Source organism: Paraburkholderia sp. GAS333, from assembly GCF_050435665.1.
In the GTDB taxonomy this organism is placed as follows: Bacteria; Pseudomonadota; Gammaproteobacteria; order Burkholderiales; family Burkholderiaceae; genus Paraburkholderia; species Paraburkholderia fungorum_A.
In genome coordinates this window covers 1,089,606-1,147,276 of record NZ_JBNDKS010000001.1, presented here as the reverse complement: position 1 = coordinate 1,147,276, position 57,671 = coordinate 1,089,606, and the positions used below count along the sequence as shown (strand labels likewise).

Genomic DNA, 57,671 nt, shown 5'->3' with positions numbered 1-57,671 from the left:
CGAACTCGACCGCCTGTGTCACGAATACATGCTGAAGGAACAGGGCACGGTGCCCGCGCCGCTGAATTATCAGCCGCCCGGCTACCCGCCGTATCCGAAAGCCACCTGCATTTCCGTCAACGACGTGATCTGCCATGGCATTCCCGGCGACAAAACGCTAAAAAACGGCGATGCGCTGAATATCGACATCACCGTTATTAAAGAAGGCTATTTCGGCGATACGAGCCGGATGTTTATCGTCGGCGAAGGGTCGATTCTGGCTAAACGGCTGGTTCAGACCACCTTCGAATGCATGTGGCTGGGTATCGATCAGGTGCGTCCCGGCGCGCATCTCGGCGACATTGGCTATGCGATCCAGAAGCATGCCGAAGCCCAAGGCTATAGCGTCGTGCGCGAATATTGCGGCCATGGCATCGGCACGGTCTTTCATGAAGACCCGCAAATTCTGCACTACGGCCGTCCCGGCACCGGTTTTGAGCTTCAGGCCGGCATGATCTTCACGATCGAACCGATGATCAACGCCGGCCGGCGCGACATCCGCACCATGCCCGACCAGTGGACCGTCAAGACGAAGGACCGCAGCCTGTCGGCGCAATGGGAACATACCGTGCTCGTCACGGAAACCGGTTATGACGTGCTAACCGTTTCCGCCGGCACGCCTGCGCGTCCGCCGCTCGTCGCGGCTACCGCCTGACCGTCCCCCGACCCACCGTCTGCCGACCCGCCTGCCAATGAGTAGTGTTCCAGCCGTCGCCCAATCCCATGCCACGTCGCTCAAGGCGGACTACAAAGTGGCCAAAGCCCAATTGCTGGAACGCTTCAAAACCGCCACCAACGTCGATGCGTTGATGGCGGCATTGGCCCGCGCCACCGACGATTCCCTGCGCGCCGCCTGGGATACCTGCGAGCTGCCGGGCGAGTTGGCGCTGCTGGCTGTCGGCGGCTACGGGCGAGGCGAACTCGCGCCGCATTCCGACATCGACATTCTGGTCTTACTGCCCGACGCACCGCTTGAACATCTGGAAGCGCGCGTCGAGCGCTTTATCAGCCTCGCGTGGGATCTGGGGCTGGAGCTAGGCAGCAGCGTGCGCAGCGTGTCGCAATGCCTCGAAGAATCGGCCAACGACGTCACCGTGCGCACCGCGATGCTCGAAGCAAGGCGGATCACGGGCAGCGCCACACTGTTCGCCGACTTCGCGCGGCGCTATCGCGAAGCACTCGATCCGAAGGCGTTTTTCCAGGCGAAGGTGCTGGAAATGCGTCAGCGTCACGCGAAATTTCAGGACACGCCCTACTCGCTCGAACCCAACGTCAAGGAAAGCCCCGGCGGCCTGCGCGACCTTCAGCTGATTCTCTGGATCACCCAGGCGGCAGAATTTGGCAGCAGTTGGCGCGAACTCGAAGCGCGCGGGCTCATTACCGAGCGCGAAGCGGGCGAATTGCGCCGCAATGAGAGTTTTCTGAAGACGCTGCGAGCGCGACTGCATGTGACCGCCGGGCGTCGGCAGGACATTCTGGTGTTCGATCTGCAAACGCCGGTGGCCGAAAGTTTCGGCTACAAGCCGACCGCCACCAAGCGCGCGAGCGAACAGCTGATGCGCCGCTATTACTGGGCTGCCAAAGCCGTCACGCAACTCGCGACGATTCTGATCCAGAACATCGAAGCGCAACTGTTTCCCAACACCAGCGGCATTACGCGCGTGCTATCGGATCGTTTCGTCGAGAAACAGGGCATGCTCGAAATCGCCGACGACGACGTGTTCCAGCGCGAGCCGAACGCGATCCTCGAAGCATTCCTGCTGTACGAGCAGACGCCCGGTGTGAAGGGGCTGTCGGCGCGCACGCTGCGCGCGATCTACAACGCGCGCGACGTGATGGACCAGCACTGGCGCCGCGATCCGGAAAACCGGCGTCTCTTCATGGATATCCTGAAGCAGCCGGCCGGCATCACGCATGCGCTGCGCCTGATGAACCAGACGAGCGTTCTCGGACGCTATCTGCTGAATTTCCGACGAATTGTCGGACAGATGCAGCACGATCTGTATCACGTGTACACGGTTGACCAGCATATTCTGATGGTGCTGCGCAATCTGCGGCGGTTTGCAGTTGCCGAGCACGCGCACGAATATCCGTTCTGCAGCCAGTTGATCGTCAATTTCGACCGCCCGTGGGTGCTTTACGTGGCGGCGCTGTTCCACGATATCGCCAAGGGGCGTGGCGGCGACCATTCCACACTCGGCATGGCCGACGCGCGGCGCTTCTGCCGTCAGCATGGCATCGAGGGCGAAGACGCCGACCTGGTCGTGTGGCTGGTACAGCAGCATCTGACCATGAGCCAGGTCGCACAGAAGCAGGACACGAGCGACCCGGAAGTCATCAAGCGCTTTGCCGAGCTGGTCGACACCGAACGGCGCCTCACCGCGCTTTACCTGCTGACGGTGGCCGACATTCGCGGCACCAGCCCGAAAGTCTGGAATACGTGGAAAGGCAAGCTGCTCGAAGACCTCTATCGCGCAACGCTCGCCGTTCTCGGCGGCGCACGGCCCGACGAGCATTCCGAGTTGAAATCCCGCAAGGAAGAGGCGCTCGCGCTGCTGCGTCTCGAAACCGTGCCGGACGGCGCGCAAAAGGCGCTGTGGGACAAGCTGGACGTCGGCTATTTTCTGCGCCACGACGCGGCTGATATCGCGTGGCAAACCCGCGTGCTGTCCCGCCATGTCGAAACGCCGACGCCGATCGTGCGCGCGCGTCCTTCGCCAATCGGCGAAGCGCTTCAGGTGCTGGTGTACGTGAAAGATCAGCCCGATCTGTTCGCCGGCATTTGCGCGTACTTCGACCGCAGCGGCCTGTCGGTACTGGATGCGCGGGTCAGCACGACCCGTCACGGTTATGCGCTCGATAATTTCCTCGTCGCGCATACTGAAGAAGACGTGCATTATCGGGATATTGCCAATCTGGTCGAACAGGAACTGACCGCACGCCTCACCGGCGACGGCACCCTACTGCCGGGTCCGTCGAAAGGCCGGTTGTCGCGGCTGTCGCGGACCTTCCCTGTTACGCCGCGCGTCGATCTTCGAGCCGACGAGCGCGGCCAATACTACATCCTGTCCGTGTCGGCGAACGACCGGCCAGGCCTTCTTTATTCGATCGCGCGCGTGCTGGCCGAGCACCGGGTCGGCGTCGCTTCGGCGCGGATCAATACGCTCGGCGAACGCGTCGAAGACGTGTTCCTGCTGGAAGGACGCGGTCTGTCGGACAACCGCCTGCAAATTCAGGTCGAGACCGAACTGCTGCGCGCGATTGCAGTGTGAGATTTCATGCGAGTCAAATTAACAGCCAAGCACCCGCGGCCGGCTTCGTCCGAACGCGCCCCTGTCCGTACCGGTACCACGTCGGGGCGTAAGCCGACGCGTCCGGCGGGACCCAAGCCGTTGACGGCGGGTTTTAGCGGGGCGCGGGACGAAGGCGCTGGCGCTACGGCTGGTGGTGGTAAGCGGCCAGCGGGTAAGCCGGCCGGTGCCGGTCCGCGCGCGCCGCGTGCCGAAGGATCGTTTTCGCGCGAGCGGGATTCGGGCGCGCCCCGACGTGCGCCGTCGGATAGGCCGCCGCGGCGGGAAGGGGCTGCGGGCGATCGCGGTCCGCGTCGCGATGATGGCGAGCGGGCGCCGCGTAGTTTTGGTGACCGCCCGCCGCGTCGTGATGACGGCGATCGTGGTCCGCGTCGTGACGCTGGGGATCGCTCCGAGCGAGCGCCACGCCGCTTCGAAGGTGGTGCAGATCGTAGCGATCGCGCTCCGCGTAGTTTCGGTGACCGCCCGCCGCGTCGTGATGAAGGCGATCGTGGTCCGCGTCGTGACGCTGGGGATCGTTCCGAGCGAGCGCCACGCCGCTTCGAAGGTGGCGCAGATCGTACCGAGCGCGCTCCGCGTAGCTTCGGTGACCGTCCGCCGCGTCGTGATGAAGGCGACCGTGGTCCGCGTCGTGACTCTGGTGATCGTACCGAACGCGCTCCACGCAGCTTCGGTGACCGGCCGCCACGTCGCGATGAAGGTGATCGTGGTCCGCGCCGTGACTTCGGTGATCGCACCGAACGCGCTCCGCGTAGCTTCGGCGACCGCCCGCCCCGTCGTGATGACGGCGACCGTGGTCCGCGTCGTGACTCTGGTGATCGCACCGAACGCGCTCCGCGCAGCTTCGGCGACCGCCCGCCCCGTCGTGATGACGGCGATCGTGGTCCGCGTCGTGACTCCGGTGATCGCACCGAACGCGCACCCCGCCGTTTCGAAGGCAGTAGCGAGCGCGCTCCGCGTCGTGACGACGGCGAACGTCGCCCGTTCAGCGGCCCGCGCACGGGCGATGGCCGTCCGTCCGAAGGCGGTCCGCGTGGCGATCGCCCCCGTTTCGGCAACGACCGCGGTGCCTCGCAGGATCGCCGTGGCAGCGAAAGCGCGCCGCGCCGCTTCGAAGGCGAACGCGGTTCGTCCGAGCGTGGCGAACGCCCTGCCCGCAGCTTCGACAAATCGTTGCCGTCCGCGACGCGCCGTTTCGGCGACGACCGTCCGGCACGAGCCGACAAACCGCGCGGCCCGTCACCCGCTGCCCGTACCGAACGCAGTGTCGCTGACGACAACGACGCCGCACCGCGCACGCCGCGTCGCGATTATGAAGACGCGCCGGGCATGCTGCGTCTGTCGAAACTGATGTCGGAACTCGGCCTTTGCTCACGCCGCGAAGCCGACGAGTGGATCGAGAAAGGCTGGGTAATGGTGGACGGCGAAGTCGTCGACACGCTCGGCACCAAGGTTCGCCCGGACCAGCGCATCGAGATCGATCCCGCCGCCGAAGCCGCGCAGGCGAGCCAGGTGACGGTGCTGATTCACAAGCCGGTCGGACTCGTATCCGGCCAGGCGGAAGATGGCTATCAGCCGGCGATCACGCTGGTTACGCCGGAGAATCGCTGGGAAGGCGACCATTCCGAGATTCGTTTCTCCGTCGCCCATCTGCGTCAACTCGCGCCGGCCGGCCGTCTGGACATCGACTCGACTGGCCTGCTGGTTTTGACGCAGGACGGGCGTGTCGCCAAGCAGTTGATCGGTGGCCATTCGGAGATCGACAAGGAGTATCTGGTGCGCGTGGCTTATGGCGAGCACACGGTCGACGTTGAAAGTCATTTCCCGGCGGAAAGTCTTGAGTTGCTGTGCCACGGCCTGTCGCTCGACGACCAGCCGCTGAAGCCGGCGCAAGTCAACTGGCAGAACGGCGAGCAGCTTCGTTTCGTGCTGCGCGAAGGCAAGAAGCGCCAGATTCGCCGGATGTGCGAACTGGTCGGCCTCGAAGTGATCGGCCTGAAGCGCGTGCGGATGGGTCAGGTGATGCTGGGCGCATTGCCGCCAGGCCAATGGCGCTATCTGTCGGCGGACGAGTCGTTCTGATCGGTCGCGCCGCTTACGAATCAGGCAGCGGGCGGACGACTTAAGCCGCTCCGCCCGCCTGACGATGAGACCAACAAAAAACCCACGCCTTGGCGTGGGTTTTTGTTAATCGGCAGAAAAGCGCCGCCTCAATCGTCGCTATTCGGATCCATATCCGGGAACAGCACTTCGGTAAAACCGAACTTCGCAAAATCGTTGATCCGCATCGGATACAGCTTGCCGATCAGGTGATCGCATTCATGCTGCACGACCCGCGCATGAAAGCCCTCGGCAACCCGGTCGATCGGTTTGCCGTATTGATCAAAGCCGTGATATTTGATCATCGAAAAACGGCTCACCGCCCCTCGCAGACCCGGCACCGACAGACAGCCTTCCCAGCCCTCTTCCATATCGAGCGAGACCGGCGTGATGGTCGGGTTGATCAGCACCGTTTCCGGCACGGGAGGTGCGTCCGGATAACGCTGGTTCTGCCCAAAACCGAAGATCACCACCTGCAGATTCACGCCGATCTGCGGTGCGGCGAGACCCGCGCCGTTCGCGTCGTGCATGGTCTCGAACATGTCCTTGATGAGTTCATGCAATTCAGGCGTGTCGAAGTGATCGACCGGATCGGCAATCTGCAGCAAACGCGGGTCGCCCATCTTAAGAATTTCGCGGATCATAACTGCCCCTCCAGGAGCTTGCGCATACCATCTTCGTCGAGTACGGGGATGCCGAGTTCCTCTGCCTTGGCCAACTTGCTGCCCGCTTCGGCCCCAGCGACCACGTAATCCGTTTTCTTCGACACCGAGCCGGCCACCTTCGCGCCAGCCGCTTCGAGCATTTCCTTCGCCTCCTCGCGTGCGAGGCTCGGCAAAGTGCCGGTCAATACCACCGTCTTGCCGGCCAGCACGCCTTGTGGCGCCTTCGGCGCAGGCGGCCCTTCCGGCCATGTGACCTTGCCCGGCGCGCGCAGTTGCTCGATCACCGTGCGGTTGTGTTCTTCGGCGAAAAACTGATGGAGCGATTCGGCGACCACCGGGCCCACGTCGCTGACTTCCAGCAAGGCTTCGACCGACGCGTCCATGATCGGAGTCAGCGAACCGAAGTGCTTTGCGAGATCTTTCGCGGTCGATTCGCCGACATGGCGAATACCGAGCGCGTAGATAAAGCGGGCCATCGTCGTGTGTTTGGCTTTTTCCAGCGAATCGAGCAGGTTTTGCGCAGATTTCTCAGCGAAACGGTCGAGTTCGGCAAGCGTCGCGAAGCCGAGATTGAACAGATCGGCAGGCGTGCGCACGAGGTTCTGCTCGACCAGTTGATCGATGATCTTCTCGCCCAGCCCGTCGATATCCAGCGCGCGACGCTGCGCGAAATGCCACAGCGCCTGCTTGCGCTGCGCTGGGCAGAACAGCCCGCCCGTGCACCGGGCAATCGCCTCGTCGGGCAGACGCTCAATGTTCGAGCCGCACACCGGGCACTGGGTGGGCATCACGAATTCGCGGGCGTCGTCCGGGCGGCGGTCGAGCAGCGCGCTGACCACTTCGGGAATCACGTCGCCGGCGCGCCGCACGATCACCGTATCGCCGATGCGAATGTCTTTACGGCGCACTTCGTCTTCGTTATGCAGCGTGGCATTCGTCACTGTCGCGCCGCCGACGAACACCGGCTCCAGCCGAGCCACCGGCGTAATCGCGCCGGTGCGGCCCACCTGCACGTCGATCGCGACGAGTTTGGTCAGCGCTTCCTGCGCGGGGAATTTGTGCGCCAGCGCAAAGCGCGGCGCTCGCGACACGAAGCCGAGCGCGTCCTGTTCGTCGCGGCGGTTGACCTTATAAACCACGCCGTCGATGTCGTACGGCAACTTGTCGCGCTTCTCGCCAACCGTGTGGAAGAAGCCGAGCAAGCCGTCGGCCCCCTGCACCACCGCGCGTTCGCCGTTCACCGGCAAGCCGAGTTCCTTGTACCAGTCGAGCAGTTCGCTATGCGTGGCCGGCATCTCGATGCCGTCGAGCACGCCGATTCCGTAAGCGAAAAACGACAGCGGCCGTTGCGCGGTAATCTTCGAATCGAGTTGCCGCAAACTGCCCGCCGCAGCGTTACGCGGATTGGCAAATTCTTTCTGCTCCGCCGCGCGCTGGCGTTCGTTCAAACGCTCGAAATCGCGCTTGAACATCAGCACTTCGCCGCGCACGTCGAGTACGTGCGGCACGCGCTTGCCCTTGAGCATCAGCGGAATGGAGCGGATCGTACGGACGTTTTCGGTGACGTTTTCGCCGGTCGTGCCGTCACCGCGCGTGGACGCCTGGACGAACACGCCGTCGACGTAGCGCAGCGAAATCGCGAGGCCGTCGAACTTCAACTCGGCCGCGTAATCGACCGGCACTGGCGGCTCGCTCGTGTTCTTGCCGAGCGCGTCTCCGACGCGTTTGTCGAACGCCGCGATGTCTTCGTCGGCGAAACCGTTGTTCAACGACAGCATGGGCTGATCGTGCACCACCTGCTCGAATCCACTAGCGGCCTCGCCGCCGACGCGCTGCGTGGGCGAATCCGGCACGATCAGATCCGGATGCTCCGTCTCGATGCTTTCCAGTTCCTTGAACAGCCTGTCGTATTCCGCGTCCGGCAGGTCGGGCTGGTCGAGCACGTAGTACGCGTAGTTCGCGCGTTCGAGTTCCGCGCGCAGCCACACGGCCCGCTCGGCGGGGGCATTGGCTGCAGGAGGAGAGACGGGAGTTCGGGCCATGCTGGAGGACGTTTCTTCAATGAAATTCAGACACTGGATTATCGCAGGAAGCGTGCCCCTTTACATCGGCCGAATGGCCAGGTTTCGGGCAGGATTCAACGCGTCTATGATTGCCTTTCTGCTGAAGGCGAATGCGGCGTCGAAAACGACAACGGCCGCACATCGTGCGGCCGTCGAAAGCGTCTGGTAAATACCGGAATTTACTGGCTGAACAGGCGCCGCGTGGCCGGCGAACCCGCCGGAATGCCCGCCTGCTCGAGCTTTGCATACAGCGTCATCAATTGCTTTTCGATGGCGAGCAACGCAGTTTCCGGCAACGGACGGCGGCCATCGTCGACCACCCTCCCGCCGATCCGCTCCGCCAGCGACTTCGCGTAATCGCACATCAGCCGGAACGGCAGAATGTCTTCGTCGGCAACCGGCACGTCGAGCACCAGCGTGATCATCTGGCCGCCCTTGTACGTGAGGTCGTCGCGCAGGAAGTTGGTGTCGCCGAATTGCAGCATGAACACCGGGCTCTGACGCGAATCGAGCTTGACGAAACGCGTGCCGTCGCGCGAAAGCAGCAAGCCGTCTTGCGACGCCACCGCCTGCACGTAATTGGCCGACCAGGGCGCGCCGTCGGAGAGTACGTTGATTGACAACTGCGCGTCGCATTGCGCAGCGAACGCGTCGAGTTCGCGCGCCATCGCCACCGTTTCAAGCATGTCGGGGAATTCCGGCGACGCATCGAGCGCGTCGGCGAACTGCTGCACGCCGGTCACGAACTCCGAGAATTCGAGTTCGTTGAGCGCGCCGCTGCGGTTGGCCAACTGAGCGGCCGCGCGCAATTCTTCATAGCGCGCGCCGTTTTGCAGCAATTCCCACGCGCCGCCTTCGAGCTTGCCTTCAATGTGCACCGGCTTGCTGCCCGCGCGCCGCAGACGCTGCGCGAGCGGAATTACCTTGTCGCCGGCAACCGGGCCGTTCAAACGGATCGGCACGATGCAATCGATCCGGCGATCGACGATAGCTGGAGGCGCCGACGAAATGGTCGTAGCGGCAGGCAGAATCGGCTCGACCGGTTCGTCGGCCTGAGGAGCCGCTTCGCCCGAGGCAGAAGCTGTCTCGCCCCGCGCTACGCCTTCAGCCTCAGTGAATCTTTCCTCTTCCGTATAACCATTCGGCGTAGTCGTCTCCGCCTGGATATCGGCCGGTGTGTCGAGCGGCTCAGCGCCAGCAGAAGCGCCGAACGTCGGTTCGACACGCGCCGCGCCCGTTTCCGCCGGCGCATCCGCGCCGACTACCGGCTCACGACGCGTAGTCGGACGCGCCGGTTCGATGAACGGGCTTTGCTCCTCCTGCTCGTCCCGCGCAAAGCTTTCGGCAGCTTCGGCCGGCATGGGCCGCGGCATCTTGCGACGCACCTTGGCGCCCTGCCACGCGTTGTACACAACCACGCCTCCGACCACCACGGCACCCGCGCCGATCAAACCGAGTGTCAACTCGTCCATGCATGCTCCATCAGCAATTCTTTTATCTGCGCGGTTGTGCGCCCGCTTCACGTGTCGCGCGGCAACCACTCAAGCCGCAGCGCTGAACGCGGACGCCCGCGAAGGCTTAACTCAAACGATATTCTGGGCGAAACCGGCCGCCGATTCCATGTCCACCGCGACGATCCGCGACACGCCCTGCTCCTGCATGGTCACGCCGATCAACTGTTGCGCCATTTCCATCGCGATCTTGTTATGCGAGATGAACAGGAACTGGGTTTTGTCCGACATCGCCCGCACGAGGTTCGCGAAACGTTCGGTGTTGGCGTCGTCGAGCGGCGCGTCCACTTCGTCGAGCAGACAGAACGGCGCCGGATTCAGCTGGAACATCGCGAACACCAGCGCGGTGGCGGTCAGTGCTTTCTCGCCGCCCGACAGCAGGTGAATCGTCGAATTCTTCTTGCCCGGAGGTTGCGCCATCACCTGCACGCCGGCATCGAGAATTTCGTCGCCGGTCATGATCAGCTTCGCCTGGCCGCCGCCGAACAGACGCGGGAACAGTTCGCCGAAATGATGGTTCACCTGGTCGAACGTGCCTTGCAGCAGCGTGCGCGTTTCGGCGTCGATCTTGCGGATCGCGTCTTCCAGCGTTTCGATCGCGCTGTTCAGGTCGGTCGACTGCGCGTCGAGGAACGTCTTGCGCTCGGTCGCCGCCTTCAGTTCGTCGAGCGCCGCCATGTTGACCGGACCCAGCGCGGTAATCGCGTTGTTGATGCGCGTGACTTCGCCCTGCAGGTACGACGGCTTCATGTCCGGCGTGAGCTTGGCCTGCAATTCGGCCTCGTCGACACCCGCTGCCGCGAGTTGTTCGATGAACTGCTCGCCGTTCAGCCGCGCCGCCTGCTCCTTCAACTGCAATTCGTTGATGCGGTCGCGCAGCGGCTGCAACGCGCGCTCGGCGGTGAGGCGGGTTTCGTCGGCGGCACGCAGTTTGGCGGTCAGATCGTCCAGTTCCAGACGCGCGGCGTGCAGTGCTTCTTCTTTGACCGAACGGATGTCGAGCGCGTCCTGCAAGCCCGTGTGAGCCGTTTGTTCGTTGATCGTTTCCAGTTCGGCGCGGGCGTCTTCGAGCGACGCCTCGACCCGCTCGCGCTGCTCATGCGCGACCTGAATGCTGCGCTTCAATTCGTCGATGCGGTTCGCCATGTTGCGCGCGGCGAAGCGTGCATCGGTGGCGTTGCGATCGAGATCGCGCGCCTGGCCGCGGGCGGTGGTGAGGCTTTCGTCGAGTGCTTCGAAGGCCAGTTGGTGGTCTTCGAAACGCGCCTGCAATTCGGCGAGTTCGGAATCATGCCGCTCGAAATTGGCTTCCGACTCCGCGCGCATGGCCCGCTGTTCTTCGACCTGCGCGGTGATTTCTTCGAGTTCCTCGCGAATCTGCGTGCTGCGCTGCGTGTAACGCTCGTGCGCCTGCGTGAGCTTGAGCACGTCCATCTGCAACGCGTGCACGCGTTGCGTGGCGCGCTCGGACTGTTGACGCACATCGGTCAGCGTCTGCGCAGCCTGCGTGTGCGCGGCTTCGGCGCGGATCGCGGCGGCCTTCGCTTCATCGGCAAGCAACGCTTGGGCGCGCACCTGGCGACCGAGATTTTCGATTTCCTGCTGACGGGCCAGCATGCCGGCCTGTTCGGAGTCGGCTGCATACAACTGAACGCCGACGCGCGTCACCACGTGTCCCGCCTTCACGACGAACGAGCCGCCTTCCGGCAACTGCGTGCGCAGGCTGAGCGCCTGCTGCAGGTCGTCGGCGACGAACGCGAGGCCGAGCCAGTCGTTCAATACCGCACGAATGCCGGCGTCGTCGATACGCACCAGAGACAGCAGCGGCCGTAGCGCGGCCGGTGCCGCGACCGGCTGACCGGCTGCGGGCGGGGCGTAGAACGCGAGCTTGGCGGGCGGCGCGTCGGTGGCGAAAGCCTTGACCCAGTCGAGATTCGACACTTCCAGCGCGGCGAGACGCTCGCGCAGCACGGCTTCAAGCGCGTTTTCCCACCCGGCTTCGACGTGCAGTTTCTTCCACAGACGTGGCAGGCTGCCAAGCTCGTGCTTTTCGAGCCACGGCTGGATCTTGCCTTCGGTCTGGACGTTTTCCTGCAACTGCTTGAGCGCGGCAAGACGTGCGTCGAGCTGATGAATCTGCGCGCTTTCGGCCTGCACGCGCTCCTGCGCGGCGCGGCGTTCGCCGTCCAGACGCGGCAGCGTTTCCTGCGCGTCGGCGAGACGGGCTTGCGCGTCGTGCAGAATTTCTTCGTGCTCGGCGAGCTGCATGCGCAGGTCTTCGAGTTGCGCTTCGTCGGGGGCGTCGAGTCCGCCCGCTTCCGACTTCAGCCGCTCGTGACGTTGCTGCAACTGCTGCAACTGCTGATCGGCATTACGTTGATGCGCGGCTTCGAGTTTCAGCGCCTGTTCGGTCTGCGCGATGCCGCCGCGCTCCGCGTTCAGTTCGGTCTGCGCATCGCGCCAGCGCGCTTCGAGCGCAGGCATCGCATCGTGCTTCGCGGCGGCTTCGTCTTCGGCGAGCGCGGCTTTTTCCTCGGCGACGGAGAGTTGCTCCTCGGCGTCTTCGATATCGCCTTGCGCCTTTTCGGCCTGCGACTGCCACTGCTCGCGCTGCGCGGTTAGCGCCGCGATCTGGGCCTGCGCGCGGTTACGCGATTCGACGATGAACTTGATCTCGGCTTCGAGCCGGCTGACTTCCGCGTTCGCTTCGTAAAGCGCGCCTTGCGCGCCCTGCATCGCGTCGCTGGCGGAATAGTGCGCGACGCGCAGCGTTTCCAGTTGCGCCTCGACTTCACGCAGCTTCGCGGTATGCGCTTCGAGATCGATCTGCGCCTGTTCGATTGCGCGTTGCTGGCGCTGCTGCTCGCCGCCGGCTTCGTTCTTGCGCAACAGCCACAACAGACGCTGCTTCTCTTCGCCGTCCGTCTGCAGTTCCTTGTAGCGCGTGGCGACGACCGCCTGCGCTTCCAGCTTCTCGAGATTCGCACTCAGCTCGCGAACGATATCTTCGACCCGCGTCAGATTTTCGCGCGTGTCATGCAGACGATTCTCAGTCTCGCGACGGCGTTCCTTGTACTTCGACACGCCCGCGGCTTCTTCGAGGAACACGCGCAGCTCTTCCGGCTTCGCCTCGATCAGGCGGGCGATCATGCCCTGCCCGATGATTGCGTAAGCACGCGGCCCGAGACCGGTGCCGAGGAAGATGTCCTGAATGTCCCGGCGACGCGCCGGCAGATTGTTGATGTAGTAGCTCGAGGTGCCGTCGCGCGTCAGCACGCGCTTGACGGCGATCTCGGCATACTGGCCCCACTGCCCGGCGGCACGGCCGTCGGCGTTGTCGAACACGAGTTCGACGCTGGCGCGGCTACCCGGCTTGCGCGCGGTCGAGCCATTGAAGATCACGTCCTGCATCGACTCGCCGCGCAGCTCGGAGGCGCGCGATTCGCCGAGCACCCAGCGCACGGCGTCGATGATGTTGGACTTGCCGCACCCATTCGGCCCGACCACGCCGACTAGCTGGCCCGGGACCTGGAAATGCGTGGGATCGACGAATGACTTGAAGCCAGCGAGTTTGATCGAGGTCAGACGCACGGCGATTTCGCTGTTTGAAAAGGGAAAAAATAGGTGGCTTGTGAAGGCCGCGCCAGCCGTTCGCCAATGCAGCGAAGCGGCCCGCGAAGCTCGCAAACCCTCGGAACACGGATGCCGGCTTCATGCGTCCATTCAGGTGCGCGAAACGCGCTCACTACGCACGTTCACCGCGCACGTTGATGCATGTGCCAGCTAATGAGGGGCAATCATACCATCGCGCGTGAGCGATTCTTACCGCCCTTACGGTCTTGCTTCACGCCCTTGTCATCGGCATCGGGTTCGGCGGACGAACCCGGGTCCTGGGCAGGCGGATCGGGCGGCACGGCGCGGGTCCGGTGGACCCAGCTCGACAACGCCGACGCCAGCACGATGCATACGCCGCCGGCCCATTCGCGCGGACCCGGCATCTCTCCGGCGAACAGCCACGCGGACAACGCCGTGACGACGATCTCGAACAGCATGATGATCGACGCCCGGTTGGCCGGCACGCGCGACAGCCCGTACTGCACGAGCATATTGTTCGACGCCAGCAAAAAACCGAGGCCGAGCACGAGCCACGCGGCCGTGCCGAGATGGGCGCCGGTGGGCGGTGCGGGCATGGCTTCGAACAGCGACGCGCACGCGCTGAAAAGCGCTGCGCCGCCGAAGATCGTCGCCGTGCGCATTTCCGGTTTCATTTCCGGCAACACGCGGCTGGTCTTGAGGATCAGCACGTTGCTCATCGCGAAACCCATGCCGCCCGCGAGACCCGCCCATTCGGCGAGGTTGCCGGGCACCGGAATGCCGAGTTGCGGCGACCACAGCATGGTCATCGCACCGGCCAGCGACAGCGCGGCGAGACCCGCGCCCGCCCAGGTCAGGCGTTCGTGCAGGATGAAATGCGCGAACAGCGCGGTCCACGCAGGGGTGAGATAGAACAGCAGCAGCACGCGCATCACCTGGCCGTGGATCGAGCCCCAGACAAAGCCGAGATTGGTGATGCCCGCCGCCAGCGCGAGCGCGGGCAGGAGCCAATGCCAGCGCACCGTTCTGATCGCACGATGCCGCACCAGCAGCACGAACAGGCAACCGGCTGCACTCGTCAGCGCGCTCGCCGCCGTGCCGGTGACGCCGAGCGCCGCCAGCATGCGTAGCGGATACCAGATCATTCCCCACACCGAAGCGCCCAGCATGATCGCGAGCGTCGGCCAGCCGTTGCGAAGCCAGTTGGTCATGGTTTGGCACTCCGGGCGAAGGATTTCGCTGCTCCGGGCGAGCCTGGTCTGGGTGGTGTGCCGTTGACGCCAGACGCGGCCGCTCTGTTCGTCACGTTCTCGTTGTTTGCGCTCATGGCATCGTTCTCGCGGACCGCGGCGCTCTTGCGCCTGCTGTGTCCGGCTGTCTCCGGGACTGCTGCAACCATTGCTGCTCCTGCTTCTTTTTGCGCGAACCGTCGGCGGTTCGCGTCGTTCCCGCTGCAACGCATTGAATGCGCCGCCTGGCGGGTTGCGCCGTCTCGGGGGCGGCGCTCTGCGTTCATTCGACACTGCATTTCATGGCGGCCATTACCTTCCGCCGATCTTCCGCCATCCTTCAAGCTGGTTCGCCAACCGGCCATCGAACCCTGCACGCCCGCGAACGCAAGCCGCCCACGCTATAATTCTTCGTTCGCCGCCGCTGCCAGCGTGTCTAGCGCATCTGTCTACCGTATTTCAGGCATGTCAGCGCTTCGCCGCCAGCGCGCGTGCCCAGCTTCTTCCTGCATCCGTTCTGCGCCCTCTTCGATCAGGCTCGATCCATCCAGTGAACCCGTTACTCGATTCCCTCCAGTCCTATCCGTTCGAAAAGCTGCGCCTGCTTTTCGCGGACGTCACGCCGCCAGCCGGTCTTTCGCATATCAGCTTCGGCATCGGCGAGCCGAAACATCCCACGCCCGCGCTGATCCGCGACGCCGTGGTGGATTCGCTCGGCGGCCTGGCCGCGTATCCGGCCACGCTCGGCTCGGCGCCGTTGCGCGAGTCGATTGCAAACTGGGTGACGCAACGCTACAACCTGCCGCCGGTCGATCCGCTCACTGAAGTCCTACCGGTATCGGGCTCGCGCGAAGCGCTGTTCGCGCTCGCGCAGACGGTGGTGGACCCGAAGCGCAATGCTGACGGTGAGCCTGCGATCGTACTCTGTCCGAACCCGTTCTACCAAATCTACGAAGGCGCGGCGATTCTGTCCGGCGCGCAGCCGTATTTCGTCAATAGCGACCCGGCGCGCAATTTCGCCTGCGACTATTCGGCAGTGCCGGAAGCCATCTGGGCGCGCACGCAGCTGCTGTACGTGTGCTCGCCGGGCAACCCGACCGGCGCGGTACTCACGCTCGATGACTGGCGCGAACTGTTCGCGCTGTCGGACCGTTATGGCTTCGTGATTGCGTCGGACGAGTGCTACTCCGAAATCTATTTCGACGAAGCGAATCCGCCGCTCGGCGGCCTGGAAGCGGCGCACAAACTGGGCCGCGGCTTCGAGCGGCTCGTGATGCTGTCGAGCCTGTCCAAGCGCTCGAACGTGCCGGGCATGCGCTCGGGCTTCGTCGCGGGCGACGCGGCGATCCTGAAAGATTTCCTGCTGTACCGCACGTACCACGGCGCAGCTTTGTCGACGGTATTCCAGACCGCCAGCATCGCCGCGTGGAACGACGAGACGCACGTGCGCGACAACCGCGCGAAGTACGTGCAGAAGTTCTCGACCGTCACGCCGATGGTCGCGGAAGTGCTCGACGTGCGTCTGCCGGACGCCGCGTTCTACCTGTGGGCCGACGTGTCGCGCACCGGCCTGTCGGACACCGAGTTCGCCCAGCGCCTCTACGCCGACTATAATGTGACGGTTCTGCCGGGCTCGTTCCTCGCGCGTACTGCGCACGGCGTGAACCCCGGCCGCAATTTCGTGCGCCTCGCGCTGGTCGCGGACGTCGACGAATGCACGCAAGGTGTTCAGCGGATCGTCGATTTTTGCCGCAAGCTTGCGGGCCAGGCCAGTTGAGTTAGCCGGGCCAACGGTTTGAGGGTTCACCTCGACCGTTGGCGCGACAGCTCCCGCCGCGCCGCATCTCCTTCTTCAGCCTTCAACTCTTCAGAAAACACGCATATGTCGCAACAACTTCAGCAGATCATTGACACCGCCTGGGAAAACCGCGCCGAACTGTCGCCGAAGGCCGCTCCGGCCGACGTGCGCGAAGCCGTCGCCCATGCAATCGAACAACTGGACAAGGGCGTGCTGCGCGTCGCCGAAAAGAAGGACGGCGACTGGGTCGTCAATCAGTGGCTGAAAAAGGCCGTGCTGCTGTCGTTCCGCCTCGAAGACAACGCACCGATGCCGGCTGGCGGTTACAGCCAGTTCTACGACAAGGTGCCGTCGAAGTTCGCGAACTACACCGCTGAAGACTTCGCTGCCGGCGGCTTCCGCGTGGTGCCGCCCGCTATCGCGCGCCGTGGCTCGTTCATCGCGAAGAATGTCGTGCTGATGCCGTCGTACACCAACATCGGCGCGTACGTCGACGAAGGCACGATGGTCGATACGTGGGCGACCGTCGGTTCGTGCGCGCAGATCGGCAAGAACGTCCACCTGTCGGGTGGCGTGGGCATCGGCGGCGTGCTGGAGCCGCTGCAGGCGAACCCGGTCATCATCGAAGACAACTGCTTTATCGGCGCGCGTTCGGAAGTGGTCGAAGGCGTGATCGTCGAAGAAAACTCGGTGATCTCGATGGGCGTGTACCTCGGCCAGAGCACCAAGATTTACGACCGCGAAACCGGTTCGGTCACGTATGGCCGCATTCCGGCGGGCTCGGTGGTGGTGGCGGGCAACCTGCCGTCGAAAGACGGCTCGCACAGCCTGTACTGCGCGGTGATCGTCAAGAAGGTGGACGCGAAGACCCGCGCGAAGGTCGGCCTGAACGAGCTGCTGCGAGGCGACTGATGGCGCGCGGCACCAAAACCGTCGTCTACGGCATCCCGAACTGCGACACCGTGAAGAAAGCCCGCGTGTGGCTGGAAGAGCACGGCGTCGAGTTCGAGTTTCACGACTTCAAGAAGCACGGCGTGACCGAACCGCTCGTGCAGGACTGGCTGAAAGACGTGAAGCTCGACGCGCTGCTGAACCGTCGCGGCACCACCTGGCGTGGCCTGTCCGACGACATGAAAGCGGCGGCGGAAACCCAGCCGGGCGCAATCGCGTTGATGATCCACAAGCCGTCGGTGATCAAGCGGCCAGTGCTGGTGGTGAACGGGCGGGTCAAATCGCTCGGTTTTTCCGCGGACGAGTACACGGCGCTGTTTGCCTGAGTCTGGGTGTTGGCACGCGCGGTGCTCTGGCGTGGTGAACGCCCGCCATGCAGCGACGCAAAGCAGCAGGAATGAGCGCGAACGGCATTGCGTTCATTCAGCTAGTTGCATGAGCGTAATCTCGTGGATGCCGCGAACGCGGCGTCCACCAGCACGGTGTGCTGACACGCATTGAACGCAATACGCTGGACCCGGCGCGCGGACCCGAACGCCAGCACTGGCATCAGGCTCCGCGATCGGAACCGGTCAGCAACAAGAAGCAGAACGCGGCCTCGCCGCGTCGATTAAAAGCTGTTGCCGGCTGCGGTGCTGCACCGCCAGCCGGCATTTTTTCATTTCAAAGTGGCTTGTACTGAATCCATGTCCGGCACCCTCGCCCTTACCGAACAACTGATCGCACGCGCGTCCGTGACGCCCGACGACCAGCATTGCCAGCGCCTCCTGATCGAACGTCTGTCCGCGATCGGCTTCGAGCACGAGACGATCGAATCGAACGGCGTGACCAATTTGTGGGCCGTCAAACGCGGCGTCGACGGCACCGCGGGCAAGCTGCTCGCGTTCGCCGGACACACCGACGTCGTGCCCACCGGCCCGCTCGAACAATGGCACTCGGCGCCGTTCGAGCCGACCCAGCGCGACGGCAAGCTGTACGGCCGCGGCGCGGCGGACATGAAGGCGTCGATCGCGGGCTTCGTGGTCGCGAGCGAGGAATTCGTCGCCGCGCATCCCGCGCATCGCGGCTCGATCGCGTTCCTGATCACGAGTGACGAAGAAGGCCCGGCCACCGACGGCACCATCAAGGTCGTCGAAGCGTTGCAGGAACGCGGCGAGCGGATGGACTACTGCATCGTCGGCGAGCCGACGTCGAGCGCGCAACTCGGCGACATGGTGAAGAACGGCCGGCGCGGTTCGATGTCCGGCAAGCTGATCGTCAAGGGCGTGCAAGGACATATCGCCTATCCGCATCTGGCGAAAAATCCGGTGCATCTGCTCGCGCCCGCACTGGCCGAGCTGGTCGCTGAAAGCTGGGACAACGGCAACGAATACTTCCCGCCTACCACGTGGCAGGTGTCGAACATTCATAGCGGCACGGGCGCGACCAACGTGATCCCCGGTCATGCGGACGTGATGTTCAATTTCCGCTTCTCGACGGCCAGCACGGTCGAAGGTTTGCAGGCCCGCGTGCATGCAATTCTCGACAAACACGGCCTCGAATACGATCTGCACTGGAACGTGAGCGGGCTGCCGTTCTTGACGCCGCGCGGCGATCTGTCGAACGCGCTGGCGAAAGCCATCAAGGACGAAACCGGCGTCACGACCGAACTGTCGACCACCGGCGGCACGTCGGACGGCCGCTTCATCGCGCGCATCTGCGAGCAGGTGATCGAATTCGGGCCGCTGAACGCCAGCATCCACAAGATCGACGAACATATCGAAGTCGCACACATCGAGCCGCTGAAGAACGTGTATCGCCGCGTGCTCGAACAACTGATCGCCTGAACAAGGACTATTTGCGATGACGCTCCCGTTTTCTACCGTCCGCGACCTGCTGCGTTTTGCGGTGTCGCGCTTTAACCAGGCTGAACTGTCGTTCGGTCATGGCTCGGCCAATGCCTACGACGAAGCGGCTTATCTGGTGCTGCACACGCTGCACCTGCCGCTCGATCTGCTGGAGCCGTTTCTCGACGCACGGTTGAGCGCGGCCGAAATCGACGCCGTGCTGAACGTGATCGAGCGCCGCGCCACGCAACGCGTGCCGGCCGCGTACATCACGCAGGAAGCGTGGATGCACGGTTTCCGCTTTCACGTCGATGAGCGCGTGATCGTGCCGCGCTCGTTCATCGGCGAATTGCTGCAGGACGGTTTGCAGCCTTACGTCGAAGATCCCGAACAGGTCAGCGCGGTGCTCGAACTGTGCACCGGCTCCGGTTGCCTCGCGATTCTCGCCGCGCACGCGTTCCCGAACGCCGATATCGACGCCGTCGATCTCTCCGCGCCCGCGCTGGAAGTCGCCACGCGCAACGTGATGGATTACAAGCTCGACGACCGTATTGCGCTGTTCGAAGGCGATCTGTATGCGCCGCTCGCCGAGCGCCGCTACGACGTGATCATCACCAATCCGCCGTACGTGAACGCGACGTCGATGCAGGAATTGCCCGCCGAATACAAACACGAGCCGGATATGGCGCTGGCGGGCGGTGCGGACGGCATGGATATCGTGCGCCGGATCATCGCCGACGCGCGCAACTGGCTGACCGAAGACGGCGTGCTCGTAGTCGAAATCGGCAATGAACGCGAAAACGTCGAAGCGGCGTTCGGCGGCCTGGATCTGGTATGGCTCTCGACCAGCGCCGGCGACGACAACGTGTTCCTGATTCAAGCCGCTGACTTGCCGGTTTGAGGTTTTTGCTGTTCCTGTTTGCGGCATGGCGCGCGCGGTTTTTTGCTGCGTGCGGCATGTCGCGGCGTGTTGTAGGGGGCGTGACTGGGGTGTGGGTTCACGGGCGTTGCGTGGACCTACATAACCTGACTGCCGCATGACGCAGTCGCTTCCGGCAGGTGGCCAAGCCGCGCTTGTGGCTTGCTCTGGCTTGCACGCGTGGCCGCCTTCAGCATGCGGTTATCGAACTCCCCCTCTCGTTTCAAGACCCCCGCCCCTCCGTCTCACCCAATCGCGGAACGGTCTTTGCGTCGCCCATCGGCATCCCCGCGCGCACCCAAAACCACGAAGCCCGCGCACAACGGCACCCCAACCCACCCGCGTTCGGTAAGATGAGCGCCTGCCCGCCGCGTCATCGGCGGGGACATGCAGCGCTTCGCCAACCCTTCGCCCGCCTATGCAATTCGACCTGCTTCACGTCGGCCCGCTGGTCGCCCTTGCCCATATCCTCGGCATGGTCGCGGCGTGTCACGCGATTCTGAATACGCGCACCTCGCAGGGCGCGATTGCGTGGGCCGTGTCGCTGGTCGCGATGCCTTATCTGACGCTGGTGCCTTACCTGTTCCTCGGTCGCAGCAAATTCGCCGGTTACGCGGATGCCCGTCGCGTCGAAAACGAACTGCTGCGCACCCGCGCGCATCCGCCGGAATGGGACACGCAGTCGTCTTCGGCGGGACTGCCCACACAACAACTCGGCGTCAGGCTCGTGCATTCGCTGACGCGTCTGGGCGGCATGCCGTTCCTGCCCGGCAATTCCGTGCGAACCCTCGTGAACGGCGCAGCGACCTTCGAGGCGATCTTCGAGGCAATCGAGAGCGCGCGTCACTACGTGATCGTGCAGTTCTTCATCGTCCGCGACGATGCGCTCGGCGAGATGCTCAGAGACGCGCTGATCGCCAAGGCACAGCAAGGCGTGCGCGTCTATTTTCTGTACGACAGCATCGGCAGTTTCGATCTGCCGCACCGCTACGTGGCGGCACTGCGTGCGGGTGGTGTCGAGACGCATCCGTTCGCGACTAATCGCCGCTTCGTCAACCGGCTGCAACTGAACTTTCGCAATCACCGCAAAATCGTTTCCGTGGATGGCGAACGCGCGTTTGTCGGCGGACACAACGTAGGCGTCGAGTATCTCGGCGGCAAGCCGCCGCTTTCGCCGTGGCGCGATACGCATATCGAGGTGCGCGGACCAGCGGTCGCCAGTATCCAGTTCGTGTTCACCGAAGACTGGCACTGGGCGACGCAGCAGTTGCCCGAATTCGACATGCCGGCAGCGGCGCCGGTCGATCCGTTGGGCGCTCAAAGCATGCACTGCCTGGTCGTGCCGAGCGGTCCGGCTGACAAACAGGAAACCTGCTCGCTCTTTTTCGTCGAAGCGATCAACGCGGCGCGCGAGCGGATCTGGATCACCACGCCCTATCTCGTGCCCGACGAAGCAGTGTTCTCAGCGTTGCGGCTCGCCGTGCTGCGCGGCGTGGACGTGCGCATTCTGATTCCGAGCCGCCGGGACCATCTGGTGGTCTTTGCCGCGTCGAAGCTGTACGCATACGATTCGCTGCGCGCGGGCATCCGGATTTTCCGCTACCAGCCGGGTTTTCTGCACCAGAAGGTGATTCTCATCGATAGCGTCGCTGCAGCGATCGGCAGCGCGAATCTCGACAACCGGTCGTTCCGGTTGAACTTCGAGATCATGGTGCTGACCGTCGACCGAGGCTTCGCGCAGGAGGTCGAAACGATGCTGCTGAACGACTTCGCCCAGTCGCTCGAAATCGACCGCAACGAGTACCGGCAGGCCAGCGCGTTCAAGCGCGTGCTGATGCATGTCGCGCGGCTTTTCGCGCCGATTCTTTGAGCTGTGCGGTGGCTGTTTCAGCGATTGCGCGGCAGTACGTAGCCACTGAATGTTGAACGGCGCCGCGCGGTGGTTGCCGTGACGCTCGCTCAACAACCGTTGGCAGATCGTCCAGATTCAACGGATCTACACGCAGCGTTGATACGCGGCATCGATACCTGATCGACGCCGCTCAGCCGCCTCGCACCACGCCGGATTCGACGCGATCTGCACGACTGCAGATAGATACAAAAGCGTTGCCGGCCGCCTCGGCTTGCAGCAATCTCAAAGTCCCTTCAAAGCAACTTCTCGATATCCTCGACAATCGCCTCGGGCTTCGTCAGCGGCGCATAGCGCTTCACCACGCTGCCGTCGCGTGCAATCAGGAACTTGGTGAAATTCCACTTGATTCCTTCGAGTCCCAGCAAGCCCGGCGCCTCTTCCGTCAGATAGCGGAACAACGGATGCGCGTTCGCGCCGTTCACGTCGATCTTGTCGAACATCGGAAACGTCACGCCGTAATTCTTTTCGCAGAAACTGCCGATCTGCCCGGCATCGCCCGGCTCCTGCTTGCCGAACTGGTTGCACGGAAAGCCGAGCACCGTGAGACCGCGCGCCGCGTAGCCATCGAACAGCTTCTGCAAGCCCGCATACTGCGGCGTGAATCCGCATTCGCTGGCCGTGTTGACGATCAGCAAAACCTTGCCTTGATACTGCTCGAGGCTCACTTCCTCGCCGCCGAGCGTACGTGCCGAAAACGAATAAATCGATGTCATGTGCTCTCCCCGTGAAAGCCGTCAGTCTATGCCAAAAGCCGCGCCAGAACAGTCGGCCGAATGGCCGATCCCGACTGAGCGCCCGGTGTCACGCCCGGCAGTCTAAAATAGCGGTTTTCTTCAGCCGGCCTCTTCGTGATCCGCTTTAACCAGTTCAGCCTCGCGCGCGGCACCAAGCCGCTCTTCGACAACACCACGTTCACCCTCAACCCCGGCGAGAAAGCCGGCCTCGTGGGGGCGAACGGCGCGGGCAAGTCGACGCTGTTTGCCGTGCTGCTCGGCGAACTGCACGCGGACGGCGGCGATTTTTCGATCCCGCCCAACTGGCAGATCGCCCACGTCGCGCAGGAAACGCCCGCCGCGGATAAAACCGCCCTCGCCTACACGCTCGACGGCGACGCCGCGTTGCGTGCCATCGAGGCGCGTATTGCCGCAGCATCGGCCGCGCACGACGGCGCGGCCGAAGGCGAAGCGCACGCTGCCTTCGCCGATGCCGACGGCTATACCGCGCCCGCGCGCGCCGAAGCGTTGCTGCTCGGCCTCGGCTTCACGCTCGAACAAACGCGCGAGCCGGTCAGCAGTTTCTCCGGCGGCTGGCGCATGCGGCTGAATCTGGCGCAGGCGCTGATGTGCCGTTCCGACCTGCTGCTGCTCGACGAACCGACCAATCACCTGGATCTCGACGCGATCGTCTGGCTCGAAGACTGGCTGCACCGCTATCCGGGCACGCTGGTCGTGATCTCGCACGACCGCGAATTCCTCGATTCGGTCTGCAGCGTCACGCTGCATCTGGAGCACCAGCAGATCAAGCGTTACGGTGGCAACTACTCGCAATTCGAAGTACTGCGCGCGCAGCAAATCGCGCTGCAGCAGAGCGCGTATGAAAAGCAGCAGCGCACGGTGGAGCATCTGCAGAGCTACATCAACCGGTTCAAGGCGCAGGCCACCAAGGCGCGTCAGGCGCAGAGCCGCGTGAAGGCGCTCGAAAAGATGGAACTGATCGCGCCGGCTCATGCCGCGTCGCCGTTCACGTTCGAGTTCCGCACGCCCGATTCGGCGCCGAATCCGATGATGGTGATGGAAAACGTGCGCTGCGGTTATCACGGCGAAGACGGCGTCGAGATTCCGATCGTCGATCGCGTGATGCTGTCGATCCAGAACGGTCAGCGCATCGGCCTGCTCGGCGCGAACGGTCAGGGCAAATCGACGCTGATCAAGACGCTCGCCGGCACGCTCGAAGCGCTCGGCGGCCACGTCCGCGAAGGCAAGGGGCTGCGCATCGGCTACTTCGCGCAGCATCAGCTCGAAACGCTGCGCGCCGACGACACCCCGCTGCAGCACCTCGCGCGTCTCGCACCCGACACGCGCGAGCAGGAGTTGCGCGACTTCCTCGGCAGCTTCAACTTTTCCGGCGAAATGGCGACGGCGAAAATCGCGCCTTTTTCCGGCGGCGAAAAGGCGCGTCTCGCGCTCGCGTTGATCATCTGGCAAAAGCCGAACCTGTTGCTGCTCGACGAGCCGACCAACCACCTGGATCTCGAAACGCGTCACGCGCTGACCATGGCGCTTGCGCAGTTCGAGGGCACCCTGATTCTGGTGTCGCACGACCGGCACCTGCTGCGCGCCACGACCGATCAGTTCATGCTGGTCGCCAAACATCGTCTGCAGGAATTCGACGGCGATCTCGACGATTACCGCGACTGGCTGCTGCAACACGCAGCCGACCAGCGTGCGGCGCTCAAGGCGGGTACCGCGGCGGCCAACAGCGCCGACGGCAACGCCGACAATGGCGTGAACCGCAAGGAACAGCGTCGGCTCGAAGCGGAAACGCGTCAGAAACTCGCGCATCTGAAGAAGCCGCTGCAAAGCCGCATCACGAAGATCGAGAAGGAAATGGACTCGCTCAACACCGAGAAAACGACGCTCGATGCGTTCGTCGTCGATCCGGCGAGTTACGAGCCCGAGCAGAAAAGCAAACTGACGGAAGCAATCCGCCGTCAGGCAGATGTGAACGCGCGCCTCGAAGTGCTCGAAGCCGAATGGCTCGAGATTCACGAGGAACTCGAACAAATCGGCTAGCGGCACGCTGTTTATGGCCCGCGCCGGCACCGACGAGAGGTTGGCTTTGTCATCTGCAACATCATCATTCGGGGCATCGGATTCTTCGGCTTCACCGGACCCTTCGACGGAATCACCGGCTTCTCCGGCAGTGACGGTGCCGCCGCCGGCACTGCAAGGGTTGCGGGTGCTCGACCTGACCCGTCTGCTACCCGGTCCGGTTGCCGCGCTGCGACTGGCCGAACTCGGCGCCGACGTGCTGAAAATCGAAGCGCCCGGCGCGGGAGACCCGACCCGCACGATGATGCAGTCGTCCAGCGACCGTGTCGCCGGTCGCCCCGGCGCGTTCTACCGGCTGGTGAATCGCGGCAAGCGCGAGACGCGCCTCGATCTCAAATCCGCCGCCGGACGTAATGTGCTGCGCGCGCTCGCGGCCGAAGCGGACGTGCTGATCGAGAGCTTCCGGCCAGGCGTGATGGAGCGGCTGGGCATCGGCTACGAGACGCTGCGCGCGGTCAATCCGCGGCTCGTCTACTGCGCGATCAGCGGATATGGCGCGAGCGGCCCGTTCGCCGACCGCGCCGGACACGACCTGAACTACATCGGTTATGCGGGCGTGCTCGATCAACTGGCAAGCCGCGACGGCGCGCCCATCCTGCCCAATTTCCAGATTGCCGACCTGCTCGGCGGGGCGCTGAGCGCGGTCACGCAGATTCTCGCCGCGCTATGGCACGTGTCGCGCGGCGGCGAAGGCCGTTTCGTCGATGTCTCGATGACACACGCCACGCATGCGCACAACCTCGTCGCGCAGGTCGCGCTGGTCAACGAAGGCGCCGCGCCGCCGGTCGGCACGGGTCTGCTGAACGGTGGCGTGCCCTGCTACAACCTGTACCGCACGTTCGATAACCGCTGGCTCGCGGTCGGCGCGCTCGAACTGAAGTTCTGGGAAACGCTGTGCATGGCGCTCGACCGTCCCGAGTGGGCGACGCGTCACTGGAGCCTCGGTCAGGCCATTGGCGGCCCGGACGCCGTTGCGCTCACGCAGGAACTGGCCGACGTGATCGGCAAGCGTCCGCTGGACGAATGGGTGCTGCTGCTGGAGCCGGTCGATTGCTGCGTTACGCCGGTACTGACGGCGGAGGAAGCCGCGCGGCATCCGCTGTTTAATCCGCAGGCTTATTTGGTGCCGGACGATAACGCGGACGAAGACGATGGCGTGATGGGCTAACGCGCCCGACCGGCTGAACGCGCGGTCGCGGCGATTGCGTGAGATGAATGCAGGAAGCGCTCGCCACGCGCGTCCAGAGAGAAAAAAATTCCCGAAGGGCATCACGTAGAAAGCCTACGACACAGCCCCCCTCAACCTCACCGCCTCGCCACCGTCTGTCTCGGCAGCGTCTGACGCGGCGTTTTTTCATCGTCGTACAGCACGTGCTTGCGGCCTTCCACGTGACGGTTGATCGTGGCGCGCACCTCGGCGGCGGTGGCGTCTTCGGCCACGACCCGGCGCGATATCTGCCCCGCCGTGTTGATCCACTCGACAATCCGGCAAGCGCCGCCCCAAGGCTGGCGAATCGGTTCGGAGACCCGGCAGCCACGTACCTGTATTGGCCGCTCGGCTACGGTTTGATATGACTGTTTCAAGGCGCGATCCTTTTTCAGGCATCAGAAGGGATGCTTACCCTCGCAGCTTAGGAAAAAGGATTGCCATTCAGGTTACAACCAATATGGAGATCTTTACCGGTCATTACAGCGCGCAAGGCGCCCGCAGGAGCCCTCACCCCGCCTATTCAAGCGTACGAACCCGGTCGATAGCCTGTTCGATCCGCTCGACCGCAACGACCTGTAAGCCTTCAATCGGCTGTTTGGGCGCGTTGGCCTTCGGAATCACAGCGACCGAGAAGCCCAGTTTGGCGGCTTCCTTCAGACGCTCCTGACCGCGCGGAGACGGTCGGATTTCGCCCGCGAGGCCGACTTCGCCGAACACCACGAGGCCTTTCGGCAGCGGCTTGTTGCGCAGCGACGAGTGGATCGCGAGCAGAACGGCCAGATCGGCGGCGGGTTCGGTGATCTTCACGCCGCCCACCGCGTTCAGAAACACATCCTGATCGAAACAGGCAATACCGGCATGCCGGTGCAGGACCGCCAGCAACATCGCCAGGCGGTTCTGTTCGAGGCCGACCGCGAGCCGACGCGGATTCGGCGCGTTGGAGGCATCCACGAGCGCCTGGACTTCGACCAGCAACGGACGCGTGCCCTCCTGCGTGACCAGCACACAGGAACCGGGCACCGACTGTTCGTGCTGCGACAAAAACAGCGCCGAAGGATTCGCCACGCCGCGCAAACCGCGCTCCGTCATCGCGAACACGCCGAGTTCGTTGACCGCGCCAAAGCGGTTCTTGATCGCGCGCACGAGGCGGTACGACGAGTGCGTGTCGCCCTCGAAGTACAACACCGTATCGACGATGTGTTCGAGCACGCGCGGGCCGGCCAGCGCGCCCTCTTTCGTCACGTGGCCGACCATGATGATGGTCGTGCCCGACTGCTTGGCGATCCGCGTCAATTGCGCGGCGCACTCGCGCACCTGCGCGACCGAGCCGGGCGCGGAGGTCAGCGCATCGGAATAGACGGTCTGGATCGAGTCGATGACCGCGACGTCGGGTTTGTGATCGGCGATCGTCGCCTGAATTTTTTCGAGCTGGATTTCGGCGAGCAATTGCAGTTCGCTCGCTTTCGAACCGGGTTCGAGCAGCGAAAGCCGTTGTGCGCGCAACGCGATCTGCGCAGCCGATTCTTCGCCGCTGATGTAGAGCGCGCGTTTATCGGCGGCAATTTCGGCGAGCGATTGCAGCAGCAGCGTCGATTTGCCGATCCCCGGATCGCCGCCGATCAGCACCACGCCGCCCGGCACCAGGCCGCCGCCCAGCACACGGTCGAACTCGCTGACGCCGGTGGAGAAGCGCGGCACGTCGGATGCCTCGATATCGGCGAGCCGACGCACCGGCGCGCTTTTCGCGAGCGACTGGAAGCGATGCGTGGACGGCGCCTCAGCGACCGACTCGACCAGCGTGTTCCACGCCTGGCATGACGGGCACTGTCCGGCCCATTTCGGCGACTGGCCGCCGCATTCACTGCAGATGTACAAGGTCTTCGGTTTAGCCACGCGTGATTGCCTGTGTTGCCTGTTGGTGTTCGTGGGATCGATATGTTCGATGGACCGGTCGCATTGGGCCGATTCGTCGAGCTTCGGAAAAAAAGTGGGGAAAGCGGGTGGGAAAGCTGACGGTTGCCCAAGCGGCTACTCGCCGAGCCGATAGCGGGCTTCTAGTCCTAACCGGCTGCAGCCGCGCCGCCAGAAGCGGAAACGAAGCTGCGCAACCTGCTGTCACCGCCGCAGTTCGCGCAGCAACCGCAACACGCCGCGCCGCATTTGCGACTGCCACGCCGCTTTGTGCAAACCCGGCCCGACGCTTTCCTTACTCGTCGAGCACGGGCCCGGCACCCGCAGGCGTTACTCCGCGCGCACCGGCACGCGCGGCGCGACTGCGCACATCAACTCATAGCCGATCGTGCCGCACGCCTGCGCGACGTCGTCGATCGGCAGCGCGGCGCCCCAAAGCTCCACGCGCGAGCCGATATTGGCGGTCGGAACCGGCGTCAGATCGACGGTGAGCATGTCCATCGAAACGCGCCCGACGATCCGCGTGCGCACCCCGTCGACGATCACCGGCGTGCCTTCCGGCGCGACTCGCGGATAGCCGTCCGCATAACCGCACGCGACCACGCCGATCCGCATCGACCCGCGCGCCTTGAACGCCGAGCCGTAGCCCACCGTACTGCCTTCGCTGAGCGTCTGCACGGCGATCAGTTCGGACGTGAGCGTCATGGCCGGCTGCAAGCCGGTGCCGGCCACTGCCGCCGTCACGCCCGACGGCGATGCGCCATACAAAATGATCCCCGGCCGCACCCAGTCGAAATGCGCGCCCGGATGCCACAACGTGGCCGCCGAGTTGGACAGGCTGCGCGCGCCCGCAATGCCCTGCGCGCCGCGCTCGAAGGCTTCCATCTGATACGCGATGCCGCGCTCGCCGTCGGCGTCGGAAAAATGGGTCATCAGCGTAATCTGGCCGACGCCCTGGCAGGCGCGCGCCCGCTCCCACGCCGAGCGGAATTTCTCGACCGTGTAGCCGAGCCGGTTCATGCCGGTGTTCATCTTCAACTGGATGTTGACGGGTTTGGACAGCCGTGCCATTTCCAGCATGCGCAACTGTTCGTCCGAATGCAGCGCGGTGGTCAGGCTGTAACGATCGATCACGTCGATATCGGTCGGACGAAAGAAGCCTTCAAGCAAAAGAATCGGGCCGGCCCAGCCCAATTCACGCAACTTCACCGCTTCTTCGAGGTCGAGCAATCCAAAGCCGTCGGTTGCTCGCAAACCGGGAAACGCGCGTGCGAGGCCATGCCCGTACGCGTTTGCCTTGACGACGGCCCAGATTTTGGATTTCGGCGCGTAGCGGCGGGCAACAGCAAGATTATTGGCGAGTGCGGCGGTGTGAATCGTGGCTGAAAGGGGGCGCGGCATGAGATATTTTTTCGTAAAGACGCTTGCGAATCAGCGGCTTACAGGGCGTTTTCAGCGCTCGGCAGCCCGCTGGGCGGTGCGATCAAGGATTCTGCTAGTCCGAATCCAGCTATTTTCGTGATATAAAGCCGTGCGCACAACCCATTTCGAACGGCATAGGCCCGCACGCATTGCAAACGGTCGGGGCAGACAGACCGCAGCGAGGACAGCATCGCATCAGATGAAAAAAGGTTTTTACACCATCATGGCCGCGCAGTTTTTTTCGTCGCTGGCCGACAATGCGCTTCTGATCGCTGCTATCGCACTGCTGAAAGATCTTCACGCCCCGAACTGGATGACGCCGCTGCTCAAGCTGTTCTTCGTCCTGTCGTACGTCGTTCTTGCCGCGTTCGTCGGCGCTTTCGCAGATTCCCGTCCGAAGGGCCACGTGATGTTCGTCACGAACACCATCAAGGTGCTCGGCTGCATCACGATGCTGGTCGGCGCGCATCCGCTGATTGCCTACGGTATCGTGGGTTTCGGCGCGGCCGCGTACTCGCCCGCCAAGTACGGCATTCTCACCGAGCTTTTACCGCCTGACCGGCTGGTCGCCGCGAACGGTTGGATCGAAGGCACCACGGTCGGCTCGATCATTCTCGGCACCGTGCTCGGCGGAGCGCTGATCAGTCCGCACATTGCCGCGCCGATCCTCCGGCAGCACATCCCCACGGTCAACACGCCCGCCGAGGCGGCGATGCTGGTGATCATGGCGATCTATATCATCGCCGCACTTTTCAATCTGCGAATTCCCGATACCGGCGCGCGTTATCCGAAGCAGGAACGCGGCCCGATCAAGCTCGTCACCGATTTCGCCGACTGCTTCCTCGTGCTGTGGCGCGACAAGCTGGGCCAGATTTCGCTCGCCGTCACCACGCTGTTCTGGGGCGCGGGCGCGACGCTGCAGTTCATCGTGCTGAAGTGGGCCGAGGTGTCGCTGAACATGTCGCTTTCCGAGGCGGCGATCCTGCAGGCAGTCGTTGCGGTCGGCGTCGCGGCGGGCGCGATCTTCGCCGCCTCGCGCGTACCGCTGAAGAAGTCGCTGTCCGTGTTGCCGGTCGGCATCATGATGGGGATCGCCGTAATGCTGATGGCGTTCTACACGCGCGATCTGTTCCCCGCGCACTGGGGCTTCTATTTCGGCCGCATGCACGTGCCGGGCTATCTGATCTTTGCGTATATTTTCCTGATGGTCGTCGGCGGCCTGTCGGGCTTCTTTGTCGTGCCGATGAACGCGCTGCTGCAGCATCGCGGGCACGTGCTGCTGTCGGCGGGACACTCGATCGCCGTGCAGAATTTCAACGAAAATCTCTCGGTGCTGGTGATGCTGTGCCTGTACGCGGTGCTGGTGTGGCTCGACGTGCCGGTCACGGCGGTGATCGTGCTGTTCGGCACGTTCGTCTGCGTGATGATGTGGTTCGTGATGCGGCGCCACCAGGCCAACCAGCGCGCGTTCGACTCCGTCGCGCTGATCGGCGAAGCCAAGCACTGATACCGACACTGATCTGCGGCGGGCGAGCGCTCCACCGCGCGCCCGCGCCCTCTTTCCTCCTCGCTTGACCATGACCCAACCGATTCCCAATGTGCTGACGATCGCCGGTTCCGATTCGGGCGGCGGCGCTGGCATTCAGGCCGATCTGAAGGCCTTCTCGGCGCTCGGCGCGTACGGTGCGAGCGTAATTACTGCGCTGACCGCGCAGAACACGCGCGGCGTGACCGCGATCCACGCGCCGGACCCGGACTTCATTACCGCGCAACTCGACGCCGTGTTCGACGATATCCGGATCGATGCCGTGAAGATCGGCATGCTGGCGAACGCGCCGATCGCGCGCGCGGTCGCGGATGCGCTGCGCCGGCATAAACCGAAGCACGTCGTGCTCGACACGGTGATGATTTCGAAGAGCAATCACGCGTTGCTGCTGCCGGACGCGGTCGCGGCGGTACGCGACGAATTGCTGCCGCTCGCCGACGTGCTGACGCCGAATCTGCCGGAAGCGGCAGCGCTACTCGGCGTGCAGGCGGCCGTCGACGAAGCCGGCATGGTCAAGCAAGGCGAAGCACTGCGCGCGCTCGGCGCCCGCGCGGTGCTGATGAAGGGCGGCCATCTGAGCGCGACGGACAGCCCGGACTGGCTGGTGCAGGACAGCGGCACGCTGCGCCTGGGCGGTCCGCGAGTGCCGGTGAAGAATACGCACGGCACGGGCTGCACGTTGTCGTCGGCGATTGCTGCGCTGATTCCGCAACGCGGCGATCTCGCGAGTGCGGTGGCGGATGCGAAGGTTTATCTGACCGGCGCGCTACAGGCCAGCGATCTGCTCGACGTGGGGCACGGTGTTGGGCCGGTGCATCATTTTTATCGGTGGTGGTGAGCGGCCGGTCGGCCCCACGTCACTTTCCCGGCTTTGCCGCGTAGTTCCGCGCCATTTCCGGCCACTCGTCCGGCACGATAAAACCGCGCGAGCGCTCGATCAGATTGCCCGCGTCGTCGTCGGTAAAGGCGACGACCATTTCCGGTCCATGATGATGCGGAATCTGCCCGGCGAGCGTTTGTGCATCGACGTAACGCGAAGCAGCAGGTCCGTCATTTTCTGATTGCGGCTCGTTCTGGTCATCGAGCTCGACACGCCTCGGCGCGAGCCACTCCAGACGCGGCAATTGCCGCCACTTGCGCGCATGCTCCGCGGCAAAATCCGGCCAGTCGCTGCGCGTGACCCACCAGCCACGACCATGCGCGGGATCGAGTTCAGCCGGACCTGCCGGCGTTTCGCCATGCCGGTAGAACAGCCAGCCTTTGATGAACATCTGCGGCGTCCACGGCCCTGGATGGCCGACCGACGCGAACTCCTCCCGCGCGCTCAACGGCAACTGATGATCCAGCAAATGCGCGAGCTTGAGATCGAACCGGTCTTTCAGATTCGGGCCGACGTAGTCCGCCAGACGGGCCGTCGATTGCGTATTCGCATCGCCCGCGTGCAGATAGCACTTCACCGCCAGTTCCCAATGCAAGCGCGCACCCTGTTGCGTCTGCAGAAGGAAATCGCATTCGCCGAGCGTGACGCCCGCGCGCCGCAACGGCACACCGGCCGCGATCAGCCGCGCCGCCGGGCCATGTTGCAGAAACCACCCGAGCAGCCATTCGGCGTAGCGGCCAAGACGGGTCATGCGGGTCGCCGCCAGATCGCGATGCAACGCGTGCGGCGCGGCGTCGAGAGTGCGTAGCCAGTCGGCGGTGGCGTGAAGTTGCTGGGGTGTTTCAAATGCACTCGCGAGTGCGCCGGTCGGCGGTTGCGGACGCAACAGGTCGGCGCTGAGAAGCAGCCACGCGAGATCGCGTACGACCTTATCGCGCAACCTGGCAAGCAGCGTATCGAGCAGCGCGCCCGGATAAGCGTACGTGACGGGCGTATCGACACCCGCCGCCTCAGTTCTGGTCCCGCCGCCGCTCATCACTCTGACTGGTTCGACGCTTCGCCGCCCGCTGCGCGCCACGTATCGCGGGCGAGACACAGGTCGGCCCATGCCTTGGCCTTGTCAGGCAGACTGCGCAGCAGATACGCCGGGTGATAAGTGACGATCACCGGGACGCCTTCATACTCGTGCACACGGCCGCGCAGCGACGAAATGCTGGCGGTGGTCTTCAGCAGACTCTGTGCGGCAAAACGGCCGAGCGCGACGATCAGCTTCGGCTTGACCAGCGACACCTGGCGTTGCAGATACGGCTCGCAACGCGCGACCTCATCGGGCTCGGGATTGCGGTTGCCGGGCGGCCGGCACTTGATCACGTTTGCGATGTACACGTTGGTGTCGCGCGCGAGGGTCAGCGAACGCAACATGCTGTCGAGCAGCTTGCCCGCCTGGCCGACGAACGGCTCGCCCTGACGGTCCTCGTTTTCGCCCGGCGCTTCGCCGATCAGCATCCAGTCGGCACCACGATCGCCTACGCCGAACACGGTGTTCGTGCGCTTCTCGCACAGACGGCAAAGCTGGCAGTTTGCGACACGCTCGCTCAACGCATCCCAGTCGAGGGTCTGGATGGCGGGTAGCGCCGGTTTTTCAGCTCGCGCTTCCGACTGCGGATGGGCGGGGAGATCGTCGAACCACGCGAAATCGTCGTCCGGCGGAGCGTCGAAGGATGACGGTTCGGGCTCGGGTGAATGGGATTGCGGTGCTGGCTGCGACGAGGTTTGCGACGGCGAAGCGGCTCGCTGCTGCTGAATGGTTTGCGGCTCGGGAACTGCCTGACGTGGTGCTGCGGGTTGAACCTGTTGCTGCGCCTGGGTGGATTCCGCTTCCGGTCGAGATTCGCGTGCGGGCTGAGACTCGGGTGCAGGCGAATGTTGAACCGGTTGCGCAACCTGGTGTTCAGACTCCGACGGCAGAGGACGCCCGGACACAGTGCGATGCTCAGCGGAGGCCTGAATGTCGGACGCAGCCTGAATCCGCTGTGCGGGCTGCTGCATCGGCTGCGACCCGGCAGCTTGCACCTGCCGCACGTTACCGGGCGCCTGCGTCACCGCACGCTCAACTCCAGCGTCGTCAGCCTGCGCCACCTGAGCGGCTACAGCACCCTCTCCGGCTTCATCGCCCGCCTGCTGCCCAGCCATCCCGCGACGCACCCACAGCGGGGCCAGCCCGAACTCTTCCAGTACCGATTCATGCAGCGCCATCTGCGCCCTCCGTGGCAAACGAGAAACGCATCACGATGGCGTCCTCCCGGCTGCGATGACGCGCCGGATAGTAGTTCTTGCGCCGGCCGATCGATGCAAAGCCAAAGCGCTCATAAAGCCGGATCGCCCGATGATTGGACGGCCGCACTTCCAGCAGCAGCCCGTCGAGTTTTTCCGCGCGCGTGATGCGCACCGCCTCACGCAGCAGCGTGAGACCCGCGCCCGCCCCCTGCGCATGCGGCGCCACGCACAGATTCAGCAGATGCATTTCATCGACGACCGGCATCAGCACGCAATAGCCGATCAGGCTCCCCGTGACGTGTCGCAGACAGACGCCGAAATAGCCGTTGCGCAGCGAATCGCCGAAATTGCCGCGGCTCCACGGAAACTCATAAGCGATTTTTTCGATGGCCGCGACCTCGTCCAGATCGCCTTCGGTCATCGGCGACATGTAGCGGTCGGCGAGCAGCACGCCGCTCATTGCCCGCCCTCGCCGCCCGGTGCGACATGAGATGCCCCTTGAGATGCCGCCTGCGGCGCTTCATGAGGTACACGGTGATCCGGCGCGCGAGGTGCAGTTTGGGGCGCTTCCTGGACCGATCCGGCAGCCAGCGCGGCCTGTTCAGCCTTGGCGGCTTTGTCCGCCATCCGCTCCGCTGTGGTTTGCGCGACTTTGTCGCGCACATACTCGGGCGCCGCCTGATCGGCCGGGACCGTGCGGCCGGCGCGAAACGCGCGCAGCGCGGCGTGCGCGAGCGGCAGCGCATGCGGCAACGCCTCTGCGTCGACCGTTCGCGCGGCGGCGACCGCCGGCAAACGCGCGCCGAAAGCCGCCGCCGCGTTGCCGGCCAGCGTAAAGGGCACGCCGGGCAATACCAGCTTGTCAGGTGCGTCGAGGGAGGCCGATTGAACCGTCCGCCATTCGCGTTGCATGGCGTCCCATTCGTAGTCGGCCCAATAGATTTCGTCCATGCGCGCATCGAGCGCTGCAAGCACGCGCGTCGCGGACGGATCGCGCAGGCGGGCGCTCTCCGCGCAAGCCAGCAGCGTGCTGACCGGCACCACCCGCAGATTCAGGCCGAACGCGAGGCCCTGAGCGACACCCGTTGCCGTCCGCAAGCCGGTAAACGAGCCGGGACCGGAACCGAAAGCGATCGCATCGCAATCGGCCAAGGCAAGGCCGGCTTCGTCGAACAGTTCGCGGATGGCTGGCAGCAGGCGCGTGCTGGAGACCGCGCCCGTCTGCTCGTGACGAACCCAGATGCGAGGTTCGGCGGAAGTCACGCCGGCAGCGTCGGCGTTGGCGGCAGTGACGGACAGAAGCGCCACCGAACAGAATTCGGTCGACGTATCGAGGGCAAGGAGCACAGTTTGAGTCATGGACGATATTGTAATCGGCACGGCGCGTGCAAATGTGGTTTGGCTCGCCCTCGCGTTGAAACCCGGCGGCCGATGTCTGGCGATGTTTGGAATAGGCTCTCGGCCCGCCAGCGGCGTCCAGTTGTTATGATCGTCAACCCGATCTCAACCAACCCGATCCCGCCCGGCGGGCGAAAACGACAATGACAGACATCGATACCCAGTTCGCAAAAGCCCACGAAGAAGTCCAGCAATTGCCGGAGCGTCCGGGCAACCTCACGTTGCTGCGCCTGTACGCGCTCTACAAACAGTCCACCAAGGGCGACGTGCATGGCGACAAGCCGGGCTTTACCGACATCGTCGGCAAATACAAGTACGACGCGTGGGCCGCCCTCAAGGGCACCGATCAGGACGCCGCGAAGCAGCAATACGTCGAACTCGTCGAATCGCTGAAAAGCGGTACCGCAGCCTGAGCAGGCCCAAGCCTGATGAGTGCCGGCACGCTCGCCGCGGCAGCCGCCGCGAGCGTGCGACCAGCTGACGCAGCTGTCCGCCCAGGCACCCGCCCCGCTGGCAGCCGCCGCGCCGCCCTATATGTCTTTTTCGTTAAGAAAACTCCTAGGAGTGGCGCAGTGCAACAAAAGCCTATACAATGCTGCCTGCGCTTCACTGCTTTGCCCCGCTTTCTTTAGCGGCCTTTGCGGCGCAGCGCCTCGTAGCGTTTAGCTCCAATCCAGTTTAGAACCTGTCCCCTCCTGCCTAGCCCCCTACGGGCGATCATGTCCCAGGCTGGCGGCACGCCGTGTTGGCATGTCGCATCCGATACAGCTTCTAACAAAAAGCTCGCCTTCATTGTCGCGAGCTGCCCCCGTTTTTCGATTTGCTCGCTGCTTCTTTGCTCGCTGAATCCGACGACTTGGGTATGCCGATTGGCGCCGACGTTTTAATTCCCTGTGTACCAAGGATTCTCATGACTTCGAGCAACACCTCCAGCCCGTTGAACGCCATCGCCGATCAGGCACTCGGTCTCGCCGACGCTCCCGAACAAGCAGCAGCCGTTGCTGTCGCCCCGGAAGCCGTTGTCGCTGAAGCCGCAGTCCCGACCGGCCCGACGTTCGCGTCGCTTGGTCTCTCCGCGGATGTCGTCTCCGCGCTGACCGCAGCTGGTTACCAGAACCCGACGCCGGTTCAGCAACGCGCTATCCCGGCTGGTATCGCCGGCCGCGATCTGCTGGTGTCGAGCCCGACTGGTTCGGGTAAGACCGCTGCGTTCATGCTGCCCGCTATCGAACGTTTCTCGCAACTGCAAAAGGCGCAAGCCAGCCAGCCGCGTGAGCCGCGCCCGGCCGACGGCGCCCGCAACACTCGCCGTCCGCAACCGGTTGCACGTCCGACCATGCTGGTTCTGACGCCGACCCGCGAACTCGCGATGCAGGTCACGACCGCTGCTGCCACGTACGGCAAGCACCTCAAGCGCCTGCGCACCGTCAGCATTCTGGGCGGCGTCGCTTACGGTCAACAGCTGATGCTGCTGGCGAAGAACCCGGAAATCCTGGTTGCTACGCCGGGCCGTCTGATCGACCACCTCGAACGTGGCCGTATCGACCTGTCGCAACTGCAGATTCTCGTGCTCGACGAAGCTGACCGCATGCTCGACATGGGCTTCATCGAAGACATCGAAACGATCGTCGCCGCTACGCCGGCTACCCGTCAAACGATGCTGTTCTCGGCCACGCTCGACGGCAAGATCGGTTCGCTGACGGGCCGTCTGCTGAAAGATCCGGAACGTATCGAGATCGTTCAACGCCTCGAACAACGCACCAACATCGCGCAAACCGTTCACTACGTTGACGACCGCGATCACAAGGATCGTCTGCTCGACCATCTGCTGCGTGACGAAGGCCTCGACCAGGCTATCGTCTTCACGGCAACCAAGATGGACGCCGACCAGCTGGCAGGCCGTCTGGCCGACGCCGGTTTCGAATCGGCTGCCCTGCACGGCGATCTGCCGCAAGGCGCGCGTAACCGCACCATCAAGGCACTGCGCGAGCGTCGCGTTCGCGTGCTGGTCGCAACGGACGTCGCGGCTCGTGGTATCGACATTCCGGGCATCACGCACGTGTTCAACTACGACCTGCCGAAGTTCGCTGAAGACTACGTGCACCGTATCGGCCGTACCGGCCGTGCTGGCCGCTCGGGTATCGCAGTGAGCCTCGTGCATCACGCCGAGCAAGGCGCGCTCAAGCGCATCGAGCGTTTCGTGCGTACCCCGTTGCCGGTCAACGTCGTTGAAGGCTTCGAGCCGCGCAAGTCGGCTCCGTCGGGTAATGGCCGTCCTGGCTTTGGCGGCCGCGGCCGTCCGGGCGGTGGCAATGGCGGTGGCCGTCGCTTCGGTAGCGGTTCGGGCAAGCCGGCTGGTAACGGCGGCGGTGCGCGCAGCGGTAGCGGCGGTGGCAATGGCGGCGGCTGGGCTGGCAAGTCGGCTGGCGGCGGTTCGCGTGAAGGCGGCGGCGGCTTCGGCGGCGGTTCGCGTGAAGGTTACGGCGGTTCGCGTGACGGCGGCTACGGCGCACGCCGCAGCGACGGCCCGCGTACGGCTCGTCGCGGCAGCTAAGTGACGTAGACGGCACGCATGCCCTCGCGGCGTGCGGCATGTTGCGTAGCAGTACAGCAATCAGCCAGAAAATGACCCGGACGGCCTCTTCGCCGTCCGTCAGTCGGAAGAAACCGGTGCTCAGGCGCCGGTTTTTTTTCGTCTGTACTCGCCGTCGCGCCGGCCAACCGTGAAATTTCACGATGTGGAAAATTTTTTTGCGTCGTAAAAAATCGTGCTGCACGGCACAAGACGACCTATTGCAAGATGGAAAAAGTCGTTTCTTAATGCGAAATGATATCCGCAAACCATTGATTTAAAACAAAAATAAATATTATAAAAGCGCGTTCCCGCGACTATTGCGCACACCTCGATTTGCCTAGACTCTTATACAAGACTTCACGAAACGAAACGCCAAACCGGCCGGCAGCTTCGACGAAGATTACCGAGTCACCTATCCATTTCAGGCAAATCAAGGAGAACAACATGACTGCATCCCGTCAGGATCAAGCCAGGCAACTCCAGCAGCAATGGGACACCGATCCGCGCTGGAAGGGCATCAAGCGCAGCTACTCGGCGGAAGACGTGATCCGTCTGCGCGGCTCGGTGCAGGTCGAGCACACGCTCGCGAAGCGCGGCGCGGAAAAGCTGTGGGCAAGCGTGAACAACGAGCCGTTCGTCAACTCGCTCGGCGCGCTGACCGGCAATCAGGCGATGCAGCAGGTGAAGGCCGGTCTCAAGGCGATCTATCTGTCGGGCTGGCAGGTGGCGGGTGACGCGAACGTCGCCGGTGAAATGTACCCGGACCAGTCGCTGTATCCGGCGAACTCGGTGCCGCTCGTCGTCAAGCGCATCAACAACACGCTGACGCGCGCCGACCAGATCCAGTGGTCGGAAGGTAAGAATCCGGGCGACGAAGGCTACGTGGACTACTTCCAGCCGATCGTCGCCGACGCGGAAGCCGGTTTCGGCGGCGTGCTGAACGCGTTCGAACTGATGAAAGCGATGATCGAAGCCGGCGCTGCGGGCGTCCACTTCGAAGACCAACTTGCTTCGGTGAAGAAATGCGGTCACATGGGCGGCAAGGTGCTCGTGCCGACGCGTGAAAACATCGCCAAGCTGACGGCCGCGCGCCTCGCCGCTGACGTCTCCGGTACGCCGACCGTGCTGCTGGCCCGCACCGATGCGGAAGCCGCCGACCTCGTCACGTCCGACATCGACGATAACGACAAGCCGTTCCTGACCGGCGAGCGCACGGTGGAAGGTTTCTATCGCACGAAGCCGGGCATCGAGCAGGCCATTTCGCGGGGTCTCGCCTACGCGCCGTACGCCGACATGATCTGGTGCGAAACCGGCAAGCCGGACCTCGAGTTCGCGAAGAAATTCGCCGACGCGATCCACAAGGAATTCCCGGATCAACTGCTGTCGTACAACTGCTCGCCGTCGTTTAACTGGAAGAAGAATCTGGACGACGCGACGATCGCCAAGTTCCAGCGAGAACTCGGCGCGATGGGCTACAAGTTCCAGTTCATCACGCTGGCCGGTTTCCACGCGCTGAACTACTCGATGTTCAACCTCGCGCACGGTTATGCCCGCAACCAGATGACGGCCTTCGTCGAAATGCAGCAAGCCGAATTCGCGGCTGCGGACAAGGGTTTCACCGCGGTCAAGCATCAACGCGAAGTCGGCACCGGCTACTTCGACGCCGTGACGCAAACGGTCGAACGCGAAGCATCGACGACCGCGCTGCACGGCTCGACGGAAGACGAACAGTTCTTCGACAAGAAAGTCGCGTAACCGGCCGCAACCGGCCCCGTGGCCTGAGCGAACGACGACGCAGAAGACGAAAAAACGGCTCCGTCAGAGAGCCGCCGTCACAGGGAGGAGCCGTGCCGCTGGAGTCGTTGTGCGCAATCGGTTTCGCGGACAATCGACCCGGCGGCCGGAATCCGGTAGAAAAAATCGCAGCAGCGGAGAAAGAACCGGCACAGCGGATCGCGCCGGTTAATCAGGGACGCGGCGGACTTAAAATCCGCCGCGTTTTTTCATGATGCCGCTCAGCGATACACGATCACTGGGATCTTCGTATGTGTGAGCACGCGTTGCGTTTCGCTGCCGATCAGCAGGCTGCCCAATCCGCGCCGCCCGTGCGAAGCCATGAAAATGACGTCGCAGCCACCCCGCTCCGCCGCTTCGATAATCCCGAGATAAGGCGCGGGATGCACGCTGGTGTGACTCTCGACAACCACGCCTACCCGCCGCCCCGCCATTTCCACTTCCCGCAGATGCACCCGCGCCTCGCGCTCGCTGCGTTGCAGGAACTCGGACGGTGGTTCGACCACCACGTCGGAGAAAGGCGAATACGGATATTGAGGCAGGCACGCGTAAGCCGTGACGCGCGCGCCGACGGCCTGCGCCAGATCGATCGCGCCGTTTATCGCCTTGCGCGACAGCTCGGAACCATCGGTCGGAACCAGGATGTGCGTGAACATAAGGCCCTCCGTCGCCGGCTATGCACGAGCGGGCGTGCGCACCTGCGCTCAGCATCGAATGTGGTCTGGTGTGCCAGCCGCTCAATCGATTGTAGTTCGCACAAATGCAGGTTTGGAGAGCTTGAAGGGTCTGTCCGCATATCGGAAACCCCGGGTCGACAACCCGTTCGACGCTCAGCCCCAGTAACCGGGATGGCTGTACGTATGCTTGAGAAAATCCAGAAACAACCGCACTCGCAACGGCAAATGGCGACGCTGCGGGAACACCGCGTGGATGCCGATCGGCGGCGCAGCGAATTCGTCGAGCACCGTGACGAGCCGCCCCGCTGCGATCTCCGCGCCAACCTCCCACCACGAGCGCCAGGCGAGACCGTGGCCTTCGAGACACCACTCGTGAAGCACCGCGCCGTCCGAACATTCCATCGTGCCGGACACCTTGATCGACACAACCTTGTCGCCCTGCTGGAACATCCAGCCGCGTTGCTGGTTGGCGCTCGCGCCGAGCGCGAGGCAGTTGTGATGCGCGAGATCGGCGAGGTTGTGCGGCGCACCGCGTCGGCTCAGATACGCGGGCGACGCCACGCACACGCGCCGGTTTTCGCCGAGCCGGAGCGACACCAGCGACGAATCCGGCAACTCGCCAAGACGCACTGCGCAATCAAAACCTTCGTTGACCAGATCGACCAGGCGGTCGGACAGGTCGAGCGTGATCGATACGTCGGGATGCGCGACCGTGAAAGCCGGGACCAGCGGTGCGACGTGCCGGCGGCCAAAACCCGCCGGGGCGGACAGCCTCAAATGGCCGCTCGCTTTTACGCCACCCGCCGACACGCTGGCTTCGGCGTTCTGCATGTCGTGAATGACGCGCTGGCAGTCTTCGAGAAACGCCGAGCCTTCGAACGTCAGCGTGATCTTGCGGGTTGTGCGCACCAGCAGTTTGACGCCGAGGCGCTCTTCCAGTGCGTCGATACGGCGGCCGATGATCGCGGGCGCGACGCCCTCCGCCATGGCCGCCGCAGACAGACTGCCCTTGGCCGCGACGGTGACGAAAGTCTCGATCTGCTTGAATCGGTCCATGAACGAGATGGGGAGAGTGAAGGTTCGAAGCGGGCAAGATTAGGTGGATAAAAGTAAAAGATCAAGTGATGTTTAGCCTCTTTTTTAGCGTCAATCATCACTAATACAATTCATCCTGACCTCTGACTGGAGTGCACGGCAATGTCGGCCATAACGACACTTCCCCCTAAAGCAGTGATTTTCGACGCATACGGCACGCTTTTCGACGTGCATTCGGTGATCGCTGCCGCGGAGCAGCTGTTCCCCACTCACGGCGACGCGCTGTCGTATTTGTGGCGTCAGAAGCAGATCGAATACACGCAACTGCGCACGCTGGCCGCTCCATCGGACGCACCCGGCGCGCACTATCGCCCGTTCTGGGACATCACGCTCGATGCACTGCGTTTCGCCGCGAAGAAACTCCAACTCACACTGGGTCGCGCGGCCGAGAAACGTCTGATGGACGAATACGCGTGCCTGTCCGCGTTTCCTGATGCAGTGCCGGCGCTGCGCGCGCTGCGCGATGCGGGTATCAATGCGACGGCAAGCGCTCAATCCAGCAGCAAAAAAGCTTCTGCGTCAGGCGAAAAAGTTCATCGCCTCAACCTCGCGATCCTTTCGAACGGCAATCCGCAAATGCTCGACATCGCCGTGAAAAGCGCGGGCATGAACGGCCTGTTCGACCACGTTCTTTCCGTCGACACTGTGCGCGCCTACAAGCCTTCACCGGCCGCGTATTCCCTCGGCACGCAGGCGTTCGGCGCGCAGCCGCGCGAACTTGTCTTCGTGTCGTCGAATGGATGGGACGTGGCGGGCGCGACGTGGTTCGGCTTCACCACTTTCTGGCTCAACCGGCAAAACGCACCAGCCGAAGAACTGGGCGTCGCGCCACATGGCACCGGCGAAGACATGAACGATCTGCTCGTTTTCCTGCAGACGCTCGCTTCGCCCGGCCGCAGCAGCACACCGGGAAGCTCCGGCAAGTCCGCTGGCAACCGTACGCGTCACAGCCCTGGCGCATGACGGCAATTACCGGACCCGCAACACGCATGCATTACACACGCCGCACACATTCATCGCTCAACAACATTTGCATCATTGCAATCTGACCGACCAAGGAGAAACCATGGCGAATTCGCTGTCATCGTCGTCGCTGCCGCAGGGCATGGAAATTTCGGCTGAGATCAAGCCGGGCTACGAAGCAATCCTCACTCGCGAAGCGCTCGAACTCGTCGCCGCGCTGCATCGCACCTTCGAACCGCGTCGTCAGCAGTTGTTGCAGGCGCGCGTGGAACGCACGAAGCGGCTCGATGCCGGCGAGCGTCCCGATTTCCTCGCGCAGACGAAGCACGTCCGTGAAGGCGACTGGAAAATTGCGCCGCTGCCGCAGGATCTGCAATGCCGCCGCGTGGAAATCACCGGCCCGGTCGAGCGCAAGATGATCATCAACGCGCTAAATTCGGGCGCGGATTCGTACATGACCGACTTCGAGGATTCGAACGCACCGAGCTGGGATAACCAGATCGGCGGCCATATCAATCTGAAGGACGCGGTGCGCCGCACAATTTCGCTCGAACAGAACGGCAAGTCCTACAAGCTGAACGACAAGGTCGCCACGCTGATCGTGCGTCCGCGCGGCTGGCATCTGGATGAGAAGCACGTGAAGGTGGACGGCAAGCGCGTGTCGGGCGGCATTTTCGACTTCGCGCTGTTCATGGTGCACAACGCGAAGGAACTGGTCGCGCGCGGTTCGGGCCCGTACTTTTATCTGCCGAAGATGGAGAGCCATCTGGAAGCGCGTCTGTGGAACGACATTTTCCTCGCGGCGCAGGAAGCCGTCGGCGTGCCACGCGGCACGATTCGCGCAACCGTGCTGATCGAAACGATCGTGGCCGCGTTCGAGATGGACGAAATCCTGTACGAACTGCGCGAACATAGCTCGGGACTGAACGCGGGCCGCTGGGACTACATCTTCTCGGCGATCAAGAAGTTCAAGGCCGATCGCGACTTCTGTCTCGCCGACCGCTCGCAGATCACGATGACCTCGCCGTTCATGCGCGCGTATGCGCTGTTGCTGCTGAAGACTTGCCATCGACGCAGCGCGCCCGCGATCGGCGGCATGAGCGCGCTGATTCCGATCAAGAACGATCCGGCGGCGAACGACAAGGCCATGGGCGGTGTGCGTTCGGACAAGGCACGCGATGCGGGCGACGGCTACGACGGCGGTTGGGTCGCTCACCCGGGCCTCGTGCCGATCGCGATGGAAGAATTCGTCAAGGTGCTCGGCGACAAGCCGAACCAGATCGGCAAGCAACGCGACGACGTGCTCGTGACGGCCGCCGATCTGACGGACTTCCGTCCCGAGGCGCCGATTACCGAAGGCGGTTTGCGCAACAACATCAACGTCGGCATTCACTACCTGGGTTCGTGGCTCGCGGGCAATGGCTGCGTGCCGATTCACAACCTGATGGAAGACGCGGCGACGGCGGAAATTTCGCGCTCGCAGGTGTGGCAGTGGATTCGCTCGCCGAAGGGCAAGCTCGAGGATGGCCGCAAGGTGACGGTCGAACTCGTGCGCGAGTTGTCGGCGCAGGAGTTGGCGAAGGTGAAGCAGGCGGTGGGCGGTACGGCTGGCGCGGATACGAAGCCGTATGAACGGGCCGCGCAGATCTTCGAGGAAATGTCGACGTCGGAGCAGTTCACCGACTTTCTGACGCTGCCGCTGTATGAAGAGATTTGAGGCTGAGCTTTTTTATGCGTCGTGAAGTCGGCCCCATGAAGCCTGCCGGGACGGCACACGTCGTATGAAAACAGCCTGACTCGCAAGACTGACCGACCGGAGGGCCCGACAGGTGTATGCCTGCCGGGCCATTTTTTTGTGCGGGTTTTCGAGTGGTCAGCGAGTGCTGCGATAACCGACCCAATCGCCCGATTTGATTTCTGGTAGCCCCTTCACCGCACTGGGCGCGACCGGATAGAAGCGGCAATTCACCACGTTGCCGTCCACTTTCAGCATCACCTCGCGCGCGAGAAAACGATCTTCGATGCCCGGATAAACCGCTTCGATTTCATCGAGCACCGCGACGAGCGCGTCGTCGATTTCGTAGACGTCGCCGATCACGTCGATACCCGCTTCGTCGAGCACCAGCCCCGGGTACAAACCGAAGTCGAACAGATGACCGCGCACCGTGGCCGTGCCAAGCCGGTTCGGCTCGGCGATCTCGTTACGCGCCGCTGCTTCGTGGATGTCGTTCACTTCACCGGCGCGCAATGTGCCGTAAATAAAGACGGTCTGCATCGTCGTTTGCTCTCCTGAAAAATAAGGAATGGGTGGCTTCGGTTCGAGCCGGGGTTCCGCTGACGCTTCAAGTCAGCACGGTGTTCGCGACGAGCACGCCGTCGAGGTCCGCGTAGATCCAGTCGCCGGGACGCACTAATGCGCCGGGTAACTGCACGGGGACATCACGCTCGCCGGCGCCGAGCTTCGGCGAGCGTCGCGGACAGGTTGCCAGCGCCGCCACGCCAACATTGGCGTCGTTCAATTCGAGCGTATCACGCACGCAGCCGTTGATAACCACGCCCGCCCAGCCGTTCTGCTCCGCGATTTGCGCGAGATTTCCGCCCAATAGCGCGCAACGCAGACTGCCGCCGCCGTCGATCACCAGCACCCGGTTTTCGCCTTGCTCTTCGAGCGTGGCACGCACGAGCGCATTGTCTTCGAACACTTTCAGCGTCACCGCCGCGCCGCTGAAACACTCGGGGCGGCTGAACAGATGGAAGACCGGTTCGAGCACGCGCAGCGTGCCGAGCGCCAACTGGTCTTCATGTGCATCGCACAAATCCGCTGTAGCAAAGCTCATGGGATTCTCCTCGGGACCGGACAATCGGGACATTATGCACGCCGTATCGCGGTCAACCTCTACAATGAGAGGCCGACTGCGGTTTGGGGCTTTGAATCCGCACGGTTTTTCGACTCACGACTCAAGCCTTTGGCGCGTGAACATGACAGCCCCACCTGCGGCATTCGCTCTCTGGATCGCTCTTCGCCATGACTTCGTCCGCCGACTCAGACCTGTTGAGCTTCGTACGCTTCGCCGACATTCCGCCCGAGCATCAACCCACGAACGAACATCCGATTCGTGTGCGCTCGCGGCCCATGCCGATGGGTTCGCGCATCGCCAGGCATCGGCATGCGTGGGCACAGGTGGCTTACGCGTCGCGCGGCGTGCTGCGAATCGCAACGACCGGCACTACGTGGATGGTGCCGCCGTCGCGCGCAATCTGGGTGCCTCCGCATGTGACGCACGAAGTGGTCGCCGTCGAGGATGCGTTTCTGCGCACGCTGTACATCACCGAGAACACGGTGCCGGCCGGACTGGATACGCCACGGGTGGTCGAGGTCTCGGATCTGCTGCGGGAAGTGATTGCCGCGCTCGACACGCCCGGCATTTCCGTCACGCGCGAACAGCTACTCGGCGCGCTCGCACTCGACGAATTGACGCGTTCGGAGCCTTTGCCGCTTTCAGTGCCGATGCCTAACGAGAAGCGCCTGCGTGCGCTTTGCGAAGCCGTGATCGAAGATCCGACGCATGGCGAATCGCTCGAACAATGGGCGTCGAGCGTCGGCGCGAGTACCCGTACGATCGCGCGGCTGTTTCGGCAGGAATTAGGGGTGAGTTTTTCGCAGTGGCGTCAGCAGGCGATTCTGGCGCGTGCCATTCCGCTGTTGAGTCAGGGGCGGCCGCTTTCGCATGTGGCGCAGGAGCTTGGCTACCAGAGCCAGAGTGCGTTTTCCGCGATGTTCCGGCGTGCGTTCGGCGAGAGTCCGCGTGCGTTTATCGAGCGCGGTTCGGAGCATCGTCCGGAAAATCATGTCGCGCGTTCACAGGATGATGAAACGGCGCGGGAAGTGTAGGCGTATCGGGCAGCAACGACCGCCAGGCCACGCTCTCATCAGACCCGTCGCGCCAGATGACGGATCGCGCCAAGCTGGGCGAGACGCGGTCCCGCCAGTTTGTAGCCTTTACGTTGATAGAGCCGCGCGGCGGGATTGTCGACGAACACACGCAATTGCAATTCGCGCAGCCCGCGCTCCCGCGCCCACTGATGCGACATATCCAGCAAATACGTGCCCGCTCCTAACCGCCGATGTCCCTCGGCGATCTGCACGTCGCGGATATGCAGCGAATCGCCCTCTTCCGTGATGCGCAGCACGCCGATCGGCTTGCCATCCACCTCAAGAATAAAATTCTCCGATTCGCGCCAACTGCCGAGAAAAAGATCACCGCGCCAAACCAGGTGATGCCGGTGATAGTAGCCACCCATGTTGTTGCGAGTCAGCGCCTCGGCGAACTCGAAATCGTCCATGCTGGCAATGCGCAAAAGAAACGGTGAGGTAGCTTCGGTTGGATCGAACATGGCGAAACGACGAAGATAGGTGACGCAGATGAGCGACGAGAATGAGTGGGGTCAACGGTAAAACAGGGGAAGCCTGCTGGCAATGGCTGTTTGTCCCGAGCATACCCAGGCGAGCTACGTTGCTGAGCAGCGGAAATAAAAAAAGCCCACTTCTTTCGAAGTGGGCTTTCTAAAATCTGGCGGAGCGGACGGGACTCGAACCCGCGACCCCCGGCGTGACAGGCCGGTATTCTAACCAACTGAACTACCGCTCCAGATTTTGCACCGCTGGCTTATGAGCTACGCTCACTTACCTTCAGCAACCTACTGCACCGTTCAAACTTCCAACCGAACGACGCCGATGTTTTGGCGTCCCCTAGGGGATTCGAACCCCTGTACTCACCGTGAAAGGGTGATGTCCTAGGCCTCTAGACGAAGGGGACAACGTACTGCTTACAACTTTAATGAAAAAGCCCGTTCATGTTCGTGCGAACGGGCTTTAACTGGCGGAGCGGACGGGACTCGAACCCGCGACCCCCGGCGTGACAGGCCGGTATTCTAACCAACTGAACTACCGCTCCAGTTTTCCACCTACTTGCGAGCGTTGGTTTTTCTCTGCAAGCTGCGCTGCTTTACTGCCAATCGAGCATTAACTCGAACACTAAAGCGACGCTTATGTTTGGCGTCCCCTAGGGGATTCGAACCCCTGTACTCACCGTGAAAGGGTGATGTCCTAGGCCTCTAGACGAAGGGGACACAATCTTTTCAGATCTGTCTTTAACTCGCTGCCAACTCGCCGGTAACTGGTGCTATCTCGTTACTTCGTTTCGTCAACTGCGAAGACCGCTACTATAACAACGTTTCGGTCATTTGTGAAGTCTTTTTTACTACAATTTGCTGACTTCTCAACAACTTTCTACTACTCGCTCTGCTGTGTTGGTGGAGGTAAGCGGGATCGAACCGCTGACCTCTTGCATGCCATGCAAGCGCTCTCCCAGCTGAGCTATACCCCCGCGGCACATCAGAGAAACGAGATTCTAGAGGCCAATTTGCGTCTTGTAAATACCCTTTGAGCAATTGCATGCGACTTTTTTCGCAAGTCGCATGCAAACCCTCTCAACGCAGGCGCGAACGCGCTTAAGCAAGCGCCTTTTCAATGCGGCCGACAACGACATCGCGACCGAACAACATCAAAACGCTGTCGATAGACGGCGTATGTGTCGTACCTGCCACCAGCAACCGCACCGGCATCGCCAGTTGCGGCATCTTCAGCTTGTGCGCGCCCAACGTCGCCTTCAATGTGGCGGCGATTGCTTCCTTGGTCCACTCGACCGTCTTGAGCGCGGCGGCCAGATCGGCCAGCGCCGGACGCACCGCGTCCGTCACGTGTTGCGCCAGGGACTCCGCATCGGGCGCAGGTACGCGATAGAACATCGCGGCGTTTTCAGCGATTTCCTTCACCGTCGACGCACGATCCTTCAACAAACCCACCACCGCCGTCAGATCAGCGCCTTGAGCGAGTGCGGCTTCATCAACACCCAACTCCGCGAAGAACGGCTTCGCCAGTTCGGCGAGGCGCGCGTTATCCGCTTCCTTGATGTAGTGAGCGTTCAGCCAGTTCAGCTTGTCGTGGTCATATTGAGCCGGCGACTTGCCGAGGTGATCCAGATCGAACCATTCGACGAACTGCTCGCGCGTGAACACTTCCGCGTCGCCATGTGACCAGCCGAGTCGCGCCAGATAGTTGACCACCGCTTCCGGCAGATAACCGGCGTCGCGGTAACCCACCACGCTCATCGCGCCGTGGCGCTTGCTCATCTTCTCGCCCTGCTCGTTCAGCACGGTCGGCAAGTGCGCGTACACCGGCGGCTCGCCACCCAGCGCACGCAGAATGTTGATCTGACGCGGCGTGTTGTTCACGTGATCGTCGCCGCGAATCACGTGGGTGATCTTCATATCGAGATCGTCGACGACCACGCAGAAGTTGTACGTCGGCGTGCCGTCCGGGCGCGCGATCACGAGGTCGTCGAGTTCTTCGTTCGAGATTTCGATGCGCCCCTTCACCGCGTCGTCCCAGGCGACCACGCCGGTCAGCGGATTGCGGAAGCGCAGCACCGGTTGCACGCCCTCGGGCGGCTGCGGCAGGACCTTGCCGGGTTCCGGGCGCCACGTGCCGTCATAGCGCGGCTTTTCGCCGGCTTCGCGTTGACGCTCACGCAACGCATCCAGTTCTTCCGTCGACATGTAGCACGGGTACACGAGGCCGGCGTCCTGCATCTGCTTGAGCACTTCGCGGTAACGGTCCATGCGCTGCATCTGATAGAACGGACCTTCGTCGAAATCGAGGCCGAGCCAGTCCATGCCTTCGAGAATGGCGTCGACGGATTCGCTCGTGGAGCGCTCGACGTCGGTGTCTTCGATCCGCAGCACGAAGGTCCCTTTCATCTTGCGCGCGAACGCCCACGGATAAAGCGCGGAGCGAATGTTGCCCAGGTGGATAAAGCCGGTGGGACTCGGTGCAAAACGGGTACGAACGGAGGTGGTCATTAGCGGTTACTCGGAAGACAGGCGCCGGCGCCCCGGCAGACTTCAACCGTCGGGCGCGGCAGCGGAACGCGCTCATGCGGCAGACAACGCCGTGCACGAGCACGAAGGAATTAAATACGAGAGCCGAATTATACCTTCCGTAGGTGTATCGCCAGGCCTCGGCCGAATGGCCAGGGCTGGCGTTCAGGGCGCATGCGCGCGGCTGAAGGGCAGGTTTCCTTCGACGTTAGCGAGGCTCGCCCGATAGCCGCATTTGTGCTCAGGCTCCCCCACGAACCTCTTCCGGAAAATCCCCTGAGCCACTCTCTGCAACGTTTCATTACCAGGCCGCCGCGCGCCCGATCCTTTGATTTATGATGTGCGCGCGCTGCGGCAAGAGTCGGATCCACAGCGTGGAAAATGCCTGTCCGTCTGACTATGCGCCTGATCGCGGCCTGTAGCGACGCTGATTGCGTCGTCCGCGCCGTTGCTGGAGAACTCGTTGAAATCGTCATCGCCCCGCCTCGCCCGCCGCAACTTCTCATTGGCAGCCGCCTCCGCTGTGCTTGCCGCCTGCACCACAACCGGCGGCAGAATCGATAACGCTCCGATCGCCGCGACGCCCGCCGTCAAGCCGCCGCCCGTCGACAAAGCCGAACGGCCGATCCGGGTCGCGCTGGCGCTCGGCGGCGGCGCCGCGCGCGGGTTCGCGCACATCGGCGTGATCAAGGCGCTCGAGGCGCGCAATATTCAGGTCGATCTGGTGGCCGGCACCAGCGCCGGCTCGGTGGTTGCCGCGCTTTATGCGTCGGGCATGAACGGCTTCGCGCTGAACAAGCTCGCGCTCACCATGGACGAAGCGTCGATCAGCGACTGGGCTATGCCGTTCCGCACGCGCGGCTTCCTGCAAGGCGTCGCGCTGCAGAACTACCTGAACACGACCCTCAACAACCGTCCGATCGAAAAGATGGTGAAGCCACTCGGCGTGGTCGCCACCGATCTGAAGACGGGTCAGCCGATTCTGTTCCAGCGCGGCAACACGGGCATCGCCGTGCGCGCATCGTGCAGCGTGCCGTCGATTTTCGAGCCGGTGAAGATTGGCGGCCATGAATATGTAGACGGCGGCCTGGTGAGTCCGGTGCCGGCATCGTTCGCACGCAAGATGGGCGCGGATTTCGTGATCGCAGTGGATATCTCGCAGCGCCCGGAAACCGGCCTGACTTCAAGCTCGTTCGACGTGTTGATGCAAACCTTCACGATCATGGGCCAGACGATCAAGGCTTATGAACTCGACAAATATGCCGACGTGGTGATTCGTCCAAATCTTGCCGCCATGAGCGGCAGCGATTTTTCGCAGCGCAACGCGGCGATCCTTGCGGGCGAGGAAGCGGTCGCGAAGATGATGCCGGAGTTGCAGCGCAAACTGGCCGCGAGCCGCGCTGCGGCGTAAGACGACGCCAATCGCGCATTGATATATCGCAGGCGCCTGGATAAGTCGTTCAGGCGTCCGCTGGCACCCTAACCGCCAGGCATTCCCCTGAGCGATCACTCAAACGCAAAAAAGCCTGCTTCGTTCGAAGCAGGCTTTTTTATAACTCGACAACCGCCGATCGACAATTCAGGCAGGATTAATTGTTCCCGCCAATCGTCGCATTCACGCGTTTGCGCAGATCTTCGCCTTCCTGATACGACGTCTCGATCCGGCGAGCGCCCGTGAAACGCTTTTCCCAGTAACCGTCGTCCATATCGTCGACGCGGATCGTGCTGCCCGTAGAAGGCGAATGCACGAACTTGTTGTCGCCAATATAGATGCCGACGTGCGAGAACGTGCGACGCATCGTATTGAAGAACACCAGATCGCCCGGCTTCAGGTCGCTAACGCGAACCTTCTCGCCGACCCGGCTCATTTCTTCAGCACGACGCGGCAGCGCCATACCGAGCGTGTCCTGGAACACGTAGCGGACGAATCCGCTGCAATCGAGCCCGGAATCGGGTGTATTTCCACCCCAACGGTAGCGAACGCCGATCATGTTCAGCGCGCCGACGACCACGTCGCCCGCTTTTCCAGCCATGCCGGAAAGGAACGATTTGGCGCCGCCGTCGCTATTCGAAGCAGCCGGTTGCGAATTGGAGAGGGACAAAGGATTCGACCCGGCGGAGGTCGAATATGAGGCATTCTGATTGAAACTGCTTACTTCGTCGGCGAAAGCGCCGGGAGCTGCTGCCATCAAGACGCCAATGAACATCCCGGCGACGACGCGCGTGCAAGCCTGGGTTAGGTTTCTGTGCTGCATTGGTCGGTAGTTTTTGCCTAGAAATCAGTGGTCTACGGAAAAAAGTTTGGTCGATACTAACCAGTAGGTATTCATGTGTCAAAACAAATAGAAAAATTCAATCGAGATACGCACCCAATTGGTGAAAGGGTGAAAAATCAATGGTCAAGCGCTGCTTTCAGCAGCTTTCGCGTGTAAGGATGAGACGGCTTCGCAAAAATCTGCTCAACGTCACCGCTTTCAACGATCGAACCGTTTTGCATCACCGCGACACGGTGCGCCATTGCCCCGATAACGGCCAGATCGTGACTGATGAAAACGAAGCCGAGGTTGTACTTCTGTTGCAACCCGGCGAGTAATTTCAGCACTTGCTGTTGAATCGAAACGTCGAGCGCGCTGGTTGGTTCGTCGAGGATCAGGATGCGCGGCTCCAATACCAGCGCGCGAGCAATCGCAATCCGTTGCCGCTGGCCGCCGGAAAATTCATGCGGATAACGATAAAGCGCCGTCCGGTCGATGCCGACCTCGCGCAGCACCGAAATCACTTTGTCGCGGCGAGCCTGTTCGTTCATTTGCGGACGATGCAGCGCCAGCCCCTCGCCGACGATCCGCTCAATGGTCTGACGCGGCGAAAGCGAACTGAACGGATCCTGAAAGACAACCTGCATATTCGACCGTAAGGTGGTCTGTTCGGCGCCGCGATAGCTGCCGAGCGCCCTGCCCTGAAACTCGATCTCGCCGTGCACGGTGCGTTGCAGACCGAGCAGCGCCATCGCAAGCGTCGACTTGCCCGAACCCGACTCGCCGACAATGCCCAGCGTCTCGCCCTGCCGCACCGAGACATTCGCCTCAGCGACCGCGCGAAAACGCCCGGCGCGGAACCAGCCGTTGAAGCCCGGCAGCTTCGTTTTGAAATCGACGGAGACTTCACGGGCTTCGAGCAGCACCGGCGAGATCGGCAGAACAGGAACCACCGTGCGCTCAGGGCGGCTCGCCAGCAGCCGCTGCGTGTACGGATGCTGCGGCGACTCGAACACCTGCTCGACGGTCCCGCTTTCCACCAGCACGCCCTTTTCCATCACCGCGACGCGCTGCGCGAAGTGACGCACCAGATTCAGATCGTGCGTGATCAGCAGCACGGCCATGCCGCGCTTTTCCGCTTCATCGCGCTGCAATTCCAGCAGCAGCTCGACAATCTGCGCGCGGATCGTCACGTCGAGCGCGGTGGTCGGTTCGTCGGCGAGCAGCAAACGCGGGCGGCACGCGAGCGCCATCGCGATCATCGCGCGCTGCCGTTGCCCGCCCGACAGTTGATGCGGATAGCTGTTCACGCGCTTGCCCGGCTCGGCGATGCCTGTGCGCCCCAGCAAAGCGACCGCCCGTTTGCGGGCCTCGTTCGCCGACACGCCGTCATGCACGACGATGGTCTCCGCGATCTGGTCGCCAACCGTGTAGAGCGGATTGAGCGCGGTCATCGGCTCCTGGAAGATCATCGCGATGTCGGAGCCACGCAGGCCGCGCATCTCGCGCTCGCTTTTCGCGAGCAGATCTTCGCCGTCGAAACGGACCGAGCCGCTGATTTGCGCATCGCTCAAGAGCCGCAGGATCGACAGTGCGGTCACGCTCTTGCCCGAGCCCGATTCGCCGACCAGCGCCACGCGCTCGCCGCGCTGGATCGCGATCGTCACGTCGCTCACGGCAACCGTGTCGCCGAACGTCACCTGCAAATGATCAAGCTCCAGCAGCGGCCCCGACGACCCGTCACCCTGCCCCGCGTTTTTCCCCAACGTCGCGCTCATTGATTGCCTCCGGCGCGCATCGCATCGGAGATACGGGTGTCGAGCGCGTTGCGCAGCGCGTCGCCCATGAAAGTCAGCAGCAACAGCATCGCGACCAGCACACCGAAGGTAGACAACGAAATCCACCACGCGTCGAGATTCGCCTTGCCTTGCGCGAGCAGTTCGCCAAGGCTCGGTGTCGGCGACGGCACGCCAAGGCCAAGAAAATCGAGGCTGGTCAGCGCGAGAATGGCGCCGCTCATTCTGAACGGCAGGAACGTGATCACCGGCGTCAGGCTGTTCGGCAACACGTGCCGCCACATGATCTGCCAGTTCGACAAACCCATCGCGCGCGCCGCCCGCACGTAGTCCTGGGTACGATTGCGCAGAAACTCGGCGCGTACGTAGTCGGACAAACCGATCCAGCCGAACAGCGACAGCAGCACAATCAGCAGAATGAACCCCGGCTCGAAGATCGACGAGAAAATGATCAGCAGATAAAGCTCGGGCATCGCACTCCAGATTTCGATCAGCCGCTGTCCGACTATGTCGGTGCGTCCGCCGAAATACCCTTGCACCGCGCCCGCCGCGATGCCGAGCACCGTGCCGATCAAGGTCAGCACGAGCCCGAATTCCACCGACACACGAAAGCCGTAAAGCAGCCTCGCGAACAGGTCGCGGCCGCGATCGTCGGTGCCGAGCCAGTTATCGCGCGACGGCGGCGCCGGGTTCGGCAACTTCGAGAAGTAGTTCAGCGTGTCGTAGTAATAGCGGTTCGGCGGATACACGGCGAAGTTGCCGGGCGCGTCGAAGCGATGCGCCACGTACGGATCGAGATAGTCGGCCGGCGTGGGAAAGTCGCCGCCGAACGTAGTCTCGGCGTACGTCTTGAACAGCGGGAAATAGAACTGGCCGTCGTAGCGCACCACCAACGGCTTGTCGTTCGACCACAGCGGCCCGGCGAGACTCGCCGCGAACGCGACGACGAACACGATCAGGCTCCAGTACCCGAGACGCTGCCGGCGAAACCGCTGCCACACGCGACGCGCGGGCGAAGGCGAGACGAACGCGCGAGCCGGTTCGGTACGCGCCGATGCATCGGCGGAAAGGCGGGCTCGATTCATCAGCGCTCCAGTTGTTCGAATTGGATGCGGGGATCGACCCACACATAACAGAGGTCGGAAATCAGCTTGGTGGCGAGACCGATCAGCGTGAACAGATATAGCGTACCGAGCACGACCGGATAGTCGCGCCTGACCACGGATTCATACGACAGCAGCCCGAGCCCGTCGAGCGAAAACAGCGTTTCGATCAACAGACTGCCGGTGAAAAACGCGCCGATGAACGCAGCCGGAAAACCGACGATCAGCGGCAGCATCGCGTTGCGAAACACGTGCTTCCACAGCACACGTCGTTCGGACAACCCTTTCGCGCGCGCAGTCAACACGTATTGCTTGCGGATTTCGTCGAGGAACGCGTTCTTGGTCAGCATCGTGACGACCGCGAAACTGCCGACTACCGACGCCGTGATCGGCAACGTGATGTGCCACAGGTAATCGACGATCTTGCCGCCCATGCTCAGTTGCGCCCAGTTATCCGACGTGAGATTGCGCAGCGGGAACAGTTGCAGGAACGAGCCGCCGCCGAACAGCACGAGCAGCAGCACGCCGAGCACGAAGCCAGGAATCGCGTAGCCGATCAGTACGACAAGGCTCGTGACGAGATCGAAGCGCGAGCCGTTGCGCACCGCTTTCGCTATCCCTAAAGGCACCGATATCAGATACGTCAGGAAGAAGGTCCACAGCCCGATGCTGATCGACACCGGCAGCTTCGACACGATCAGCGACCACACGCTCTGATGGCGGAAATAGCTCTGACCCAGATCGAACGTGGAGAAACGCTTGAGCATCAGCACATAGCGTTCGAGCGGCGGTTTGTCGAAGCCATACAGTTGCTTGAGTTGCGCGATCTGCTGCGCGTCGACCCCGCTATGCGCGCGCAGACCGAACGGCGCGCCGTTCTCCGCGCCCTTGCGCAGTTCGTGCTGCATCTGCTCGACCGGTCCGCCGGGCACGAACTGGATCACGACGAAGGTCAGCGTCAATACGCCGAGCAAGGTCGGAATCATCAGCAACAGACGTTTGACGATGTAGCTCCACATAAGCGGCGTTCCGGTGCTAAGGCGGTGAATGAATGACGTGTCAGTGCGAAGACGAAGGCGGCTGCTTGTGCGTCGGCTCCTGCCACCATGTCGACGTGATCCAGCCTTCCGCGCCATAGTACAGGGGCAAGGTTTTCGGCCACGCCAGGCCGCGCCTGAACGCCACCCGATGCGTGCCGCTGTACCACTGCGGCACGACATAGTAGCCATGCATCAGCAGACGGTCGAGCGCATGCGTCGCGTCGACCAGTTGCTCGCGCGTTTGCGCATGCACGAGCGCGTTCAGCACGGCATCGACGACAGGCGATTTCACACCGATAGCGTTGTCCGAGCCTTGCGTATCCGCCGCCTTGCTGCCGAACCGCTCGATCTGCTCCGAACCCGGCACCTGTACGTCGGGCATGCGGATCGTCGTGACGTCGAACTCGAAAGCGTCCAGACGCTTCTGATAGACAGCGAAATCCGACACACGAAACGTCGCGGTAATACCCAGCTTCTGCAGATTGCGGATGAAGGTGGCGACGATCGGCTCCATCGCCGCCGCCGAGCCGGAGTCGTCGAGAATTTCGAACTGGAACGGCTCGCCCTTTGCGTTACGCAACGCGCCGTCGCGATACGTCCAGCCCGCTTCCTGCAACAACGCGCGCGCCTGCAACAGGTTGGCTCGCAACGAGCCGGGCGGATCGGTATCGGGCTGCTTCGGCGGCGGACCGAATACCGCCGGATCGAGTTGCGCGCGCCACGGTTCGAGCAGCGCAAGCTCGCCCGGAGACGGCAGCCCCTTCGCCTGCAAATCGGTATTGGCAAAGAAGCTGTCGATACGCGTGTACTGGTTGAAGAACAGTTGCCGGTTCAGCCACTGAAAATCAAGCGCGAGATCGAGCGCCTTACGCACGCGCACGTCCTGGAACAATGGCCGCCGCGTATTCAGCACGAAGCCCTGCATGCCGGTGCCGTTATGTTGCGGGAATTCACGCTTGATCAGCTCGCCGCTGTCGAACTTCTTGCCGACATCGCGCCTCACCCAGTTACGCGCCACGTACTCGACCAGCGCGTCGTACTCGCCCGCCTTGAATGCTTCGAGCCGCGCGGTGGCATCCGAATACAGCTTATAGACGATGTGATCGAAGTTGTTCGTGCCGACCCGAACCGGCAACGCCGCGCCCCAGTAATTCGGATCGCGCCGGTACGTGATGGTTCGGCCGTTATCGTACGAATCGATCAGATAGGGACCGCTCGCAATCGGCTTTTCGAACGCCAGTTGGTCGAACGGAATGCGGGTGCCGTCCGGCTTCAAGCCCCACTTGCGCGAGAACACCGGCATGCCGCCCGCAAGCAGCGGCAATTCGCGATTGCGCTGATGAAACTCGAAGCGGATCGTGCTCGGATCGACCACGACCGCGCGCGTGATCTCGCCGAAAATCGACGCGAATTGCGGCGCGGCTTGTGGGCTTTTCAACGTGTCGAGCGAGAACTTGACGTCTTCCGCCGTGACCGGATCGCCGTTCGAAAAGCGTGCTTTCGGGTTGATGTGGAAAGTGACCGACAAGCCGTCAGGTGCGATCGCGATGTCGTCGGCGAGCAGTCCGTACGCGGATGCCACTTCGTCGCTGCTGCCGGTGGTCAGGCTTTCGAACATCAGGTCGACGCCGGGTGCCGTATTACCGCGCAGCGTGAACGGATTGAATTTATCGAAGCTCGTGAGACGGCTCGGATTCGCCAGCACCAGCGTGCCGCCTTTGGGCGCATCAGGATTGACGTAGTCGAAATGCCTGAAATCCGCCGGATATTTCGGCTCGCCGTATTGCGCGATCGCATAGACCGCTTGCGCTTGCGGCGCTGCGAGCAAAGCGGTCACAGCGACCAGACCGCCCAGCAGCGACGCACACGCCGAACGCCACGGCCGCACGATTCGCGGCACAACCGCCTGACCGACACGCGAGGGTCTATGAATCACGCTGCATTCAAGTGCACGAGGCGTTTGATCCCGTCGCGAGCCAGATGTCATAGGGGCCTTGTTGGTCAGTGGGCAAGATTCGATGTTGGGGAATTCTACCGAATA

General features: G+C 63.0%; 44 protein-coding genes and 5 tRNA genes (1 of these 49 only partly in view). 20 read left to right on the top strand and 29 right to left on the bottom strand.

Features of this window, described 5'->3' with window-relative positions; all coding sequences use genetic code 11:
• The 3 genes in view from map to ABH945_RS05155 are tightly spaced (at most 37 nt apart) and all read left to right on the top strand, a layout consistent with a single transcriptional unit that may run on beyond the window.
• Positions 1–694, top strand: partial view of a type I methionyl aminopeptidase gene (gene map, locus ABH945_RS05165; protein ID WP_429249910.1) — the 3' portion only. The gene continues 116 nt to the left of window position 1, outside the view; 694 of the gene's 810 nt are visible here — the last part of the coding sequence; the start codon falls outside the window, past its left edge; the stop codon is at positions 692–694.
• Between the two features lie 37 nt (positions 695–731).
• Positions 732–3,311: a [protein-PII] uridylyltransferase gene (locus ABH945_RS05160; protein ID WP_429249909.1), complete on the top strand. Its 2,580-nt coding sequence runs from the start codon at positions 732–734 to the stop codon at positions 3,309–3,311.
• A gap of 6 nt (positions 3,312–3,317) precedes the next feature.
• A complete protein-coding gene (locus ABH945_RS05155) occupies positions 3,318–5,432 on the top strand; it encodes a pseudouridine synthase (RefSeq protein ID WP_429249908.1) in 2,115 nt (704 codons plus the stop codon).
• Between the two features lie 128 nt (positions 5,433–5,560).
• Here ABH945_RS05155 and def read toward each other — a convergent pair whose 3' ends face one another.
• The 5 genes from def to ABH945_RS05130 form a co-directional block, all read right to left on the bottom strand.
• A complete protein-coding gene (def, locus tag ABH945_RS05150; protein WP_074764249.1) occupies positions 5,561–6,094 on the bottom strand; it encodes a peptide deformylase in 534 nt (177 codons plus the stop codon).
• Positions 6,091–8,157 (bottom strand): NAD-dependent DNA ligase LigA, encoded by a 2,067-nt coding sequence (gene ligA, locus ABH945_RS05145; RefSeq protein WP_429249907.1) that lies wholly within the window; start codon positions 8,155–8,157, stop codon positions 6,091–6,093. The genes def and ligA overlap by 4 nt, the downstream gene beginning before the upstream one ends.
• A 200-nt stretch (positions 8,158–8,357) precedes the next feature.
• A complete protein-coding gene (locus ABH945_RS05140; RefSeq protein ID WP_429249906.1) occupies positions 8,358–9,650 on the bottom strand; it encodes a cell division protein ZipA C-terminal FtsZ-binding domain-containing protein in 1,293 nt (430 codons plus the stop codon).
• Between the two features lie 111 nt (positions 9,651–9,761).
• Positions 9,762–13,280, bottom strand: a complete 3,519-nt coding sequence (gene smc, locus ABH945_RS05135) for a chromosome segregation protein SMC (protein ID WP_429249905.1) — start codon at positions 13,278–13,280, stop codon at positions 9,762–9,764.
• 206 nt (positions 13,281–13,486) lie between these two features.
• Positions 13,487–14,494 (bottom strand): DMT family transporter, encoded by a 1,008-nt coding sequence (locus tag ABH945_RS05130; protein WP_429249904.1) that lies wholly within the window; start codon positions 14,492–14,494, stop codon positions 13,487–13,489.
• A 568-nt stretch (positions 14,495–15,062) separates the two neighbouring features.
• Between ABH945_RS05130 and dapC the strand changes: the two genes are divergently transcribed.
• The 6 genes from dapC (at position 15,063) to cls (ending at position 21,876) form a co-directional block, all read left to right on the top strand.
• Positions 15,063–16,289: a succinyldiaminopimelate transaminase gene (gene dapC / locus ABH945_RS05125; RefSeq protein ID WP_429249903.1), complete on the top strand. Its 1,227-nt coding sequence runs from the start codon at positions 15,063–15,065 to the stop codon at positions 16,287–16,289.
• A gap of 105 nt (positions 16,290–16,394) precedes the next feature.
• A complete protein-coding gene (gene dapD, locus ABH945_RS05120; RefSeq protein ID WP_074764256.1) occupies positions 16,395–17,222 on the top strand; it encodes a 2,3,4,5-tetrahydropyridine-2,6-dicarboxylate N-succinyltransferase in 828 nt (275 codons plus the stop codon).
• Positions 17,222–17,587, top strand: a complete 366-nt coding sequence (locus tag ABH945_RS05115; RefSeq protein WP_074764257.1) for an ArsC family reductase — start codon at positions 17,222–17,224, stop codon at positions 17,585–17,587. Before dapD ends, ABH945_RS05115 begins: the two co-directional genes overlap by 1 nt.
• A 360-nt stretch (positions 17,588–17,947) precedes the next feature.
• Positions 17,948–19,087: a succinyl-diaminopimelate desuccinylase gene (dapE, locus tag ABH945_RS05110; protein WP_429249902.1), complete on the top strand. Its 1,140-nt coding sequence runs from the start codon at positions 17,948–17,950 to the stop codon at positions 19,085–19,087.
• Positions 19,088–19,103: 16 nt separating this feature from the next.
• Positions 19,104–19,988, top strand: a complete 885-nt coding sequence (gene prmB, locus ABH945_RS05105; protein WP_074764258.1) for a 50S ribosomal protein L3 N(5)-glutamine methyltransferase — start codon at positions 19,104–19,106, stop codon at positions 19,986–19,988.
• 436 nt (positions 19,989–20,424) lie between these two features.
• Entirely contained in the window at positions 20,425–21,876 is a 1,452-nt protein-coding gene (gene cls / locus ABH945_RS05100; protein WP_429249901.1) for a cardiolipin synthase, read from the top strand.
• Positions 21,877–22,151: 275 nt separating this feature from the next.
• Here the strand turns inward: cls and ABH945_RS05095 are convergent, their stop codons facing one another.
• On the bottom strand, positions 22,152–22,631 hold the full coding sequence (locus tag ABH945_RS05095) for a glutathione peroxidase (RefSeq protein WP_429249900.1): 480 nt from the start codon (positions 22,629–22,631) through the stop codon (positions 22,152–22,154).
• A 135-nt stretch (positions 22,632–22,766) separates the two neighbouring features.
• Between ABH945_RS05095 and ABH945_RS05090 the strand changes: the two genes are divergently transcribed.
• Complete coding sequence (locus tag ABH945_RS05090; protein ID WP_429249899.1) at positions 22,767–24,710, top strand: ATP-binding cassette domain-containing protein; 1,944 nt, start codon at positions 22,767–22,769, stop codon at positions 24,708–24,710.
• Between the two features lie 151 nt (positions 24,711–24,861).
• A complete protein-coding gene (locus ABH945_RS05085; protein ID WP_429250367.1) occupies positions 24,862–25,917 on the top strand; it encodes a CaiB/BaiF CoA transferase family protein in 1,056 nt (351 codons plus the stop codon).
• A gap of 137 nt (positions 25,918–26,054) precedes the next feature.
• Here the strand turns inward: ABH945_RS05085 and ABH945_RS05080 are convergent, their stop codons facing one another.
• The 3 genes from ABH945_RS05080 to alr all read right to left on the bottom strand — a co-directional run bounded on the left by ABH945_RS05080 (position 26,055) and on the right by alr (position 29,271).
• On the bottom strand, positions 26,055–26,333 hold the full coding sequence (locus ABH945_RS05080) for a DUF2866 domain-containing protein (protein ID WP_074764262.1): 279 nt from the start codon (positions 26,331–26,333) through the stop codon (positions 26,055–26,057).
• A gap of 142 nt (positions 26,334–26,475) precedes the next feature.
• The gene (gene radA / locus ABH945_RS05075; RefSeq protein WP_074764263.1) at positions 26,476–27,852 is read right to left on the bottom strand and encodes a DNA repair protein RadA; all 1,377 of its coding nucleotides are present in this window, start codon (positions 27,850–27,852) and stop codon (positions 26,476–26,478) included.
• 348 nt (positions 27,853–28,200) lie between these two features.
• Entirely contained in the window at positions 28,201–29,271 is a 1,071-nt protein-coding gene (gene alr / locus ABH945_RS05070) for an alanine racemase (RefSeq protein ID WP_074764264.1), read from the bottom strand.
• A gap of 220 nt (positions 29,272–29,491) precedes the next feature.
• Here alr and lplT point away from each other — a divergent pair, with 220 nt between their 5' ends.
• The gene (gene lplT / locus ABH945_RS05065; protein ID WP_074764265.1) at positions 29,492–30,799 is read left to right on the top strand and encodes a lysophospholipid transporter LplT; all 1,308 of its coding nucleotides are present in this window, start codon (positions 29,492–29,494) and stop codon (positions 30,797–30,799) included.
• A 70-nt stretch (positions 30,800–30,869) separates the two neighbouring features.
• Complete coding sequence (gene thiD / locus ABH945_RS05060; RefSeq protein WP_074764266.1) at positions 30,870–31,676, top strand: bifunctional hydroxymethylpyrimidine kinase/phosphomethylpyrimidine kinase; 807 nt, start codon at positions 30,870–30,872, stop codon at positions 31,674–31,676.
• Positions 31,677–31,695: 19 nt separating this feature from the next.
• Here the strand turns inward: thiD and ABH945_RS05055 are convergent, their stop codons facing one another.
• From ABH945_RS05055 to tsaB, 4 genes are read right to left on the bottom strand one after another with little or no spacing between them, the layout of a single operon-like run.
• Positions 31,696–32,754 carry a DUF1853 family protein gene (locus ABH945_RS05055; RefSeq protein ID WP_429249898.1) on the bottom strand — a complete coding sequence of 353 codons (1,059 nt, stop codon included), beginning with the start codon at positions 32,752–32,754 and terminating at the stop codon, positions 31,696–31,698.
• Positions 32,754–33,974 carry a uracil-DNA glycosylase family protein gene (locus ABH945_RS05050; protein WP_429249897.1) on the bottom strand — a complete coding sequence of 407 codons (1,221 nt, stop codon included), beginning with the start codon at positions 33,972–33,974 and terminating at the stop codon, positions 32,754–32,756. The genes ABH945_RS05055 and ABH945_RS05050 overlap by 1 nt, the downstream gene beginning before the upstream one ends.
• On the bottom strand, positions 33,961–34,455 hold the full coding sequence (rimI, locus tag ABH945_RS05045) for a ribosomal protein S18-alanine N-acetyltransferase (RefSeq protein ID WP_429249896.1): 495 nt from the start codon (positions 34,453–34,455) through the stop codon (positions 33,961–33,963). Before rimI ends, ABH945_RS05050 begins: the two co-directional genes overlap by 14 nt.
• Complete coding sequence (gene tsaB / locus ABH945_RS05040; protein ID WP_429249895.1) at positions 34,452–35,354, bottom strand: tRNA (adenosine(37)-N6)-threonylcarbamoyltransferase complex dimerization subunit type 1 TsaB; 903 nt, start codon at positions 35,352–35,354, stop codon at positions 34,452–34,454. The genes rimI and tsaB overlap by 4 nt, the downstream gene beginning before the upstream one ends.
• A 182-nt stretch (positions 35,355–35,536) precedes the next feature.
• Here tsaB and ABH945_RS05035 point away from each other — a divergent pair, with 182 nt between their 5' ends.
• From ABH945_RS05035 to aceA, 3 genes are all read left to right on the top strand, one after another.
• Complete coding sequence (locus ABH945_RS05035; protein ID WP_074764270.1) at positions 35,537–35,806, top strand: acyl-CoA-binding protein; 270 nt, start codon at positions 35,537–35,539, stop codon at positions 35,804–35,806.
• A gap of 497 nt (positions 35,807–36,303) precedes the next feature.
• On the top strand, positions 36,304–37,947 hold the full coding sequence (locus ABH945_RS05030) for a DEAD/DEAH box helicase (protein ID WP_429249894.1): 1,644 nt from the start codon (positions 36,304–36,306) through the stop codon (positions 37,945–37,947).
• 465 nt (positions 37,948–38,412) lie between these two features.
• Positions 38,413–39,723, top strand: a complete 1,311-nt coding sequence (gene aceA, locus ABH945_RS05025) for an isocitrate lyase (protein WP_429249893.1) — start codon at positions 38,413–38,415, stop codon at positions 39,721–39,723.
• A gap of 260 nt (positions 39,724–39,983) precedes the next feature.
• On the opposite strand, the gene ABH945_RS05020 is transcribed toward aceA, so the two are convergent.
• Entirely contained in the window at positions 39,984–40,418 is a 435-nt protein-coding gene (locus ABH945_RS05020; protein ID WP_074764273.1) for a universal stress protein, read from the bottom strand.
• A 174-nt stretch (positions 40,419–40,592) separates the two neighbouring features.
• Positions 40,593–41,495 (bottom strand): LysR family transcriptional regulator, encoded by a 903-nt coding sequence (locus tag ABH945_RS05015; RefSeq protein ID WP_074764274.1) that lies wholly within the window; start codon positions 41,493–41,495, stop codon positions 40,593–40,595.
• A gap of 141 nt (positions 41,496–41,636) precedes the next feature.
• Between ABH945_RS05015 and ABH945_RS05010 the strand changes: the two genes are divergently transcribed.
• Both ABH945_RS05010 and aceB read left to right on the top strand, forming a co-directional pair.
• Positions 41,637–42,497 (top strand): (S)-2-haloacid dehalogenase, encoded by an 861-nt coding sequence (locus tag ABH945_RS05010; protein WP_429249892.1) that lies wholly within the window; start codon positions 41,637–41,639, stop codon positions 42,495–42,497.
• A 103-nt stretch (positions 42,498–42,600) separates the two neighbouring features.
• On the top strand, positions 42,601–44,214 hold the full coding sequence (aceB, locus tag ABH945_RS05005) for a malate synthase A (RefSeq protein ID WP_429249891.1): 1,614 nt from the start codon (positions 42,601–42,603) through the stop codon (positions 44,212–44,214).
• A 156-nt stretch (positions 44,215–44,370) separates the two neighbouring features.
• Here aceB and ABH945_RS05000 read toward each other — a convergent pair whose 3' ends face one another.
• Entirely contained in the window at positions 44,371–44,772 is a 402-nt protein-coding gene (locus tag ABH945_RS05000; RefSeq protein WP_429249890.1) for a gamma-glutamylcyclotransferase family protein, read from the bottom strand.
• A 67-nt stretch (positions 44,773–44,839) separates the two neighbouring features.
• The gene (gene rraA / locus ABH945_RS04995) at positions 44,840–45,334 is read right to left on the bottom strand and encodes a ribonuclease E activity regulator RraA (protein ID WP_429249889.1); all 495 of its coding nucleotides are present in this window, start codon (positions 45,332–45,334) and stop codon (positions 44,840–44,842) included.
• 188 nt (positions 45,335–45,522) lie between these two features.
• On the opposite strand from rraA, the gene ABH945_RS04990 reads away from it, so the two are divergent.
• Positions 45,523–46,389, top strand: coding sequence for an AraC family transcriptional regulator (locus tag ABH945_RS04990; protein WP_074764279.1), 867 nt, complete (start codon positions 45,523–45,525; stop codon positions 46,387–46,389).
• A gap of 38 nt (positions 46,390–46,427) precedes the next feature.
• Here ABH945_RS04990 and ABH945_RS04985 read toward each other — a convergent pair whose 3' ends face one another.
• From ABH945_RS04985 to gltX, 7 genes are all read right to left on the bottom strand, one after another.
• Positions 46,428–46,892, bottom strand: a complete 465-nt coding sequence (locus ABH945_RS04985) for a GNAT family N-acetyltransferase (RefSeq protein WP_429249888.1) — start codon at positions 46,890–46,892, stop codon at positions 46,428–46,430.
• Between the two features lie 177 nt (positions 46,893–47,069).
• Positions 47,070–47,146 (bottom strand) — tRNA-Asp (locus tag ABH945_RS04980).
• A gap of 92 nt (positions 47,147–47,238) precedes the next feature.
• A tRNA-Glu gene (locus ABH945_RS04975) sits at positions 47,239–47,314 on the bottom strand.
• A gap of 61 nt (positions 47,315–47,375) precedes the next feature.
• Positions 47,376–47,452 (bottom strand) — tRNA-Asp (locus ABH945_RS04970).
• 99 nt (positions 47,453–47,551) lie between these two features.
• Positions 47,552–47,627 (bottom strand) — tRNA-Glu (locus ABH945_RS04965).
• A gap of 181 nt (positions 47,628–47,808) precedes the next feature.
• Positions 47,809–47,884, bottom strand: a tRNA-Ala gene (locus ABH945_RS04960).
• Between the two features lie 124 nt (positions 47,885–48,008).
• On the bottom strand, positions 48,009–49,418 hold the full coding sequence (gltX, locus tag ABH945_RS04955) for a glutamate--tRNA ligase (RefSeq protein ID WP_074764281.1): 1,410 nt from the start codon (positions 49,416–49,418) through the stop codon (positions 48,009–48,011).
• 481 nt (positions 49,419–49,899) lie between these two features.
• Here gltX and ABH945_RS04950 point away from each other — a divergent pair, with 481 nt between their 5' ends.
• Positions 49,900–50,847, top strand: coding sequence for a patatin-like phospholipase family protein (locus ABH945_RS04950; RefSeq protein WP_429249887.1), 948 nt, complete (start codon positions 49,900–49,902; stop codon positions 50,845–50,847).
• A gap of 178 nt (positions 50,848–51,025) precedes the next feature.
• Here ABH945_RS04950 and ABH945_RS04945 read toward each other — a convergent pair whose 3' ends face one another.
• The 5 genes from ABH945_RS04945 to ABH945_RS04925 all read right to left on the bottom strand — a co-directional run bounded on the left by ABH945_RS04945 (position 51,026) and on the right by ABH945_RS04925 (position 57,617).
• Positions 51,026–51,691 (bottom strand): C40 family peptidase, encoded by a 666-nt coding sequence (locus ABH945_RS04945; protein WP_429249886.1) that lies wholly within the window; start codon positions 51,689–51,691, stop codon positions 51,026–51,028.
• 137 nt (positions 51,692–51,828) lie between these two features.
• The gene (locus ABH945_RS04940; RefSeq protein WP_429249885.1) at positions 51,829–53,469 is read right to left on the bottom strand and encodes an ABC transporter ATP-binding protein; all 1,641 of its coding nucleotides are present in this window, start codon (positions 53,467–53,469) and stop codon (positions 51,829–51,831) included.
• A complete protein-coding gene (locus ABH945_RS04935; RefSeq protein ID WP_074764285.1) occupies positions 53,466–54,572 on the bottom strand; it encodes an ABC transporter permease in 1,107 nt (368 codons plus the stop codon). Before ABH945_RS04935 ends, ABH945_RS04940 begins: the two co-directional genes overlap by 4 nt.
• Entirely contained in the window at positions 54,572–55,609 is a 1,038-nt protein-coding gene (locus ABH945_RS04930; protein ID WP_429249884.1) for a microcin C ABC transporter permease YejB, read from the bottom strand. Before ABH945_RS04930 ends, ABH945_RS04935 begins: the two co-directional genes overlap by 1 nt.
• A gap of 40 nt (positions 55,610–55,649) precedes the next feature.
• Positions 55,650–57,617, bottom strand: coding sequence for an extracellular solute-binding protein (locus tag ABH945_RS04925; RefSeq protein ID WP_429249883.1), 1,968 nt, complete (start codon positions 57,615–57,617; stop codon positions 55,650–55,652).
• Between the last annotated feature and the right edge of the window lie 54 nt (positions 57,618–57,671).

Coding starts and splice junctions, on each gene's coding strand:
- def (WP_074764249.1), bottom strand. CDS start 6,094: ATGATCCGCGAAATTCTTAAGATGGGCGACCCGCGTTTGCTGCAGATT.
- ABH945_RS05015 (WP_074764274.1), bottom strand. CDS start 41,495: ATGGACCGATTCAAGCAGATCGAGACTTTCGTCACCGTCGCGGCCAAG.
- ABH945_RS04945 (WP_429249886.1), bottom strand. CDS start 51,691: ATGCAGCACAGAAACCTAACCCAGGCTTGCACGCGCGTCGTCGCCGGG.
- ABH945_RS04940 (WP_429249885.1), bottom strand. CDS start 53,469: ATGAGCGCGACGTTGGGGAAAAACGCGGGGCAGGGTGACGGGTCGTCG.
- dapE (WP_429249902.1), top strand. CDS start 17,948: ATGTCCGGCACCCTCGCCCTTACCGAACAACTGATCGCACGCGCGTCC.
- cls (WP_429249901.1), top strand. CDS start 20,425: ATGCAATTCGACCTGCTTCACGTCGGCCCGCTGGTCGCCCTTGCCCAT.
- alr (WP_074764264.1), bottom strand. CDS start 29,271: ATGCCGCGCCCCCTTTCAGCCACGATTCACACCGCCGCACTCGCCAAT.
- rraA (WP_429249889.1), bottom strand. CDS start 45,334: ATGAGCTTTGCTACAGCGGATTTGTGCGATGCACATGAAGACCAGTTG.
- ABH945_RS05160 (WP_429249909.1), top strand. CDS start 732: ATGAGTAGTGTTCCAGCCGTCGCCCAATCCCATGCCACGTCGCTCAAG.
- gltX (WP_074764281.1), bottom strand. CDS start 49,418: ATGACCACCTCCGTTCGTACCCGTTTTGCACCGAGTCCCACCGGCTTT.
- ABH945_RS05155 (WP_429249908.1), top strand. CDS start 3,318: ATGCGAGTCAAATTAACAGCCAAGCACCCGCGGCCGGCTTCGTCCGAA.
- ABH945_RS05010 (WP_429249892.1), top strand. CDS start 41,637: ATGTCGGCCATAACGACACTTCCCCCTAAAGCAGTGATTTTCGACGCA.
- ABH945_RS04935 (WP_074764285.1), bottom strand. CDS start 54,572: ATGAATCGAGCCCGCCTTTCCGCCGATGCATCGGCGCGTACCGAACCG.
- ABH945_RS05115 (WP_074764257.1), top strand. CDS start 17,222: ATGGCGCGCGGCACCAAAACCGTCGTCTACGGCATCCCGAACTGCGAC.
- dapD (WP_074764256.1), top strand. CDS start 16,395: ATGTCGCAACAACTTCAGCAGATCATTGACACCGCCTGGGAAAACCGC.
- ABH945_RS05140 (WP_429249906.1), bottom strand. CDS start 9,650: ATGGACGAGTTGACACTCGGTTTGATCGGCGCGGGTGCCGTGGTGGTC.
- thiD (WP_074764266.1), top strand. CDS start 30,870: ATGACCCAACCGATTCCCAATGTGCTGACGATCGCCGGTTCCGATTCG.
- ABH945_RS05030 (WP_429249894.1), top strand. CDS start 36,304: ATGACTTCGAGCAACACCTCCAGCCCGTTGAACGCCATCGCCGATCAG.
- tsaB (WP_429249895.1), bottom strand. CDS start 35,354: ATGACTCAAACTGTGCTCCTTGCCCTCGATACGTCGACCGAATTCTGT.
- aceA (WP_429249893.1), top strand. CDS start 38,413: ATGACTGCATCCCGTCAGGATCAAGCCAGGCAACTCCAGCAGCAATGG.
- ABH945_RS05035 (WP_074764270.1), top strand. CDS start 35,537: ATGACAGACATCGATACCCAGTTCGCAAAAGCCCACGAAGAAGTCCAG.
- aceB (WP_429249891.1), top strand. CDS start 42,601: ATGGCGAATTCGCTGTCATCGTCGTCGCTGCCGCAGGGCATGGAAATT.
- ABH945_RS05050 (WP_429249897.1), bottom strand. CDS start 33,974: ATGGCGCTGCATGAATCGGTACTGGAAGAGTTCGGGCTGGCCCCGCTG.
- ABH945_RS05000 (WP_429249890.1), bottom strand. CDS start 44,772: ATGCAGACCGTCTTTATTTACGGCACATTGCGCGCCGGTGAAGTGAAC.
- prmB (WP_074764258.1), top strand. CDS start 19,104: ATGACGCTCCCGTTTTCTACCGTCCGCGACCTGCTGCGTTTTGCGGTG.
- ABH945_RS04990 (WP_074764279.1), top strand. CDS start 45,523: ATGACTTCGTCCGCCGACTCAGACCTGTTGAGCTTCGTACGCTTCGCC.
- rimI (WP_429249896.1), bottom strand. CDS start 34,455: ATGAGCGGCGTGCTGCTCGCCGACCGCTACATGTCGCCGATGACCGAA.
- lplT (WP_074764265.1), top strand. CDS start 29,492: ATGAAAAAAGGTTTTTACACCATCATGGCCGCGCAGTTTTTTTCGTCG.
- ABH945_RS05130 (WP_429249904.1), bottom strand. CDS start 14,494: ATGACCAACTGGCTTCGCAACGGCTGGCCGACGCTCGCGATCATGCTG.
- ABH945_RS04930 (WP_429249884.1), bottom strand. CDS start 55,609: ATGTGGAGCTACATCGTCAAACGTCTGTTGCTGATGATTCCGACCTTG.
- ABH945_RS04985 (WP_429249888.1), bottom strand. CDS start 46,892: ATGTTCGATCCAACCGAAGCTACCTCACCGTTTCTTTTGCGCATTGCC.
- ABH945_RS05020 (WP_074764273.1), bottom strand. CDS start 40,418: ATGTTCACGCACATCCTGGTTCCGACCGATGGTTCCGAGCTGTCGCGC.
- ABH945_RS04925 (WP_429249883.1), bottom strand. CDS start 57,617: ATGACATCTGGCTCGCGACGGGATCAAACGCCTCGTGCACTTGAATGC.
- ABH945_RS05095 (WP_429249900.1), bottom strand. CDS start 22,631: ATGACATCGATTTATTCGTTTTCGGCACGTACGCTCGGCGGCGAGGAA.
- ligA (WP_429249907.1), bottom strand. CDS start 8,157: ATGGCCCGAACTCCCGTCTCTCCTCCTGCAGCCAATGCCCCCGCCGAG.
- ABH945_RS05055 (WP_429249898.1), bottom strand. CDS start 32,754: ATGAGCGGCGGCGGGACCAGAACTGAGGCGGCGGGTGTCGATACGCCC.